This is a genomic window from Rhodohalobacter sulfatireducens (assembly GCF_022012475.1).
Taxonomy (GTDB): Bacteria; Bacteroidota; Rhodothermia; order Balneolales; family Balneolaceae; genus Rhodohalobacter; species Rhodohalobacter sulfatireducens.
The window spans coordinates 1-57,671 of sequence record NZ_JAKLWS010000026.1; the positions used below are offsets into that span (position 1 = coordinate 1).

The 57,671-nt window shown below is 41.5% G+C and carries 47 protein-coding genes and 2 tRNA genes (1 of these 49 running past the window's edge); 16 read left to right on the plus strand and 33 right to left on the minus strand.

The genetic code is table 11. The annotated features are described in order from the left end of the window. Positions 1 to 274: 274 nt before the first annotated feature. Entirely contained in the window at positions 275 to 1,048 is a 774-nt protein-coding gene (locus tag L6773_RS16020) for a queuosine precursor transporter (protein WP_237855457.1), read from the minus strand. An 80-nt stretch (positions 1,049 to 1,128) separates the two neighbouring features. Between L6773_RS16020 and L6773_RS16025 the strand changes: the two genes are divergently transcribed. From L6773_RS16025 to L6773_RS16035, 3 genes are all read left to right on the plus strand, one after another. Continuing rightward, positions 1,129 to 1,800 carry a hypothetical protein gene (locus L6773_RS16025; protein ID WP_237855458.1) on the plus strand — a complete coding sequence of 224 codons (672 nt, stop codon included), beginning with the start codon at positions 1,129 to 1,131 and terminating at the stop codon, positions 1,798 to 1,800. After that, positions 1,801 to 3,129, plus strand: coding sequence for an ABC1 kinase family protein (locus L6773_RS16030; RefSeq protein ID WP_237855459.1), 1,329 nt, complete (start codon positions 1,801 to 1,803; stop codon positions 3,127 to 3,129). 570 nt (positions 3,130 to 3,699) lie between these two features. Beyond that, positions 3,700 to 4,188, plus strand: coding sequence for a hypothetical protein (locus L6773_RS16035; RefSeq protein ID WP_237855460.1), 489 nt, complete (start codon positions 3,700 to 3,702; stop codon positions 4,186 to 4,188). A 266-nt stretch (positions 4,189 to 4,454) separates the two neighbouring features. Here L6773_RS16035 and L6773_RS16040 read toward each other — a convergent pair whose 3' ends face one another. From L6773_RS16040 to L6773_RS16075, 8 genes are all read right to left on the minus strand, one after another. Then, positions 4,455 to 6,233, minus strand: a complete 1,779-nt coding sequence (locus L6773_RS16040) for a RagB/SusD family nutrient uptake outer membrane protein (RefSeq protein ID WP_237855461.1) — start codon at positions 6,231 to 6,233, stop codon at positions 4,455 to 4,457. A 31-nt stretch (positions 6,234 to 6,264) separates the two neighbouring features. Beyond that, the gene (locus L6773_RS16045; protein WP_237855462.1) at positions 6,265 to 9,375 is read right to left on the minus strand and encodes a SusC/RagA family TonB-linked outer membrane protein; all 3,111 of its coding nucleotides are present in this window, start codon (positions 9,373 to 9,375) and stop codon (positions 6,265 to 6,267) included. Positions 9,376 to 9,865: 490 nt separating this feature from the next. Beyond that, the gene (locus L6773_RS16050; RefSeq protein WP_237855463.1) at positions 9,866 to 10,687 is read right to left on the minus strand and encodes a hypothetical protein; all 822 of its coding nucleotides are present in this window, start codon (positions 10,685 to 10,687) and stop codon (positions 9,866 to 9,868) included. Positions 10,688 to 10,706: 19 nt separating this feature from the next. Next, the gene (locus L6773_RS16055) at positions 10,707 to 12,974 is read right to left on the minus strand and encodes a TonB-dependent receptor (RefSeq protein WP_237855464.1); all 2,268 of its coding nucleotides are present in this window, start codon (positions 12,972 to 12,974) and stop codon (positions 10,707 to 10,709) included. 189 nt (positions 12,975 to 13,163) lie between these two features. Beyond that, complete coding sequence (locus L6773_RS16060; RefSeq protein WP_237855465.1) at positions 13,164 to 14,000, minus strand: hypothetical protein; 837 nt, start codon at positions 13,998 to 14,000, stop codon at positions 13,164 to 13,166. A gap of 25 nt (positions 14,001 to 14,025) precedes the next feature. Next, a complete protein-coding gene (locus L6773_RS16065) occupies positions 14,026 to 15,516 on the minus strand; it encodes a SusD/RagB family nutrient-binding outer membrane lipoprotein (protein WP_237855466.1) in 1,491 nt (496 codons plus the stop codon). Between the two features lie 20 nt (positions 15,517 to 15,536). After that, on the minus strand, positions 15,537 to 18,617 hold the full coding sequence (locus tag L6773_RS16070) for a SusC/RagA family TonB-linked outer membrane protein (protein ID WP_237855467.1): 3,081 nt from the start codon (positions 18,615 to 18,617) through the stop codon (positions 15,537 to 15,539). Between the two features lie 503 nt (positions 18,618 to 19,120). Next, complete coding sequence (locus L6773_RS16075) at positions 19,121 to 19,900, minus strand: hypothetical protein (protein WP_237855468.1); 780 nt, start codon at positions 19,898 to 19,900, stop codon at positions 19,121 to 19,123. Positions 19,901 to 20,099: 199 nt separating this feature from the next. On the opposite strand from L6773_RS16075, the gene L6773_RS16080 reads away from it, so the two are divergent. Beyond that, positions 20,100 to 20,786: an SDR family NAD(P)-dependent oxidoreductase gene (locus L6773_RS16080; RefSeq protein WP_237855469.1), complete on the plus strand. Its 687-nt coding sequence runs from the start codon at positions 20,100 to 20,102 to the stop codon at positions 20,784 to 20,786. A gap of 1 nt (position 20,787) precedes the next feature. After that, a complete protein-coding gene (locus L6773_RS16085; RefSeq protein ID WP_237855470.1) occupies positions 20,788 to 21,423 on the plus strand; it encodes a flavin reductase family protein in 636 nt (211 codons plus the stop codon). Between the two features lie 12 nt (positions 21,424 to 21,435). Here the strand turns inward: L6773_RS16085 and alr are convergent, their stop codons facing one another. The 6 genes from alr to L6773_RS16115 form a co-directional block, all read right to left on the minus strand. Beyond that, positions 21,436 to 22,614 carry an alanine racemase gene (gene alr / locus L6773_RS16090; RefSeq protein WP_237855471.1) on the minus strand — a complete coding sequence of 393 codons (1,179 nt, stop codon included), beginning with the start codon at positions 22,612 to 22,614 and terminating at the stop codon, positions 21,436 to 21,438. 94 nt (positions 22,615 to 22,708) lie between these two features. After that, entirely contained in the window at positions 22,709 to 23,848 is a 1,140-nt protein-coding gene (locus L6773_RS16095) for an amidohydrolase (protein ID WP_237855472.1), read from the minus strand. A gap of 45 nt (positions 23,849 to 23,893) precedes the next feature. Next, a complete protein-coding gene (locus L6773_RS16100; protein WP_237855473.1) occupies positions 23,894 to 24,538 on the minus strand; it encodes a peptidoglycan DD-metalloendopeptidase family protein in 645 nt (214 codons plus the stop codon). A gap of 6 nt (positions 24,539 to 24,544) precedes the next feature. Next, positions 24,545 to 25,618 carry an alanine racemase gene (locus L6773_RS16105; RefSeq protein ID WP_237855474.1) on the minus strand — a complete coding sequence of 358 codons (1,074 nt, stop codon included), beginning with the start codon at positions 25,616 to 25,618 and terminating at the stop codon, positions 24,545 to 24,547. A gap of 78 nt (positions 25,619 to 25,696) precedes the next feature. Next, positions 25,697 to 26,146 (minus strand): GNAT family N-acetyltransferase, encoded by a 450-nt coding sequence (locus tag L6773_RS16110; protein WP_237855475.1) that lies wholly within the window; start codon positions 26,144 to 26,146, stop codon positions 25,697 to 25,699. A 20-nt stretch (positions 26,147 to 26,166) separates the two neighbouring features. Next, complete coding sequence (locus L6773_RS16115; protein WP_237855476.1) at positions 26,167 to 27,690, minus strand: sodium:solute symporter family protein; 1,524 nt, start codon at positions 27,688 to 27,690, stop codon at positions 26,167 to 26,169. Between the two features lie 419 nt (positions 27,691 to 28,109). On the opposite strand from L6773_RS16115, the gene L6773_RS16120 reads away from it, so the two are divergent. The 3 genes from L6773_RS16120 (at position 28,110) to L6773_RS16130 (ending at position 30,600) form a co-directional block, all read left to right on the plus strand. Continuing rightward, positions 28,110 to 29,714, plus strand: coding sequence for a histidine kinase dimerization/phosphoacceptor domain -containing protein (locus L6773_RS16120; protein WP_237855477.1), 1,605 nt, complete (start codon positions 28,110 to 28,112; stop codon positions 29,712 to 29,714). 452 nt (positions 29,715 to 30,166) lie between these two features. Then, complete coding sequence (locus tag L6773_RS16125) at positions 30,167 to 30,355, plus strand: hypothetical protein (RefSeq protein ID WP_237855478.1); 189 nt, start codon at positions 30,167 to 30,169, stop codon at positions 30,353 to 30,355. Then, the gene (locus tag L6773_RS16130; RefSeq protein ID WP_237855479.1) at positions 30,352 to 30,600 is read left to right on the plus strand and encodes a type II toxin-antitoxin system RelE/ParE family toxin; all 249 of its coding nucleotides are present in this window, start codon (positions 30,352 to 30,354) and stop codon (positions 30,598 to 30,600) included. The genes L6773_RS16125 and L6773_RS16130 overlap by 4 nt, the downstream gene beginning before the upstream one ends. A 67-nt stretch (positions 30,601 to 30,667) precedes the next feature. Here L6773_RS16130 and priA read toward each other — a convergent pair whose 3' ends face one another. After that, on the minus strand, positions 30,668 to 33,094 hold the full coding sequence (gene priA, locus L6773_RS16135) for a replication restart helicase PriA (RefSeq protein WP_237855480.1): 2,427 nt from the start codon (positions 33,092 to 33,094) through the stop codon (positions 30,668 to 30,670). Positions 33,095 to 33,221: 127 nt separating this feature from the next. Further along, entirely contained in the window at positions 33,222 to 33,443 is a 222-nt protein-coding gene (locus tag L6773_RS16140; RefSeq protein ID WP_237855481.1) for a hypothetical protein, read from the minus strand. A 73-nt stretch (positions 33,444 to 33,516) separates the two neighbouring features. On the opposite strand from L6773_RS16140, the gene L6773_RS16145 reads away from it, so the two are divergent. Beyond that, the gene (locus tag L6773_RS16145) at positions 33,517 to 34,992 is read left to right on the plus strand and encodes a sodium:solute symporter family protein (RefSeq protein WP_237855482.1); all 1,476 of its coding nucleotides are present in this window, start codon (positions 33,517 to 33,519) and stop codon (positions 34,990 to 34,992) included. 288 nt (positions 34,993 to 35,280) lie between these two features. Here L6773_RS16145 and L6773_RS16150 read toward each other — a convergent pair whose 3' ends face one another. The 7 genes from L6773_RS16150 to L6773_RS16180 form a co-directional block, all read right to left on the minus strand. Beyond that, positions 35,281 to 36,399: a trans-sulfuration enzyme family protein gene (locus L6773_RS16150; RefSeq protein WP_237855483.1), complete on the minus strand. Its 1,119-nt coding sequence runs from the start codon at positions 36,397 to 36,399 to the stop codon at positions 35,281 to 35,283. Positions 36,400 to 36,493: 94 nt separating this feature from the next. Beyond that, positions 36,494 to 36,952: an OsmC family protein gene (locus tag L6773_RS16155; protein WP_237855484.1), complete on the minus strand. Its 459-nt coding sequence runs from the start codon at positions 36,950 to 36,952 to the stop codon at positions 36,494 to 36,496. After that, positions 36,939 to 37,274, minus strand: coding sequence for a thioredoxin (gene trxA / locus L6773_RS16160; RefSeq protein ID WP_237855485.1), 336 nt, complete (start codon positions 37,272 to 37,274; stop codon positions 36,939 to 36,941). The genes L6773_RS16155 and trxA overlap by 14 nt, the downstream gene beginning before the upstream one ends. A 4-nt stretch (positions 37,275 to 37,278) precedes the next feature. After that, the gene (locus tag L6773_RS16165) at positions 37,279 to 37,533 is read right to left on the minus strand and encodes a hypothetical protein (RefSeq protein ID WP_237855486.1); all 255 of its coding nucleotides are present in this window, start codon (positions 37,531 to 37,533) and stop codon (positions 37,279 to 37,281) included. A 503-nt stretch (positions 37,534 to 38,036) separates the two neighbouring features. Beyond that, positions 38,037 to 38,672 (minus strand): Crp/Fnr family transcriptional regulator, encoded by a 636-nt coding sequence (locus tag L6773_RS16170; protein WP_237855487.1) that lies wholly within the window; start codon positions 38,670 to 38,672, stop codon positions 38,037 to 38,039. After that, on the minus strand, positions 38,673 to 39,671 hold the full coding sequence (locus tag L6773_RS16175) for a potassium channel beta subunit family protein (RefSeq protein ID WP_237855488.1): 999 nt from the start codon (positions 39,669 to 39,671) through the stop codon (positions 38,673 to 38,675). It abuts the gene before it with no gap. A gap of 353 nt (positions 39,672 to 40,024) precedes the next feature. Further along, positions 40,025 to 40,576: a hypothetical protein gene (locus L6773_RS16180; protein ID WP_237855489.1), complete on the minus strand. Its 552-nt coding sequence runs from the start codon at positions 40,574 to 40,576 to the stop codon at positions 40,025 to 40,027. 133 nt (positions 40,577 to 40,709) lie between these two features. Between L6773_RS16180 and L6773_RS16185 the strand changes: the two genes are divergently transcribed. Continuing rightward, the gene (locus L6773_RS16185; RefSeq protein WP_237855490.1) at positions 40,710 to 41,645 is read left to right on the plus strand and encodes an NAD-dependent epimerase/dehydratase family protein; all 936 of its coding nucleotides are present in this window, start codon (positions 40,710 to 40,712) and stop codon (positions 41,643 to 41,645) included. Between the two features lie 412 nt (positions 41,646 to 42,057). Here the strand turns inward: L6773_RS16185 and L6773_RS16190 are convergent, their stop codons facing one another. Then, complete coding sequence (locus L6773_RS16190) at positions 42,058 to 42,420, minus strand: transmembrane 220 family protein (protein WP_237855491.1); 363 nt, start codon at positions 42,418 to 42,420, stop codon at positions 42,058 to 42,060. Between the two features lie 209 nt (positions 42,421 to 42,629). Between L6773_RS16190 and L6773_RS16195 the strand changes: the two genes are divergently transcribed. The 3 genes from L6773_RS16195 (at position 42,630) to L6773_RS16205 (ending at position 46,212) form a co-directional block, all read left to right on the plus strand. After that, positions 42,630 to 43,775, plus strand: coding sequence for a formylglycine-generating enzyme family protein (locus L6773_RS16195; RefSeq protein ID WP_237855492.1), 1,146 nt, complete (start codon positions 42,630 to 42,632; stop codon positions 43,773 to 43,775). Positions 43,776 to 43,816: 41 nt separating this feature from the next. Further along, a complete protein-coding gene (locus L6773_RS16200; protein WP_255727770.1) occupies positions 43,817 to 45,181 on the plus strand; it encodes a Gfo/Idh/MocA family protein in 1,365 nt (454 codons plus the stop codon). Positions 45,182 to 45,270: 89 nt separating this feature from the next. Further along, the gene (locus L6773_RS16205) at positions 45,271 to 46,212 is read left to right on the plus strand and encodes a hydroxypyruvate isomerase family protein (RefSeq protein WP_237855494.1); all 942 of its coding nucleotides are present in this window, start codon (positions 45,271 to 45,273) and stop codon (positions 46,210 to 46,212) included. A 48-nt stretch (positions 46,213 to 46,260) separates the two neighbouring features. Here the strand turns inward: L6773_RS16205 and L6773_RS16210 are convergent, their stop codons facing one another. From L6773_RS16210 to L6773_RS16220, 4 genes are all read right to left on the minus strand, one after another. Then, on the minus strand, positions 46,261 to 47,628 hold the full coding sequence (locus L6773_RS16210; protein ID WP_237855495.1) for an alkaline phosphatase D family protein: 1,368 nt from the start codon (positions 47,626 to 47,628) through the stop codon (positions 46,261 to 46,263). A gap of 405 nt (positions 47,629 to 48,033) precedes the next feature. After that, positions 48,034 to 49,056, minus strand: a complete 1,023-nt coding sequence (locus tag L6773_RS16215; protein ID WP_237855496.1) for an FAD:protein FMN transferase — start codon at positions 49,054 to 49,056, stop codon at positions 48,034 to 48,036. Between the two features lie 53 nt (positions 49,057 to 49,109). After that, positions 49,110 to 49,241 (minus strand): DUF2256 domain-containing protein, encoded by a 132-nt coding sequence (locus tag L6773_RS21790; RefSeq protein WP_369431588.1) that lies wholly within the window; start codon positions 49,239 to 49,241, stop codon positions 49,110 to 49,112. 237 nt (positions 49,242 to 49,478) lie between these two features. Then, positions 49,479 to 50,948, minus strand: a complete 1,470-nt coding sequence (locus L6773_RS16220; RefSeq protein WP_237855497.1) for an FAD-binding domain-containing protein — start codon at positions 50,946 to 50,948, stop codon at positions 49,479 to 49,481. 685 nt (positions 50,949 to 51,633) lie between these two features. Here L6773_RS16220 and L6773_RS16225 point away from each other — a divergent pair. The 3 genes from L6773_RS16225 to L6773_RS16235 all read left to right on the plus strand — a co-directional run bounded on the left by L6773_RS16225 (position 51,634) and on the right by L6773_RS16235 (position 53,523). Next, positions 51,634 to 51,706: transfer RNA gene (locus L6773_RS16225), tRNA-Thr, on the plus strand. 746 nt (positions 51,707 to 52,452) lie between these two features. Continuing rightward, a complete protein-coding gene (locus tag L6773_RS16230; protein WP_237855498.1) occupies positions 52,453 to 53,379 on the plus strand; it encodes a BspA family leucine-rich repeat surface protein in 927 nt (308 codons plus the stop codon). 71 nt (positions 53,380 to 53,450) lie between these two features. Continuing rightward, positions 53,451 to 53,523, plus strand: a tRNA-Arg gene (locus L6773_RS16235). 59 nt (positions 53,524 to 53,582) lie between these two features. Here L6773_RS16235 and L6773_RS16240 read toward each other — a convergent pair. From L6773_RS16240 to L6773_RS16255, 4 genes are all read right to left on the minus strand, one after another. Next, on the minus strand, positions 53,583 to 54,758 hold the full coding sequence (locus tag L6773_RS16240; RefSeq protein ID WP_237855499.1) for a Fic family protein: 1,176 nt from the start codon (positions 54,756 to 54,758) through the stop codon (positions 53,583 to 53,585). 320 nt (positions 54,759 to 55,078) lie between these two features. After that, the gene (locus tag L6773_RS16245) at positions 55,079 to 55,795 is read right to left on the minus strand and encodes a 6-phosphogluconolactonase (RefSeq protein ID WP_237855500.1); all 717 of its coding nucleotides are present in this window, start codon (positions 55,793 to 55,795) and stop codon (positions 55,079 to 55,081) included. 235 nt (positions 55,796 to 56,030) lie between these two features. Further along, positions 56,031 to 57,041 (minus strand): metallophosphoesterase family protein, encoded by a 1,011-nt coding sequence (locus L6773_RS16250; RefSeq protein WP_237855501.1) that lies wholly within the window; start codon positions 57,039 to 57,041, stop codon positions 56,031 to 56,033. 219 nt (positions 57,042 to 57,260) lie between these two features. Further along, positions 57,261 to 57,671 carry the final stretch of an alkaline phosphatase family protein gene (locus L6773_RS16255; protein ID WP_237855502.1) on the minus strand. Its footprint extends 681 nt past the window's final position, so 411 of the gene's 1,092 nt are visible here — the last part of the coding sequence; its start codon lies beyond the right edge, outside the window; its stop codon occupies positions 57,261 to 57,263.

The following is a 57,671-nucleotide window of genomic DNA, read 5'->3' on the forward strand; positions in this document are numbered from 1 at the left end:
TATATCTATATTATAATAGTACACTCTGGAAAATCTTATCCCCCGACTCACTCAAACAATCTGTTTATGTCTGTCTTTCAATATGTTTAAAGAACAAAAACGGACATGTTTTAAACCAACAATTGTTGGCGTTTCACATCCGCGAAAGGATTACAAATATAGGGGTAGTCAGTGCCAAATGTCAACCAATTTCCCAGTATTTTTTCTAAAAAAATTTCTTATTTAACAGCATAATGGAGTAAGTGTAGAATAGCCAGTAAGATAACCCCCGACCTTATGATTTGAATAATTTATAACCTTCCGGATCTTCATCATAATCTTTAAAAAACCACACTGCAGCGTATACAATTGGAGTGTCAAATAGAGCAAACAGAAATTTAAAGAGGTAAGAGTTAATAATTAGAATTCCCAACAGGTAAAGATTCGTAATATTATCACCAAGGTTCCCTGAAAAGTAGAGAATACTTAATATTGCCGTACTATCAACCAACTGGCTGAACATTGTGGAACCATTGTTGCGAATCCAGAGATAATTCCCCTTTGTAACTCGTTTCCAAAAATGAAATAAACGCACATCTACTGACTGAGCAATCAGATAAGCAATCATACTGGAGATTGTATTTGCAATCACAAAATCATAAACACCCTCAAATAAATTCAGCCCACCGCTAACACCATATGTGTTTGGGAACCAATGTCCCACGCTCATCAGAAATAGCATATACATGTTCATAAAGAAGCCAATCCAAACCACCATCTGAGCTTTCTTTCGTCCAAATAGTTCCGAAATCAGGTCTGTTACCAGGAATGTAAACGGATAAGCCACTAACCCCACGGGTATACTCATCGTATATGTTTTTCCATCTCTGACAAGTGATGGAGTAATTGACCGCAACCATGCAGGCATTTCAAACGAAAAAATAGTTATGAACTTTGTTGTTCCCACAATATTCCCAAATACCAGGGCCGTTATGAAAATACCCGTTAAACAAAGAAAAAGGATATCTCGCTTTTGTGGATTTGATTTTCGTATTGAATTCAACGTCATGTGAACCTTTCAATAGTAGAAATTGGTTATAAGCTACAGAACTATGGATGCTTCAATGCCGTTCAAAAATATTTAGAACTATGGATAAACAGACAAAAAAGAAAATTAAAATCAGTGAAACTGCAGCGAGAAAATATATAGAAAATAATCGCTTTACCATTCAGTCACTTGCAAAGGAACTGGATATGGAGTCTTCTGAAATCTTCGAACTTTTTCCCAACAGAAAATCAATACTGCTCTATTTTTATGAATCCAGAATACTGATCTACAAAGATCAGACAAAATCGATTGATGGCTATTCTGATTTCACATTGAGTGAAAAGTTAAGCAACCTCTTTCTCTCACTACTTGATGAATTTTTAGAGTTCAGAGAGTTTGTTTTAGATACGTATCAAAAATTTATAGTTCAAAGTCCATTTGATACATTGTTTAAAAAGGGGTTTAAAAAAGAGCTCAACATGATTTTTGCTTCCGATAATCATATCTCTGCTTCAGCATCCTTTTTCGTGAACGGCTTCTTATATAAAACGATCTATTGCCATTATCATGCTTTGATTCTTTTTTGGGCGAACGACAGTAGCGAAAAATTTGAGCAGAGTTTTGCCCTTGTTGACAAATGGTGTTCACTTATTGAAGAAATATTCTACAACAAAATTCTGGACAAAGGTTTCGATTTTGGAAAATTCCTGTTCTACAATTCTCCATTTAATCAAGCCTTTTCAAACATCAAAAGTGATGGAGGAAAATCGTAAATGACAGATTTTCCATCATCGAAATATGAACGGGGTAAGATTTTTGCCAAAACGGGACTTAAGGTTGGCAAGAATTATGCTTCTCATTACTTAAAGACACTTACGGGCCGTAAATCTGAAAAAGCTGATGTTAACAAAAAAACTGCAGAGGATGTGTTTGGTGAGTTCACAAACTTGCGTGGAACTGCTTTAAAGATTGCCCAAACTTTTAGTATTGACCAGGGATTTCTGCCCGAAGAGTTTACTGAGGTTATGACCCAGGCACAGTATAGTGTGCCGCCCATAAACCGATCGCTCGTGAGGTCAATCATCAGGAGAGAGCTAGGAAAGTACCCGGAGCAGATATTTGATGAATTCAACTCGGAAGCTTTAGCAGCTGCGTCGATCGGACAGGTTCATAAAGCCCGCCTTTCTAATGGTCAACCCGTAGCTATCAAAATTCAATATCCGGGAGTTCGGGACACAATTTCATCTGATATCTCTCTCGCGGGATCCATTTTTAAACGGCTTGCCAAAAATGGAGATCAGTTTGATGATTACATCGCCGAGATTGAATCAACCCTGATGAAAGAGACTGATTATATTGAGGAAGGTAAATCGATAAATCGATTTCATGAGCGCTTTGCCTCCAATGGCATCGTTACCCCAGAATGGATTCCTGAATTATCTACTGAGAGAGTCCTGACTATGAGTTTTATAGAAGGACACCACTTAAAAGAGTTTTTGGAAACTGATCCCCCACAGGAAGAAAGAAACCACTTTGGACAGTTGCTTTGGGACTTTTTCCATCAACAGATAAGAGACAGAAGTGAAATTCACGCGGATACACACCCCGGAAATTTTATTTTCACCCCGGATAAAAAATTAGGTGTTGTTGACTACGGTTGTGTGAAATCATTCCCGGAAGAGTTTTTCATCAATTACCTGAAATTGTTGCCTGTTCACCTTCAAAGAGATGAAGAGGAGATCATAAGGTTATATAAAGAGTTGGATGTTTTGAAGGCGGATCCTGAGAACAACAAATCGGAAAAAGCTATTTATGAATTTTGCAAGAATTACGGTTACACATTTGCACTGCCCTACATAGAGGATGAATTCAACTTCGGAGATTCAGAATATAAACGAATAATGGCAGGTTATACGAAGAATGCGCCCATTACAAATGGCCCTCGTGGTAGTAAACATTTTATTTTTACCACAAGAGTTCACCTCGGTCTTTACCATTTCTTAATGAAACTAAAGGCCGTTGTTAATACAAAACAGTCCAGAGAAATTGTTGATGAAGTGATCAGCGAATTTCATAATGAACAAAAAGAAGCATATTCATAATAAAAGTTCCGGATTCCTTTTTGATTTCTGAAAGAGCAGTTCCAATGAACTACCCCGTCTGCTTGCAGCGGGGTATCAATTTATAATCCAAATCGTTTCTACAAATTTGAACTTATTATAAAGTGTCCCCCTTTCCCCGAAGGGATCCCTTTTGGAGAAGGGGGCAATGGGGGATGATCAATGATGTCTCAAACCCAAAATTTGGATAAGCTTCAAAACGTAGTGGGTCGTCTCCAAACTCACTCTGCCTGTCTTCCGAAGCCTTGGGCGCAGGCGGGCCTGTCTTCCGAAGCTTCAGCGCAGGCAGGTTCGCTTCCCCCTTCGACCTGTGCACCGAAGCCTTAGGCGTAGGATGTAAGGGGGATTTTTTTCTTTACCGACCCAGAGAGTCTGGGAATTAAACCACTTATGATTAAATAAATCTTTTGAGCTGAATATTCGTGATAAATTTTGGTCGAATTCGACTCATCTTCATTAACTGCTCTCAATTATATTACATATTTTAGATTTACTAAGTGCCCCTAAACAATTGTATTTTCTACTCTAATTGAGAACCAATCCATGTTTCCAATGAGTTACAGGCCTACATTATTACTAATTTGTCTATTTGTATTTACGAGTTGCTCTTCAAATCCCGGTACAAATGTTTACCAGGGGAAAAAAATTGAGATAGATTATCGTTTCGCCGAGAATATACAAGACCAGAGCTGGGTAAAAGTTGATACGATAGAATTTCGACATGAAAGAGATCGCAGAGTAGCTGAAAATTCTGAGTTCATTTTACCAACCAGCGAAATTGTTCTTGACTCTTTAGAAACAGGACGAACTTTACGAACTAGGTCCAGCAGTAATTCAATACCAATGTATTTATCTCGTGCTTTTGCATTGATAAATATATCTTCAAATGATGATGCAAAAAATACTGTAACCTATGTAGTTCCGGATCCAAGTATTGCTTCTGTTACAGGTAAATTTGTGGTTCAGAAGAGTGATTCATCTTTAGTAAGGATTGAAGTGCCAAAAGGGTATCCAGCTGATGTGAATGTTTTGATTGATTGAACGAGTTTACCTTTTAAATACCTTCGAAACGTCTGTAGGTTTTTGAAATGTTCTGAATTAGTGACCCTATGACCCTTGATTGAATTGTGACCGATGCAATCGGGACCATAGCCACTTCCAGGTCATTTCTACTGCTTAGCGGCATCAGCACTGATGAAATTACTACTTACTATTTCAAGATAGATTACTGAATGACAAAAGATCCCCCAATAAAAAAAGCCTCCACTATCTAAAGTGGAGGCTTATTTATTTTAGAATTTTACGTTCTAAAAATTTCGCTTTGGCTTAGGACCAACATTTGTTGGATTGATTTCACCACCTTCACCTTTTCTAAAGATTTTTGGTCCGTACATTTCACTGTCGGCCTGAGTCATATTACTGAATCCAGCAGTTTTCGCCGGTGAACTTAAGAGCTGTTTCCAGCTATTCGCTCCATCAGCGGTACCCTCTTCTGAAGTATTTTCAGCTCCACCAAATGTGTAGTACGAAGCTCCTGTAATCTCAAGTTCCTGACCAGGAATTGGATAATGAAGTGCAGTACCTGCCTGTAACATGTCGTGTCGCCGCATGAAGAACCATTCAGTACCAATACCTGCGATCATATAAAGTTCTACAGAGTATTCTGTAAGCAATGCTGTTTGGAATTCAGCAACGGATGCGTCGGGGGCAATTGTATTACCACCAGACATTGATTGCTCTTCAGCAAGAATATATCCATTCTGTACAGCTGGAAGATCAATAGAAAAAGTAGTCGTTCCAGTTCCAAACGGGCTATTGTTGAGGATTGTTGCCGCTTCAGCAGCATTACCTGACATCAGGTTAGCCTCTGCTCGTAAATATTCGATCTCGGAGGATGTCATATAAACAACTGGTTGACCCGTTTGACCCCAGTTATTACCACCAAACATTCGAATACTCCAGTAGTTTGTAAAAATGGATCGATTACGTGTTGGATTCAAGAATCCGAAATTCGTGGTGTACACATAGTATCCAATTCTTGGATCTTCACTTTCAGCGGGTGCTAATACATCAGGTGCGGCAGGATAATTTGCTGGATAACTGTTATCCAACAATTTAATCACTTTAAGATCTGTCGGCAGATAACCGGCACCGGTATCGATTCCACCGGCAATCAAGAAGCCGCTCCAGTCTGCTAAGTTATTATAGAATACAAAGGGTCCTACACCGGAAGCCGTAAAGTCTAACATTGCTCCGCCATCAGCAGCATTAGGACCACCAAGTCCGGCATTCGCATATGTTAAGACTCGATTCCAGTCCATGCTCGCAGCTTCAGAAGCTGTTCGTGCCTCACTTGCTGCAATTCTCGCAGCCATTGAATTCGCAATCACTTTAAACTGCTGAATATTCCAGCTGTCACCGGTTGGGAGATAGTCCCAAGTAAAATCAGAAACTCCGTCAGCTAGTGTCATAGCCTGCTCGATATCAGCTAACCCGGCATTGATCAACTCGGTGTATGAAACGGTTTCTAATTGTGTCAGATCCGTATCGGGATTTACGATATATCCTTGATCATAAACGGCTCCAAGGTAACCGCGAGAAATACCTCGTAAAAAGTAAGCACTCGCAAGCATTTTTTGGGAAACATCAACACCGTCAACAACTAAAGTTTGACCATCTATCTCAATTTGCTGAATAATGGTATTTGCAGTAGATACCCCCGAATTGAATGTACTCCAGGGAGCATAGAAAACATCAGCATCAGCATAGGTTGTTCTGTTATTCAGCCTCAACCTGGGCTCTTCTGCAAAATCCCAGAATGAGAAGAAAGCATTGGTTGATGTCATTTGATCGGAAAGTCCATTCATATGAACTCCGTAGACATTTGTAATTTCGAAGAATACGTCCGCCGTACTCCCAGCTAAGAGATTTTGTACGTCTGCATCTTCGGCCAACGCTCGTTCACGATCCGGATCGTTTTGATTCTCTACATCTAAATCAGCAAGACTTAGATCCTCACAACTGCTAATGGCCAGTGCCACAATCAGAAGCGATACAATAAACTTCAATTTATTTAAGTATGTCATAGCTATATATAAAGTTTAGCTTAGAATTTTTTTAGAATCGGACCTGTACAGTTCCACTAAATGTCCGGTAGTTTGGATAGGCATATTCATCAAGCCTAAAGTTCGTTGCGTTCGTTCTCAATGCAACTTCTGGATCCCAACCGGTATAATCTGTAAATGTCAACAGATTACGACCTGTAACCGATACTTTAATTTCATCAATCGCACCGGCGAGTGAACCCAGTATTTCCGGTCCAAACGTATAAGAAACTGCCACTTCACGAAGCTTCACATAACTTGCGTCTTCAACAAAGTAAGATGATGCGTTACTTAAGTTATAGATAGCAGATGATGCATCATTGTATGTTGGATCGAAGCCTTGTTCGGCGAACTTCTCAAAATCAGCGTGACGAGCATTAAAGTAGAGCAACTGTTTGGTGTAATTGTAAACATCTCCACCACTTACCATATCTAACAGTGCATATACTCCGAAACCTTTATACCTGAAATTAGCGGATACACCCGTTTTAAAGTCAGGAACAGTATCACCTATCTTCGTTGAAGACGGCTCGCCACTGTCGTCGGCCTGGTAAATTACCTGCTCATCAGGAGTTCCGTGAGTTCCGGCAGGAATTACATATCCGTGCTGGTTCACTTCAAAGTCGTTCGCTGTGATCGATCCATCACCGTTCACATCCATACCACCCGGATTGATGACTTCTCCATCAACAACTGTTAAATCATTTACAGAAGTAAGAACCTTGTTACCATACATGGCGCCATAAGATTCTCCCTCCTCAACTCTAAACAGTGGTAAGGCAGCTGCAGCAAGGTCTCTGGTGAATGGCGGTACATCTCCAAGGTCTGTAATTTCCTGAGAATATGTATCCCAACTGAGGTTCAATGCCAAAGACATGTCTCGCTTATTAATAATTTGGCCGCTCAATGCAAATTCAAGAGAGCTGGACTCAATTTCACCTATGTTTTGCCACTGTGTAGTAAAACCAGCCACACTTGATAACGGTACAGGAAGATAGTCGTCCGTTACATTTGTAAGAGCATAATTTGCCTCGAAGTTAAATCGATTTAAAAATGCAATATTGGTACCAAATTCAATCTCGCCAACAGTAGATGGCTTAATCTCATTATTACCAAGAACGTCCGGTGAAATACCTGTTGAAGTCGCGCTGTATGTTTCATACTGCGCCTCAAAAGGAGGACGGTTTCCTGAGGTTCCGTAAGATGCTCGAACTTTCCATTCATTTATATTCGGGAGTTCGAAATCTTCAGTGATTCGATAAGCCAATGAACCACGGAAGTATGTTTGCCATCTTTCTTCAGAACCGAAGAGTGAAGATCCGTCACGACGAATCAAACCACTGGCAATAATTTTGTCTTGATAATCTACATCAAGATTTAAGAAAAAGTTCTCTGCTCGAATATCTTCCTGATATGAATCAATTCCATAAGTATCGTTGGCCAAGGAACCAATATCACGAATACCCTGGGTTACGTATTCACTACCTTCTGCTTCAAACCACTCATAACTGCGATTTTCATACAGATATTTCGCAATCGCTCGTACATTAATGTCCTCATAGCTTTGATTTGCTTCAAACCAAAACTCTGTCACAGAAGTTGAGTTTTGTGTAGCTCTGCGCCACTCATAACCATCGTTTAAAGTTGCGTTTGGCGTTGGAGTTTCATAGCCGACAGGGAAAAATTGTTCTCTTTGAAGATAAGATTTATCTAAAGATTGACGAGCGTTCACAGAAATCCACTCAGCTAAATCGTATTTAAGATTCAATCCAGCAATAATTCGATCTCTGTCGAATGAATATTTTCGATTCTGTGCTACATAAAGAGGATTTTGCCAGTTGGAGCTTTGAACAGCATAACCGGTTGGGTTATTGGAAAAGTTTCCATCCTCAGATCTTTCGGTCATATCCAGAAATGGTTCTGATGTCAATACAGAATAGAAAAAGTTATCGCCTTGTCCCTGTTCCTCACCGGAAAAATCAGGAGTTTCTACATTAATATACGACCCACTAAAACTCGCAGTGAAATTATCACTTGGAATAAAGTCGGCGTTCACTCTGAAGGTGTTTCTCTTGTAGTCGTCAACGGGTTCCAGAACACCACCCTGTGTCATGTTTTCAAAAGACACCAGGTAGTTAACATTCTCAGAAGAGTTGGCCAAAGAGAAATAATTTGAGTTATAGGGCTGTCCTGTGAATAACGCGTCAACGTTATCGTATAAAACAGGATATTCATTATCCCATCTGCGATCTTCATCGTAATTGTTATAGCTTGGCCATTCTACTATGTACTGTCCGGTTTCATCCAAGACATAATCATTTGCATAGGGATGGGTTGTCGCTAATGGATAGTCATCTGCAATTTCAGACTGTCCATATTCAGAGCGAATCGTAATTTCCGGTTCATCAACTTTACCAGCGTTTCGCTTTGTAATAATCTGAATTACACCATTACCGGCAAGTGATCCGTAAATAGAGGAAGCAGCTGCACCCTTCACAACCTCGATTGACTCAACATCTTCCATATTAATGTCACGAAGACTTCCTGAAGTAATGACTCCATCTACAATAATGAGTGGAGACTGGTCCCCACTAATGGAGGTAGAACCACGGAGTCGAATATCAGGAGAGCTGGCTGGGTCACCGGAAGCCTGAACAACCGTTATACCCGGAATTTTTGCTCTCAAAGCATTACCGGGGTCTGTTGCGGGGACCTCGGCAAGTTCTGCTTCACCTACTTTGGAGACAGAAAAACCTAGTTTAGTTGTTTGAGTTCCTGAACCTACACCGGTAACAACGATCTCCTCAAGACCAAAAATGTCTTGCTGTAGTTCGATGTTTTGATTGACTGTTGAGTTACCTACCTCTATCTCGTTGGTGTATCTTTGATAACCAACATAGGTAACTGTCAACGTATATGTACCCTCAGGCACATTCAGTATTTCATATTCCCCATCTATATTTGTAGATGAGCCCGTTTGCAGTTCTTGTATGACGACATTTACCCCAGGTAAAAGTTCGCCAGTATTTGCATCTGTTACTGTACCCTGTACTGTTACCTGAGCAATGGCATCAAGCGAAAACAGAAAGGCACATACTAACATAGTCAGTAGCTTATAATTCATATAAGACCTCATTTGTTATTGTTTTGGTTAAGTAGTAAAAGAAGAAGTACCCAAGAAGATTAGCATACCAATTCCTTGGGGAGAGTAGTTGCGGTTTTTTGAATCGCCTAAAATGTTTTGGTTAATGTCCTACGGCAATTATTACTTACTTCAAGCCTTTATTCATACCTACGTGGGCAATTTAGTATATGGGAAAACCCATTTCAACCCAATTGTAAAATTTTTAAAAAACGCCCTGTTTCGACCTTAACAGCGTTCCAAAAATGTTATAGAAAATAAGAATTTGTAGTTTATTTAAAAAAAATAACTTTTTAAAGAATTATGCCTAAAAATATTACCTCATTTTGGACCATTGGTATAATTAAAATACTCCAAAATATTAAAAAAATATGCGTAGGTGAATTATCTCATTCTTGTTTAGATATGAGCCCTTTTACACTTTTTTAAGAATCTGTCGAAGGAGGCTTTAATCGTTCAAATCCTTTAAAAATTAATCGCTGCAGCTCCCACTTGGATAAGATATTCGTTTACTTGTAACACCAATAACATACCCGGTCCCTTGTTCAACATTGGAAATTCCTTCGGGCAAAGCTATTAAATTACGGTCAATAGAAGGGAAGTCTACCCAATCTTCTCCGGCACGAGCCACATATAGTTCACAATCAAAAATATCTACAGTTTCAAGGTCTTCAGTGGCCTGTGCAATTCGATTTGGTGCTATTGGGATATAGTAACCGGCCGCAGTTGAGATGGTATCAGCAATAATTGGGATCGATTGGTTTAATGTAAACCCGGCTACATTGTATCTTATTTTAAACCGGATGGATGCATCCGCCAGGTTATCAATCCCCTCAATAACTAATCGACCTTTATCACCAGGTACAGCAGGTGGATAATAAACCGGGTCTTTAAATGTATCCGGAATTTCCACAGTCACACTGCTCATTGCACCATCAGAACGTTCAGCGGTTATCCGGTAAGTACTTCTTGGTTCAATATTCTGTTCGGTCCAGAAATTATATGCATATAAATTTTCTGAATACTGAAATAGAGAATCATTAAGTACACTGGTTTCTCCATTCTCAAGATTTTCGAGTGTAATCGTTCCGTCAATGCCTTTGCCGGTTGTATCAGTCTCCTCCTGAAGATGGATAACCCGAATCCATTGCCTATCCGCAGATGAATCCAGATAACCGGCAATGGAGTATATGAATCGGTCATTCTCTTTTACTGGGTTTAAAGATTCATCACAGCCTGCAAAACTGAGTAAAACTAACATTGCCAATGGAATTAATAAGTATGATTTTCTCAAGTGATTAATCGATTTCATCTTAAAACTCCATTTTTAATGACGCATAGGGGGCAAATGGTAATTGATTAATTCTTCGTTGCGTAAACACATCATAGTAGAAAAGATTTGTACGGTTGTAGGTGTTTATAGCTCCCGCTTGAGCGAAAAGAGTACCAAAACCAACTTCAAATTCTCTTTCAAGGGAAACATCCAACCTGTGATAAATTGGTGTTCTTCCTTTGAATGGTTTGTCTAATATTACTCTGGGGGTTCCATAATCAGTTCTTACATTAGGCAAACCATCTTCATACAAAAAAATACCATCAGAACCCATCTGTCTTGTAAACGGCAAACCGGTTCCCATCTGCCACCGAAGTCCAACGGTATACTTACCTAAATAGGCCGATACCATTGAATTTATCTGATGGCGCCTGTCGTGTCCTGGATGGTACGATTGAATTGGGCTGCCAAACCATACATTAAAATTTTCCTGTGCCGAGCGATACTTGGTCCAGGAGTAGCCATATCCCAAAAATGCATAAAATAATCTGTGATTATACTCAAGGCGCACATCCGCTCCCCAAATATCCCCATTGGCAAAAGCGATATCCGTAGTGAATTCTGCAATTGTGCTCCATACAGAGACCGGGATATTTTGCAGTTTTTTATAGTAACCTTCAGCCGAAAACTGTAATCCACTGCCCAACTGCTGCTGCCAGCCAACCAAAGAATGTATTGCCTCCATTCGCTCATCATTTGGGGTAGGCAGCCAGGCAATAAAAGCAGATCCGGCGTCTCTTAAATCTGAGATTCCGGCAATCGTCTGCCGATAGATTCCAATAGATGCATTTAATTCCTGGTTATCGTTTCCAAAAGGCTGCCAGCTAAATCGCAATCTTGGCTCGATACTTGGATTATAGGTATTGGCATAAAATGATAAAGAGGCGCCCGGACGTACAGTAATTTTTTCTCCAAGGGGAATTTCTGCTTCGGTAAATGAGCCGAGTCCCAACAAAATATCAGTTTCACTCTGCGGGATTTGAAAGAGTTCTTCAATGTTGTAGTTGATCCACTTCATATGAGAATTCACACCATAGTTTAATTTCACATTCCCTACGGTCTGATTTATGTCCAGATCTAAGCTGAATTTTGTTAAAGCAGAGGATAAATTCGTCTCAAGACTTCCTCCAATTTTATTGGATAAATGTGAGAGGCCGAAATTAAAATCAACAAATGTATTTGATTCCTGCGGCAGGTGAGTACACTTTCCCCCGAGTACAAAATTGGACCAACTGAAGCTATTACCCATATCAAAATCGAGTTTCCCCCTGTCGTAGGTTCTCATGGCCATTGCCGAACAGCGGGTTCCATCCTCATTAAACCGGGTAAATTTCAGAAACTGACTATCGAATCGAAGCGGCTGAGTTTTCCCAAGAAACAGATCGCTGGTTTGTTCTATTTGTGAACTTCTTACGGATGCTATCCATGAGGAATTGTTTCCATCACCCAACGGCCCCTCCATCTGTATTTCAGTAAGAAAGGGACTGATGGAAACAGAACTATTTGTATTGTTAACATCACCGTCTCTCATCTGTACATCCAGTACGGAAGATATCCGGCCATTATATTTCGGGCTAAACCCGCCGGCATAAAAATCAGCATTTGCCAGCAGGTTTTCAGGAAATGCTGAAAAAAATCCAATAATATGAAAGGGCTGATAGATGGTTAATCCGTCAATAAGTACCAAATTTTCTGAAGGGGTCCCGCCTCTCACAAAAAGTTGTCCTCCCCGGTCTCCCGCTGATACTACACCCGGAAGAGCCTGCAGATAGTTAGCAATATCACCACTGCCTGCCGGTGTTACTACACGATTTAAATCAATTGCTGAAACTCTTTGATGTCCGCCTTTTAATTGTGCCGCCTCACTTTCTACTGAAACTACAAGTTCATCCAGTTCTGCGCTATTGACACGCAGGGATGTACTGTATGTAGTAATTTCTTCATTTTCGGCAATATTCAAGGTGTCAGTCTTAGTAATAAACCCGATATAACTGATTCGTATCCGGTACTCATCGGCACTAATGTTTTGCAACCTGTAAAATCCGTTTCTATCGCTTACGGTACCTTTTACTTGATTATCGCCCTGATCGAAAAGCACAATATTTGCACCCTGAATCGTCTGTCCCGTAGATGCATCGGTTATAATTCCCCGAATTGTTTTTGATTGAGAAATAGCATCCGTTGAATTCAAGAAAATTATCACAAGGAATAGAAATCCACCAATTTTCTGTATTTGATTTCTAATCACTCTAAAATATTTTTTTTGATGCACAAATAACATTACTGAATAGTCTATACTTCTGTGTTAAATTGATTTACACTGTGTCTAATAATAAAAAAGCATAGTCCTATTATTAATAAAAGAAAAAGCCACTCCTGTAAAACAGAAGTGGCTTTTCTTACATAAACAATCTCTTATTAAACAGAAATTTGTTTTTTAAGGCTGAGGAGTCGCAACGATCTGGTAACCGAAACCTGCAACACCACAACATTGGAAGGTAACATCTAATGTCAATTCACCAGCCGTATCATTGTAATTACCGGATACGTCAAGTATGATTGTTTCGAATCCTTCTTCGTGAGCATTTGGTGCACCTAATACATCTCCACCCGCTGTTACATTAAAAGCATAAGCAACATCTACTCCAAAGAGAGCACCGGCGATATTACTGGTTCTAAACAAGTAAGGTGCACCTCCTACAACGATTGGTGAATCAGGTTGTGTAATTTCAAATGTCCCTGAAAAAGGACCGAAATCACCGGTTGCTTCATAGGTATACGTTCCTGTCGGAACAGCTCCCAACCCGTTGATCACGAACGTTCTTTCAAGTCCAATATCACCCCGCCCTAGAGAGAGTGTTTCACCACTCTCGGTTGTAGCACTTTCAAGTGTAAAGGTTAAGTTTCTGGAAGTTCCAAGAGCTGCTTGAATCGGAAAATCCAAAGTAACGGACCCATTATCCAGACTTGTTGATTCAGGATCATGTTCTATGGTTACCGTTCCAGGTGTTCCAGAGCTGAAAACGTAATCATCACCTTCAACCGCATCACCGCTTATGGTATATTCTACGGTTACATTTTCATATTGCGTTTGGCCCAACTCAAAAACAACTTCAAGTGATCCTCCGGCAACAACGTCTTGTCCTTCAGTACCTATCGTAACAAACGCAGGCACAGCCCCATCCTCGTAGGAGATGGGTTCATTCACGCTTTCGCATCCCAGTAACAGTAGTGTGAGAACTGAGACCGAAAATATAATTTTTATAATTTTCATAATTTTATATCTCTAAATTTTTCAATTAGTTCTCAAACCACATTGGCGTATCCAGGATCGGATCCTGTGGTGTATTTGGGTTTGATGACACTTCATCCGGCGGATATGGGAATCGTCGGATTACATCACCTAAATCTGCATTCTGTGCAACCGTCAGTTCCGGGAACTTCGTTCGTTTCCACTGGCTCCAGTTCTCGGGAGCGCGGTCCCATACCTCAATATACTGTTGAGTGTGTATGGCTTCTAATGCCTGATCTTCACTGGAAAAACCTGCCGGTAAATTCGCAATGTAGGCATCCATTTCAGCGGTTGAGATTCCATCAGATTGTCCGGCCCGTGAATTTAAAACCGTGTAAGGTGCTAAGAATTCAAGAGATGCTCGTACACCTTGGATATAGGCATCGTGAGCACCCGCTAAATCGCCGGTTGTAGCCAAAAACTCGGCTTCATAAAATAGAACTTCTGATGCGGTGAGCATACGATTTGGCCAGTCTCTTCGAATGATGTTCTGGCTAATCATCGCTGTGCCATCACCGTAATTGGAAACGCCGGCTTCCTGCCCTTCATACTCGGTACTTTCAAAAGTTTCACCACCGTCAAAGGTTGGGAAAGCGAAATATGTCTCTCTTCTGGGGTCTTGCAGTTCATTCATCATATCTACAAGTGTTTCACCTGCAAAAATGAAGTTATTACCGTTTCCGGCATCTGTAAAACCACCAAAGAGGTTATTTAAAGTCCACACGTTATTCGCATTGTCATCACTGTCAAAAAACGGAACTGCAGCTTCGTCAGCATTTGTACGAATCAGTTCTGCATTGTTCAGTAATGCACTAATTTCGCTATCAACAGATGGATCCTGGTTACGGAGAAACATATATGTCCGTAATTTCAGTGAGTTGGCAAACTTTGTCCATTGTATCATATCTCCGCCGTAGATCAAGTCACCATCACCCACGGAAGCCTCACCAGGCTGGATCTGTCCCAAAGCTTCATCAAGCAAAGTAATGACACCCCGCAAGACTGTTTCCTGATCGTCAAATTCAGGTTCAGGAAACTCATCAGGATCGAAAGCCTGATTGAATGGTATATCTTCCCACATCATGGTTAATGAAAAGAAAAGATAGGCTTGTACGATCTTTGCTTGTGCAGCCACGTTTGGCCTGTTAGGTTCTTGATTTTCAGCCGCCTGGATCATCAATTGCAGATTCCTGCTGCTGGTACCATACCAGTTTCCCCAGGTATTTCCAGTTGAAAATGGACTAATGGTATATCTGTCGGGTCTTATAAAAACTCCTGTAGAACCATTAGGCGCCCACGCATTGATAAAGAATGCGTTTGATGGCATAATCTCCATTGCCCTGTTAGAAGCAATGTTTGCCAATACTGTTGGGAACAACAGGTCTGGCGATACAGATGTTGCGGCGTTCGGATCGGTATTGATATCCAAATAATCATCGCAACTTGTCAGCGCAAATATTAGCGCCGTCAGTAAAATTAACTTTTTCGATATTTTCATAATTATCAAAATTTCTTGGATTAAAATCTCAATTGAATGTTAGCGCCATAAGATCTGGTAGAAGGCAATACATTCCACTCAATTCCCTGCCCGTTTGAAGCAGATCCAAAAAGACCTGTCTCGGGGTCGATATGTGGTACCTCACTATAGAGTAAAAACAGGTTTCTGCCTTCAACGCCTACAGTCAGACTGCTCAAAGGAGTGTTTTCAATCCATCTTCTTGGCAATTCATATTCAACTTTCACCTCTCTAAGTTTCACATAAGTAGAGCTGAATGTATTTCCTTCATGGACGTTTGCGCTTGCATAATTATTCCAGAAAGATTCAACATCCTGAACGGGAGTCGTGTTTTGACTGTAGCTTCCGTCAGCATTTTCAACCAAGCCGTCGATTATAAATGTGCCGCCCCGGTTTTCTAATGTTTCTTCGGCTACACCAGCTCTTCTGAGTGATCCAACAGTTTGTGAGAAAAGAACTCCTCCCTGCCGGTAATCCAAAAGGAAACTAAAATTCAATCCTTTGTAGTTGAACTGATTATTTAAGCTGAGCCTGTAATCAGGATCAATTTTACCCAGTCGTGTTTCGCCACCGGTTCGAATCAGCCCTGTATCAGGGTTGATGATCAATTCTCCGGTATCTTCATCACGTAAAAAGCCTGGTCCATACAGACCTAAAGGCTTACCGGGCTCTGCACGTACCTGTAATCCGTTAAAAGCACTTTGAATCACAATTTCATCTACACCGGGTGCTAAAGATTCAACGACATTTTGGTTTGTCGTGAAGTTCACAGTAGCAACATGGTTAAATGTTGAAGTTCGGATTGGATTGAGATTTACAGACAACTCAATACCTTTATTTGAAACTTCACCAATATTTGTTCTCAGTGCGCCAAAACCAGTTGTTTCTGGAGTAGGAATAGATATGATTTGATCTTCAGTTCTCACATCGTAGTAAGTGAAGTCGAAACCAAATCTTCCGTCAAAGAATTGTAACTCGGCTCCTACCTCGAAAGATTTTTGAAGCTGTGGCTTCAAGTCTTGAGGTGGCAGTGTTCCGGTTGCATTAAACCCGGTTCTTCCGCCAAATGGGAAATTCTGACCCGTTCCATACTGCCCGAAAATACTCGATACCGGGAAGTACCTGAAGTCTAACTGATAAGGAGCTTCATCACTACCTACCTGAGCATAATTAGCTCGTAGCTTACCATAAGAGAGTATATTACCTGCAACATCAAATGCTTCGGTAAACACAAAACTCGTATTTATAGATGGGTAGAAAAACGAATTATTATCTTCCGGAAGTGTTGAAGACCAGTCGTTTCTGCCTGTAGCGTTTAAGAACAAGTAGTTCTTGTAACCAAACGTTACGTCTGCAAATACACCCAGTAACCTTCGTTGACTGTAATAGTTTGAAGGGTTATTAGAAGATGCATTCGCAAAGTTCAGGAGACCCGGAACATCAAGTGTAGATGCAGTATTTCTCAAAACACTTTGCTCACGTGTGTTCAGGTTATATCCGACAACACCTTGAAATGAAATGTCTTCATTGATGTCTCGAACAATTTCCGCTAAAAGGTCAACATTAATCTGCTCTTCCTGGATAATATCGAGTGAAAAGTCACCGTCATCACGTCCCAGGGTTCCGACAGAATTTTGTCGTTGTCTATCCTCTGTATAATAGTCTAATCCAGCCCTGGCCGTAAGAGTAAGCCAGTCTAATGGAGAGTATCGAGCCTGAGCATTTCCAAAAACACGCTGAATTGTATTTTCGAATGGGTTTTCATTTACAATCCAGTACGGGTTATTCGTCTGAGAAGAAAGTGCTCGCTGAGTTCCGTCTTCGTTTTTGTAATTCTTTAAATCTGTAAGATTTGTTGTTCGCGGTAAAGTATTGATCAACGATGTAAGTACATTCGGATCATTACCACCGGCAACAGCTCTACCCGTTGTGGAAAGGTCGGTATATGTACCTGATAATCTTACCTGGAAATTTTCCGTCATATTTCTGCCGGTATTCACAGTAATGGCTGTTCTGTCTAATGTATTATTAGGAACAATTCCACTTTGATCTGTTCGCGTAACAGCTACTCGCAAATCAGAGATTTCATCGGCATTTGAAAAAGATATACTGTTTATGGCAGTCAAATTACTGTTATAAAAATCTTTAACATTATCCGGATATGCCTGAAGTGTAACTTCTTCGCCACGAATATTTTCAACTTGCTGTCCTGCAATTGGAGGACCCCAACCATTCAAGCTATTGCTATCGTATTTACCATTATCTCCCTGCGCGTATTCATTTTGGAAATCTGGTAATCTTAAAGGTGAGGAAGTTCGTACACTTGAATTAACAGTTACAGACTGGCCAGTTTGAGCTGAACCTCTTTTCGTAGTAATAAGAATTACACCGTCTTTTGCACGCTGTCCATAAAGAGCAGCTGAGGCAGCGCCTTTCAAAACTGTTACACTTTCAATATCGTCAGCATTCAAGTCTCCACCCCTGTTACCAACATCAACAGCGCCTGTCAATCGGTCCTGGCTAGTATTTCCAACAATATTAGAGTTTGAAATGGGTACACCATCAACAACAAAAAGTGGTTGATTACTGCCTGAAAGAGAAGAAATTCCACGAATGGTGATACGAGTAGAAGCACCAATATTACCAGACTGACTTTGAACTTCTACGCCCGGTACTTTTCCGGCTAAAGCATCAACAAAGTTGGTTTCTCGAGCTTTCGTAACCTCTTCGCCGGTCACGGTAGAAATTGAGTAAGCAAGAGCTCTTTCCTGCCTTTCAATCTGCTGACCCGTAACAACGATTTCGTCAAGACCAACAAGATCTTGTCTGAGTTCGATATCCACCGTGTTATTTCCGGCAGTAATATTAAGAGTTAGTTCTTGACGTACATACCCAATGAACGACGCAGTCACATTATACTCGCCTGTGGGTATCGATTGAATGCTATACACACCATCAAGATTGGTTACTGCACCACGATCTATATCTGGTATATAAATGTTAACTCCCGGTAATTCTTCACCGGTTCTTGAATCTGTTACTGTACCAGTTAATGTACCTGTCTGAGCATACGCTGAAGACATGAGGAACAAACTGAGTAACAATGAAAATAGTAGCCTATAATTCATATGAGACCTCATTTATTGTTTTGGTTAAGTAAAAGAAGATGAGCCCAAAATGATGAGCATACTCATGCTAAACTATTTGATGAGTAGTAACGTTTCTAAAGATGTTTTTTTATTTTGAAGATTAATTTTCAACGTGTTTCGCTGACTCCGAGCCTACATTTCTGAGCATTTATTAAATTATTAGTTGAAAGAATCCATATCAAATTGTCAGTAAACTTTTCAAACAATTTAGATTCTTTAAAATAGTTACCTAACTCTCCGTTTTTTCCAGTTAAAATTTAAATTATCTTTACAGATAAGGTTAAGAAAATAAATACTTTGGAGTTCTCAATTGTAATCTCTTTCATTCATACCCCTATAAGATAAGTAAAAATTTTAATTGGCATGGCTAAAATTTTTTACATTCTAATCACCAATATCTGAGCACATTTAGTGTATCCTGTTAAATTTTAAAAACCCTATTGGTTCAACAGATAATCGACAAATTTCAGGCTTTGAAAGGCCGTGGACCGGTTTTGGGGAGACCTCAGCAGCTGGCCACTGCGATATGGATAGAGCCTGTAGATGACAAATACGTTTTCATTCCCAAAATCAGGGGGTGAAACCTCAATTTCTTCCTTCTCCCGCATCTGATAATTTGCTTTATGATATCCATACATACCACTCGACAATAAGAACAGATATGTTTGATTTAAATCGGGACGGTTATCGCTCCCGGCTACACGGGATGAATTTCTTTGCCTGATGATGATTGTATCTGTTGCAATTTCTCCTTTCAACACTTCGGATACTTCAACAGATACAGTCACACCAAAACCGTCCTCCTCAAATTCCTCAGCAATTACGTCTGTCACGGTTCCAACGAGCGCCACATCTGAAAGCAGAGATTGTTCATCGAACGGCCGTACATTCGCGGTTATCGCATTTATTACATCCACCCCATTCTGTTGAAGTTTATAATAGTCTGCCGGCTTTACAGCGCTTAGTAACAAAACCATCGAAAAGAAATTGGCATTGTCTCTGTAATATGCTTCCGGTTCACCCTCCACTTGGTGGATCAGCTCATTTTGAAGAATATTTCTCATGACGATAAAATCGTCTTCCCACCCTATCGCCTTCATATAATCTTCGTGAGCAATTCCAAGACGTTGCGTACTGCCCGATTCTGGAAAAGTGAAAATCAAAAGAAAACAGATCGCGGCTATTGAAGTGAGATAAAATCGGTCTTTTGTAACCATAGTTCTGGAATTCATTATTCAATTGTAAGTATATCTAAGGAAATAAATAAAATCTGAAAATCATTTCACTTGAATAAATAGATGTATCAACCATTTTGTAATCTCTAATTCCTGAAGATGAGAGAACGATGCTATTTCTTTAGCTGTTCGATGATAAGATTGTAAATCTCCGATAAAGAAAAAATTACGTTTAATAAATATGAGTAAGAATATTGTATTAGTCGGTGGTAGCAGTGGTATTGGTTTAAAACTTGCAGAATTACTTAAGGAGCAGCACTCGCTAACGATTATCTCGCGAACAGATCCTGAGTTAACGGGGGTCACGCATCACACAGCAGACATTACATCAGATGAGCTACCTGAACTGGATGATCCGATTGACGGCCTTGTTTACCTGCCGGGCTCAATCAACCTAAAGCCTTTTAAAATGTTAAGAGAAGATAATTTTCGTGATGACTTTGAGATCAACCTTCTCGGTGCTGTAAAAGCTATCAAAAAATTTGAGCAGAATTTAAAAGATTCCGGTAATGCCTCCGTCGTTATGTTCTCTACGGTTGCAGTTCAGCAAGGACTCTCCTTTCATGCATCCATTTCTGCAGCAAAAGGTGCTGTGGAAGGCTTTATTCGCTCGATGGCAGCCGAATATGCACCCGATATACGGTTTAATGCAATAGCACCATCCATTGTAGATACGCCCCTGGCTAAAAACCTATTACGAAATGAAAAACAAAAAAAGCGGTCTGAAGAAAGACATCCAATGAGACGTATTGGTGAACCCAAAGATATTGCGGCTGCTGCTAAATTTTTACTTTCGGATGAATCAAGCTGGATGACGGGACAAATTATACATATCGACGGCGGACTATCGTCCATTAAACAGATGTAATATGGAATCTATTTACAGCAAAGATATCGAGAAAATGGACCCCGTTTACAGGTTACACCTAATCAATAGTGTAACGGGGTTCAAGTCTGCGAATCTTATTGGGTCAAAATCCAATGATGGTATACCAAACCTTGCAGTATTCAGTAGTGTAACTCATCTGGGTTCAAACCCACCTATGGTTGGTTTTTTTGTTCGTCCCGGAGATAGTCCACCTGACACTTACAGAAATATTCTCGAAACAAAGAGCTACACCATTAATCATATCCCCGCTAATCTGACCTCAAAAGCACACCAAACCTCTGCTGCATATTCCTTTCATCACTCTGAATTTGAAAAGATTGGCCTTAATGAAGAGTATACAGATTCTGTTTATGCTCCTTATGTTAAAGAGTGTACAATTAAGCTCGGTATGGCATACCGCGACCACTACCCAGTTTCAATAAATGGAACCGTTTTAATTGTTGGAGAAATTGTTGAATTAAAGATCCCAAAAAATTTAATCGAGACTGACGGACATATTGATTTGAATGAAGCGGAGACAGTAACGATAAGCGGTTTAGATGCTTATCACAGACCAAAAATCATTCATCGGCTTGAATATGCAACCCTAAAAGAAGCATCCGCTAATAAAAGTTAGATTTGGCAGACGCTAATCTCCGTTTTGTACAATTCTCGGAATAGTTGTTGGAAGGCGAACCAATACTTCGTAATTCAAATTATTTGTCATCTCTCCGAACGAAGCAACCGTAATTTCATCGTCTCCCTGTTGCCCAATCAATACGACTTCATCTCCTTTTTTGGCTCCGTCAATATGTGTGACATTAATCGTGATCATATTCATATTTACCAATCCAACAACTCCGGCACGTGTTCCGTGAATCAGTACATACCCGGCATTGGTAAGGTTCCGCCCAAATCCATGAGTATAGCCAATAGGAACCGTCGCAATTTTCATTCTCCGTCCGGCCAGGTAAACATTTCCGTAACCGATAAAATCACCACTGTTTACCCATTTTATATTCATAATTTCACTCTTCCATCTTAGCACACGTTTCAGAGGGTCTTCTCCCTGATCCAGGTCCAGTGATTTCATGATCTGCATGTATGTTTCCCGGCTGGGCCAAAAACCGTATTGCGCAATTCCGATCCGTGCCATATCGTAATGCATTTTCGGCCGCGAAAGATATGCGGCAGAGCTCGCAGCATGAACCGGCGGCAGTTCATCTAAAATATCTTTGGCAAGGTTTAAAGCCTTTTGCAGTTGATTATTCTGATTTTCAATACGGTAATAATTCGCCACACTCTCAGCACCTGCATAATGTGTGCAAATTCCCTCAACTTTAATCTCTTTCTTATTTTTTTGAACGGTTTCAAACACCTGTTTCCAGGTGGGCTCTTCAAATCCGGTCCTGTTCATTCCTGTTTCTATCTGGAGATGTACCCGTGCCCTTTTTTGCATCTTTTTTGCACTCTCTATGGCAGCTTCCAGGCGATCCAGTTCAAAAATATAGAACTCCACGTCATTTTCTATCGCCCATTCAAGCTCATCATCCCGAATCATCCCCATAATCATGATATCTGTCTCGGGATGAGTTTGCGTTTTTTTAGCGATCAGTGCTTCATTCGCGCTAAAAACGGAAAAATGATTCATCCCTGATGACTCTGCAATAGGCAAAAAATTTGTGATACCATGCCCATATGCATTTCCCTTTATCACGGAAGAGAGTTTTACGGAGTTTTTAGCACGGTGCTTTAAAAACTGAATATTATTTTTGAGGGCGCCCTCGTCCAGTTCAATTACCGAAGGCTGGAGAAAAGATGATTTCATACAAAAAAACTACAGAACTTAAATATGTTGCAAGAAAATGGCCCCGGGGAGCAAACTTGAAGTTCAATCACAACTTGGGACTGAACCCAAAAAACTACATTGATTGGTAATAGTCAACTATTCCTCTGAACATTGCAATTCCGGCAGGAATCAGGTTATCATTAAAATCAAATTTTTCCGAATGAAGCGGAGGTTTATCCTGACCGGCTCCCAAACCAAAAATTGCGATTGGAAACTGTTGCCCAAACTCTCCAAAATCCTCACTCCAGGGAAACGGTGCATTCAATTCCTTGTAATCTAATCCCTGTTTTTCAGAAACATTCATGATCACTTCTGCACCCTCTTCACTATTAATAGTTGCTCGAAATGGTTCTACCTTCTTCAGTGAAACTTGCCCGGTAAAATCTTGCTTTACTTTATCGATGATTTCATAAACCAGCTTTACACCGGTATCCAGTTTTTCATCCGATGCAGAACGAATTGTAAATCCTATCCGTGCCTTCCCCGGACTAATGCCAAACGCCCGTTCTCCCATTTTGATGTAGGTGCAGACAATTTTGTTGCTTTCATTTTCGTCCCGGAACGCTTTCATCCTTGCATCAATTTCTGTGATGAGCTGTGCAACCGTTACTGATGGATTCAGACCTCTTTCAGGGTAAGCCGCATGGCTAAACGCTCCTTTTACTGAGATTTCAAGCCCGACTGAACCGGCCGCAAACGGTCCCGATTTACAGATGATTCTGTTTTCAGCAAAACCGGACAGATTGTGCAATGCAAATCCATGGTCAATGTTCAATTCTTTAAATCGATCATCTTCTAGCACCCTGGCCGCTCCTTCGCCCGTTTCCTCCGATGGTTGAAAGAGCAAATACACGTCGATCTCTTTCGGTCGATTCTTGTGTAATTCTTTTGCCAAACCAATGAGAATTGTCATATGCCCGTCATGTCCGCACCCGTGCATAGCACCTTTCAGGCTAGATTGATAGGGCAGGTTTGTTTCTTCCTCCACAGAGATGGCGTCCAACTCAGCACGGAAAAGCAATCTTTTTTCCGGATTTTTCGATGAGCATCGAAATGTTGCTAATACACCGTGTCCGCCCAGACCAGTAAGAATTTCATCAGCACCGCACTTTTCAAGTTCACCTTTGATCCGTTTAGCAGTCTCCTTCTCTTCACCGGAAGTTTCCGGATGTTTATGAAGGTCTTTCCTTAGTTGAATGAGGTCTGATAACATCAGGTAGTTACTTAATTTTGCAGGTATAAGCACTTAATTTTAAACCTAATAAATATCCCCAAGTAAAATTCTTGGATCGGGATATCTTTCACGCGCCGGAATAAGGTTTTCTTTCGCTACAACACCAGGCATATCCGGTTCTCCGGGATCTTCAATGCAAAGTTGGTAATGTAGATGCGTGGGCCAGTTTCCATTTTCTGATTCTTCCCCCAGCCATCCAACCACCTCACCTTTCTTTTTCTTCTCCCCATTAATGTGCAGTTCCAGGCTTTCTTTTGATAGATGACCATAAAGAGCATAAATCTCCTGGCCTTCAACCATATGTTTCAGTATCAGTGTACCTCCGTAATTGCCCTCATCATTTTGAAATGTTGAATAGGCAACCACTCCGTCAAGAACTGCATAGACGGGCTCACCGGCTTTTGCCCAAATATCAATTCCCATGTGAATATTTCTTCCATCGGCATATCGCGGTGCACTATACATAACTCCTCTTTTTTCCAGGTAACCGCCAACAGCCCAACCTCCGGATTTTACAAATGCGGTTATGGAATCGCGATCGAATTCAGAGGTGAGATTGAACTCTTCATAGTCAACCGGAAGATCCATAACCGGATGTGTATCCTTTTTTTTGACCGCCGATTTTATAATGCTTTCAAAATCGAATGAGGGGAGTTCCGAAAGTTCCATATCCTTTCAATCTGCTACTTTTTTCTCGATATAATCAGAACTCATTAAACCGAGAGCTCCCATATATTTTAATTTGAACCGAATCATATCGCCAACTTTATAACCTTTTGGGTTGGAGCCAACATCCAGAACAAGCATATCAGAACTGGCATCTGTTATGGTAATGTTATCGTCCACCGGGATTAAATAATTCGGTTGGATATCCAAAACTCCAATATCGATAATCGCCCTGTAGGATGTTTTTCCATAATCTTCCTCTGAAATTTCAGTGGTTTCTCCCTGTGGATTCACACCCAGCTCGCCCATCGGTACTTTAGGTTTTTCAGAAAGCTCGATGATTTGTGTAAAAAGTTCCAAAACACGATCGCTCATTCCTTCAATCACACCATCCGAAAACAGGTTTTTGCCGAAAAACAGGGCTTCACCCACACGGAAATGGTTAATGCCTGTAGGCAATTGATTTTTTAAAAGCAGTGGAATAGTCACCGTTGTTCCACCGGATACTAATGGAATTTCTTTCTTAAATCGCAGCTCAATGATCTGTTTATAAAGTGCAAGCTGTATCAATTTATCACCATCGGGCATTACCCCGTGCAAGCAGTTGAGATTTGTACCAAGCCCAACGACCTCAATTCCCGGTAGCCGAAAAACTTTTTCGTAAAAATTGATCAGGTCATCCCGCATCACACCTTCACGCAGGTCGCCCATCTCAATCATGATAATAACCTTATGGACCTTATTTTGGCGTTCTGCCTCCTCCGAAAGATCATGAAGGGTTGCCAGTTCCGTATTGAGGCTGATATCTGCGTATTTCACCACATCGCGAACAATATCTTTTGGTGGGGGTTTGATGTAGATTGTAACCGTGTCCGGATCAATCTCTTTTATCACTTTCAGGTTACTTACCCTGGAATCGTGAACCTCACCGACACCGAGATCAATAACCTCATTCAGAAATGCTTTGTTACCACAAAAAAGTTTTGTGGTGATTCCCCATTTAATACCATTTTTTTTGAACAGTTCATCCAGGAATTGAAAGTTATGCCGCAACTCCTCTCTGTATAATTTTAAATAAGCCATATCGGGTATTCAGGTTTCAGTATGCGTCGTTGGGGTATTCGTTGTTTATTACTTATTTAATGTGCCGATTATTGTTGCTTATTTCTTTGCAGACCGTCTCATTTCCAAATACTTGTTTGTAAAACCCACCTTTTCATACAAATATTTCGCAGGATTGTTGGGTTCAACGTGCAGCGCGATATCACCGGTTGTAGCTTCAATGATTCGATTCATAAGTTCCTTTCCTACTCCCTGTCCTCGGGTTTTTTCGTGAACCGCAATGTACACAAGAATATTCTCGGGAATATATTCACTCATATTGGTTTTATTAATGATTACTGCCCCCACTATTTCGTCCTCTTCGTGTGCAATGAGGATGAAACCATCCTGCCCGGGATTGTCACCGTAAGCATACCCGATACATTTTAAAATAGCAGACTTTGTATCGCCATATTCATCTAAATGTTTATACAGAAAATCGGCTATTTGATCTCTCGAAAACCCGGTCGGGTTAGTCTCATCGGAATGGCTGATCTCATATTTAATCATTTCATTTCAAATTTTAAGTATTATTCCTTCTTCAAATTCTCAGATTTCACTTTATCAGGAAACAGGAGTGATACAGTTACAAATATTACAGCAGATGCTGAAATTCCAAACACATTCGGGTCCAATCCATAAGGTAAGGCAATTTCTATAAAATCGATGGCAATATCATTCCAGAACGACAGACTGAATCCCTCCCAGCTAAGAACTGGATGACCCAATGTTAGATATACAGTAGTTGTACCGCCAATCAGCATCGCAGAAATTGCGCCGGCACTACTGCTTCTCTCCCAATACAACGCTCCTATAATCGGTACAAATAGTCCTGAAACCATAAATGCATATGAATAGAGCATAAGGTTTAGAACACTCTGCATGGAACTTGCCAATAGGAGTGCTCCTGCTCCAATTATGAAGGTTGTTATTTGTGAAAACCGTAAAAACCTCGGACTTTCGTGATCAATCTTTTTGAAATAGCCGATGATATCAGAAACTACATTTCCGGATGATGCCATAAGGCAACTGTCTGCGGTGGATAGAATAGCTGAAAAATAGGCTGACATCATAATTCCCATCAGCCCAACAGGGAGTACAGTACGCAGCAGCATCGGCAAACCTGTTTCCGGATCAGTATCTGATATGTCGGCCGCACCAAGGTAATCAAACATACCCTGGGAAGCGGCAACCTTAGCAAAAAGCCCTAATAAAACACCCATAAAAGCCATTACCGGCCACTCAAAAAGCCCGGCAAGATACCAGGCCCGTTTTGCAGTTCTTTCATCCCGGCAGGCATAAATGCGTTGATAGAGTGTCATACCCACGAACCATATCGGGATGATTGTTGCCCCCCAGTAAACAACCCTCTGCCAGGTTATATTTCCAAGGGTGAGTAATTGAGGATCAACAGCCGCTTGTATTTCACTCCAGCCGCCCACTGCATCATAGGAAACCGGAATCCCGATGAATATCAACCCGAGCATTAAAATAGTCCACTGTATCGTATCTGTATAAATAACAGCTTTCAGGCCACCCAGTACGGTGTAGAGAACTGCCACGGTTCCCATGATAATAAGAGCGGTTTGAAGATCGAGGTTAGCAAAAGTACCATTTGCGAGTTTCGCGCCGGCCAGGATTTGTGAACTTGTGAAACCGGCATACCCAATGGCTGAAATAATTCCGGCTATCAGGGCTACCTTTGCATTAAAAAAATGCTTAAAGACTTCGGGAAAGGTATAGGCTTTATCAAATGCCCGGTTCCCTTTTACTTTTGGAATCAGTAGAACAGCCGCCATCCAGGCACCAATTAATCCTGTAAACAGCATCCAAGAACCGGCAAGTCCCATGGTAAAACCAAGTCCGCCAAGTCCGATGGAAAAACCACCACCAACATCAGTTGCTACAACGGAAAGCCCAATATGCAGACTGTTCATGTCTCTTCCGCCTACATAGTAGTCTTCTCCTCCCTTGTTTTGCCTGAAAAAGTAATATCCAAATCCAAGCAGTCCTACGATATATACTACAAACAGTGCGAGATCTATATAGTGCATAAATCAGCGTGGGGATCGATGAGATATAGCCTGAATATTGCTCGTAGGTTTTTGTTTCGTTTCCACTTCCGTGTCAATTCATTAGGTATGAAAGGTACAAGCTTCATCAGCAAGCATCAAACAAAAACAAGGCTATTCTTCCAACCTGAAAAATTCAAATATGCCATTTAGGATAGATTCTGATCGGTTTTAAGGCCAATTGTTAATTTTTTTTAAAATATTTTGTTAAAAAATTGATAAGTTCTCTATTTCAAACATCTTTAAAATGCAGGCGTACCAGATATAGAGCATAAATCTTGTTGGCCTCTAATTTGCTGGTTTTGAATAGATCAATACATCTTATTTTGATTAAAAAGGGGAAAATCAGGCAATTGTTGTAATCGACTATGGCAACACAATACGTATTTATTTAATCGGGTATGAAAAATAAGGACTACAATTTTATTTGGAGGCCCGTCTCAATAGACTTTCTTACCTCAAATTTTAAAATTTCAGATACCAGGCTGTATGGCCCAATAATTGTCTGGGTATTCATTATTGTTGCTTCCTTGTTAATTACAGCTAATCTAATGCAACAAGAATGGCTTACTCTAACTTCAGACAGGGTTGAGATCATCAATTTCTTCCTGTTGAATCCCGCTTTGATCATCGGGATGATTTTGCTGTTTTGGTTTGGTTTTGAGTGGGGGTTTATTCCCGTTTATCTCTGCACATTTACCGTGGCATATATGTCAAACATCACTGTGCTGTGGGCTTCCCTGATCGGTATGTCGTTTATTTTTGGGATGGGATTTTTTGCATTGGCGTACCACAGTATTCGAATTCCGTATACTCTGAGAAGTATTAAAAGTGTAGCTGCTTTTGTGGTAATCTCGTTCATTGCAGCACTTGCCAGCTCTATGGGATCTTTTATTTGGAGTTTCTTCCTTCAACTCTCGGCTCAAGATACACTGATTGTTTGGAAAAGCTGGTGGACCGGGATCTTTTTTCAATCTATTCTGATATTAGGCCCACTTCTATTCATACTGTCGCCTTGGGTTGAGAAGAAGAAAAGTCAACTTTTTGAGCTTCCGGAACAGAAAGACGTTTCCCCAAAATGGATTTATGGGTCTGTAGTCAGTGTGGCACTTACCCTGGCACTTTTTATATTCTCCGGGTATCTGCTTGGGCGGTCTACTGTTCGCGAAACCGTTGGCAGCAGCGACATGGTACTGGTCACAGACATCATGGGGTCTCTCGAAGCGTTCGAGATCATTACCTGGACATCCATCGGGCTGATTCTTATTACCGGATTTGCCGCTATCTACCTTCTGCACAGTTGGAACGAAAATTTACGGGAGCAAGTCTCAGAACGAACCGCTGACCTTCTTGAAAGCCGTGAAGAGCTAAAAGTTTCACTCAAAGAGAAAGATATCTTGTTTAAAGAGATTCAGCACCGTGTAAAAAATAATCTTGCACAGGTACACGGCATGCTTGAGCTGCAGGAGACAATGAGCGAAAACGAAAGTGTAGCGGATCTACTGAAGATCTCGAAATCCAGAATTCGTACAATGTCTCTCGCACATGAGGCCCTCTACAATAATGAAAACTTTTCGAAAATCAGCCTTAAAAATTATATCGAAAACATCGCTGAAGTCACCCATCGTTCATTCCATGATGGTAATAAAGTTGTGAATCTGAACTATGAAGTGGACGACCTCCACCTCGATATGGCAAAGGCTATTCCACTCGGTTTGATGATTAGCGAAATCCTGATCAATGCACATAAGCATGCGTTTAACGAAACAAAAAATGGCAGCATCAAGATTTTATCGAGCATAAAGGATCATTCAATGCAGCTAAACATTAGCGACAACGGCTCCGGCATCCCTGAAGATCTCGATCTGAAGAAAAGCAACTCGTTGGGTATGACACTCGTCAACAGTTTTACAGATCAGTTAAAAGCCAACATGACGATCAACAGCAATAGTCATGGCACGCGTTTTGAATTTTCGATTCCGCTGGAGTCGATCATCAGTGAGTAAATAGAGAGTAGGAGGACCAGAATGCCTCCCATGAAAAAATACTAAAGATCCGCTCGCCTCCTTCGAAGAGTTTAAAAAGAACTCAAAACCACCTGATAAAAAAGAGTCTCTCTTTCAAATATTTCGAAATTGCTGCATAGCTGTTCTCTTCGGAATCGTTTTCTTCCATATTCTTTTCTATGACTCGAAATTTTTTGCCAGAATAGCCATTGGAGAATCTTTTTACTGGTTTAAAAATCCCTATTTCTTAAACTATCTTGGATTATGTGCAGTACTTGGCTGGTGGAAAGCTCAAAAATTTACACGATGGCTCCATGAGGAGATTGGCTATTTGAGGTTTTGGTAATAAGTAATTCTTTCTTTTTAGAATCTGATTTGGTTTAAATCTTTCTGTCTTTCCATCGTTATTAATACATTGAGTCAAAATTTATTTACATAAAGTGGCGATTTTAATGGGAAAAACACGATTAAAAGAAAAAGTAGAATCCCTTTTAAATGATCTGCCCGAAGATGCAGATTGGAATGATTTGATGTACAAAATCTATGTAAGGCAATCTATTGAACATGGTTTAAAGGACCTAGAGGAGGGTAATGTATTATCACACAAGGAGATCAAAAAAAAGTTCAACATTGAGAGATGAAAATAATCTGGACTTCTAAAGCAGAAAAACATCTCTCACAGATTTTTGACTACATTGCGGAAGACTCTCCTTACTACGCTTCTCGAACAATTGAAAGAATTATTAGTATCGCCGAAAAAATTTCTAAAAATCCACATAAGGGAAGGACTGTTCCTGAATATCAGGATAGAAATATTAGGGAGGTTTTTATGCATCCTTACAGAATTATTTACTTCATTAAAGAAATCAGAAATTTATATTCTTAGTGTAATTCACGAGGCGAGAAGTTTGCCAGATAACATGTAAAAATAAATAATCGGATAATTCTAAACCCTACTCAACCGCATCCACATCCACATTAATCCTCACGGAGGATGCACCTTTCGGTTTCATCGATTTATACTTGTCAAAAATTCTATTCAGCAGCTCTTCAATTACATGGGCATTATACGTTCTCTTCAGTTTGATATTGGCCTCCCATTGGAATTGCCCATTCATCCATTCAATAACAGATGGGGAAGGCCCCATCACAACATTTTCGCCCACTACTTTTCGCATGGCGTCACAAAAACGGTTCGAAACCGTTTGTATCTTGCTTATTGATTTGGATTTAAATTGAAACACCACCATTCGCGAGTAAGGTGGAAAGTTTAGCATCTCCCGGTTTGCAAGTTCTTGTTTTGCAAAAGATTTAAAATCGTGCGTACGTGCCGAGACAATAGCCGGATGATCCGGTTTCCAGGTTTGGACGTAAACAATCCCCGGCTTTTCGGCACGGCCGGCACGGCCCGCTACCTGGCTCAGCAATTGAAACATTCTCTCGCCGGCTCTGAAAGATGGAAATGCAAGTTCCGTGTCTGCGTTCACAACCCCAACTACGGTTACATTCGGAAAGTCGAGCCCCTTTGCCACAAGTTGAGTTCCGATCAAAATATCAGCCTCACCATTCAGAAATTTCTCATAAATTTTCTGATGACCAAATTTCCCGGATGTCGTATCGCGGTCCATCCTCAACAGTCGAGCATCCGGGAACAGATCCTGCATCTCCTCCTCCACTTTTTGAGTCCCGCTCCCCTTAGACACCATATTGTCAGATCCGCATTTTTCACAGTGAGTATCCGCCCGGCGAGAATAGCCACTGTAATGGCACAGCAGAATATTTTTCTTTTTGTGATAAGTGAGACTCGTTGAACTGTGTGGACTTTGGGGAATATGTCCACAGTCTTCGCATTGCAAATAGGAAGAGTAACCCCTGCGATTGTAGAGTAAAATCACCTGCTCATCTCGCTCCAGTGCTTCTTCTATTTCTAAATGAAGTTCCGCAGTCAAAGAACCTTTCATTGCATGCTTGTATTCCAACAGGTTCAGAATTTTTACCTCAGGCATGGTTCCGGTTGGGCGCAACGGCAGCTGCAGCATTTCATGTTTCTTTTCCATCACCGCTTTCACGGAAACCATTCCCGGTGTGGCCGATCCCAACACCACAACTGCATTTTCCATGTGAGCCCGCATCACAGCAACATCCCTGGCATGATAGCGTGGAGACGGATCAAACTGTTTATACGAGGTATCATGTTCCTCATCCACCACAATCAATCCAACATCCTGAACCGGTGCAAACACAGCTGAGCGCGGCCCAATGGCAATTCGCTTATCACCGGATTTCAAACTTTGCCACGCTTCGAACCGTTCACGATCACTGAGTCTGCTGTGTAGAACAGCTATCTGATCTCCAAAAATCTGGTAAAACCGCTGAACTGTTTGAGGTGTAAGCGCAATTTCCGGTACAAGTACCAGTCCGCCTCTGTCCTGTTCTAAACAGTGTTTGAGAGCGTGAATATAGACTTCCGTCTTTCCTGAGCCGGTTACGCCGTACAGCAGAAAACTTTTGAACACTCGTTCATCAAGCGGTTCTCTAATGGCATCAAATGAATTCTTCTGTTTTTCAGTAAGCGTTTTAATTAGTTCAGGATCATGTACGCCGATATTCTGCGAATTCGTTTCTACGGGCAAATCGACCGATTCAATCCAACCCTCTTCTTCGATTCTTTTGAGTGTGTAGGGTGTAAAAAGTTCATCTCCAAGTAGATCCCGGTGAGTTTTTGGCAGATCCAGTTTTGTTAATTCCTCAAACGCCTGTTCCCATTTTTTGGATTGACCCTTCTCCGATAAATCTTCAAGGATCTCTTTCGGCTCAATGGATGCAGGGATCTTCCAATGCTTTGCCGTTTTGTAGTCCACACGCTGCCTGGGCTGTTCCCAAACCTCAATCCAGCCGGATTTTATTGCTTTGTTTAGAAGCTTTTTTTCCACTCCATCCCGCCATCGTTTTCGGGCGTTCTGGAGTGTATAATCTCCAGCCTCTAGATCCTCAAGAAGTTCTTTCTCTTTTTTTGTGAGTTGATCTCGATTTGATTTTTTAACCCGCAGTTTTTTCACTGAACTAAAATTCAGCCCAACCGGCAACGCTGCCTGAATCGCTTCTCCCCAGCTACAGTAGTAAAATCTGTGAATCCATTCGGTAAGCTGAAGCATGGTTTCATTCATGATCGGCTCATCATCCAAAACTTGCTCAACCGGTTTTGTCTTAAAATCCGGCCTGTGTTCGTGAACCTGAACCGCCATTCCGATGGCATATTCATTACGCAGCGGCACCCAAACCCGCATTCCGGGCATTATGGTTTGATCCTCAGAGATTTGATAAGTAAATAATCTGCGAACGGCAGTTGGAAATGCTATATCAACATAAGTTTTTGGCATGAACCAAAGCTATGGAATCTTACGGAGATAGTCATCGGATGAGTACTTTTTGCTAAATAATCATAATAAGTTTATTCATACATCCGAGCACTTTTTGGAAACCTTGCAGATCTTTCAGTTTAGGCTTTTAAAAACTATATTCACGCTTCATCCAATCACGAATAACCAAAAATACCGTGGCAAATACTTCCAGCAGTACAAGCAGCCGATCATCCTTCCGAACATCCAGGGTGATTTTTTGTATCATGATAACACTTATTGCCCTGATGATCATCTGGCCCGGATATACTTTTTTCTCATCAGCCACTCCATTGATTTTAGGTTTCCCTCTCTCCTTTGCTTGGATCATTTTTTGCACAATCGCAGGGTTTATCTCTTTGCTTCTCCTTTACAGATCTGATCATAAATCAAAAACAGGATAGATGGAAACCGGCACAATTATTCTCATTATTGTTGGCCTGTACCTTCTTATCTCCCTTCTCACAGGCGTACTGCCATCACTCAAAATTTCGAAAAGTGTCAGCGGATATGTAGCAGGCGACCGCAGCATGAATGTGTTTATCCTCTATTTTGTGCTGGGTGCATCGATCTTTTCATCTTTCGCATTTCTTGGTGGGCCCGGCTGGGCGTACTCCCGTGGCGCTGCTGCTTTTTACATCATCGCTTATGGCGTGATTGGCATTGTGCCGTTCTACTTTTTTGGCCCGCGAACCTGGCGTTTGGGAGAGAAATACGGATATGTAACTCAAGCGGAACTTTTGGCCGACCGGTTCGACAGCAAATTTATATCTGTAATGCTGGCGCTGCTCAGTGTCGTCGTTTTTATTCCCTACCTCACACTTCAAATGGTGGGCGCCGGGTATGTACTGAATGTAATCAGTGAAGGGATAATCCCCTATTGGCTTGGAGCAGGAGTTACTTATTTGGTTGTTCTGATATACGTTTATTTTAGTGGTGTGATGGGGGTTGGGTGGTCCAACGCCTTCCAGGGAATGTTCATGATGGTAATGGCTTGGGTACTGGGAATTTACCTGCCAAATACACTCTATGGTGGAATTGGTGAGATGTTTACAGCTATTATGGAGAGTGGAAAAACAGCTATGTTGGAAGCCCCGGGATTGGCAGCCGACGGCACTCCCTGGGATTGGTGGGGATACAGCTCAGCCGTTCTTGTCTCGGCTTTTGGTTTTTCCATGTGGCCTCATCTTTTCATGAGAAGCTACGCTGCAAAAAGTGTAAAATCATTGCGATTGAGTGTCGTTCTTTATCCCACATTTTTGATTTTTCTTGTCCCTATTCTGATGATCGGTTTTTCTGCCATCGTTGCTTTTCCGGGAGTTGAAGAAGCAGACAGTATATTACCTTACATCCTTATGCAGCTTGATCTTCCGGCCATTGTGGTGGGGCTGTTTTGCGCCGGTGCATTGGCTGCATCGATGTCTTCCGGTGATGCGATTCTTCATTCAGCGGCATCCATTGGAATCCGGGATGGCATAAGTCAGTTAGTACGTCATCCATTGAGCGATAAAAAAGAGCGGCTACTCATTCAGCTATCTGTTGTTTTCATTGGTTTGATCGCATACCTGTTTGCTGTTGTGATTGATGTATCAATCGTGGCCTTACTACTTGGATCTTATGGCGGTGTTGCTCAAATTTTCCCCATCGTCTTCGCCATGTTCTACTGGAGACGAGCTACGAAAGCCGGTGCTCTTGCCGGGCTGTTTGGAGGAATTTTGATAAATACTCTCTGCCTGATCTTTCCTGAAATCAAACCGTTCCCGATGCACGAAGGAATTTATGGGTTGATTGTAAATGTGGTCCTCCTCGTAAGCGTGAGCCTGATGACCAGACCGGATGATCCCGAACGGGTTGAGAAGTTTGTGAATTCGGGTGGGTGAGAGTGATTTGCTTTCTTCAGAGTTCGGCATTTCTATTCTGAATCAGTCTGCGAGGTTTCCTTCAAAATTGGAGTTTCTGAGAGGATGTTCCAAAGGCGGTCAACTACGCTAAAGCTCCGATGACCAGGAACTTTTGGTATAAGTAAACCTCTTGCGTTGTATCTCAAAGGAGGACCTTGGGTGCGAACTAAGTCGAGATGACATCATTGCCATCTACTACCTCCACTAACCCCTCCTTGCACAGGAGGGGAAATTTCCTGAGACCTAAATCTACCGACTTGTATATAATTATCCTAGTGCCCGCTCCAAGTCCTCAATAATATCATCGGGATGTTCGAGGCCAACACTGATACGGATCATATTTTCCGGCGATACCGAACCGTCCCCTTCACTGCTTCTTCGGTGCTCCCAGGTTGTTTCTACACCTCCAAGACTGGTTGCACGCTTGATCAACTTTGCCCGTCCAACAACTTTAATTGTATCATCATAATCGCCATCCACTAAGAAGGAGATCATGCCGCCAAAACCTTTCATCTGCTTTTTGGCGATTTCATGTCCTGTGTGAGATTCCAATCCCGGGTAAAACACATCCTCAACTTTTGGATGATCTGCCAGGAAAGCAGCTACTTTTCCAGCATGCTCATTATGACCTCTCATTCTATACGAAAGCGTTCGGGTACTGCGACTCAGCAGCCAGCAGTCGTGGGGTGAGGGGACAGAGCCTCCCATTTTCTGAACGGTCAAAACACGCTCAAAAAAGTCATCCTCTTTCTTTGAAACTACAGCTCCGCCAAGAATATCACTGTGTCCGCCAAAATATTTAGAGGTAGAGTGCAGAACAAGGTCAACTCCCAATGCAAGCGGTAACTGGTTTACCGGTGTCGGCCAGGTATTATCAGCCACGGTTCGGATATTATTCGAATTTGCCAATTCGGCGACCGCTGCAATATCCGTTATACGCATCAACGGGTTTGAAGGGGTTTCAATCCAGATAATTTTCGTATTTGGTTTGATATGAGAATCGATATTATCCACGTCTGTCATATCGATAAAATCTGACTCCAACCCCCAGCGAGTCATAATTTTTTTGATCATCATTCGGTTTCCGGCATACACATCTTCGGGAATGATTACATGATCACCTGGATCGAGAGCTTGCAAAATGGCCGTTCCCGCGGCAATTCCGGAAGAGAAGGCTGCCGCAGTTTCACCACCTTCCAAAGCAGCAATCAAATGTTCAAACTGCTGCCGGTTCGGATTTTGCAGTCGGGTGTAATGCAGATCATCCGGGTTTCTGCCCTCCTCATCAATTTCAAAAATGGTACTTGGGGAGATGGGTGGAATAATAGCTTTTGAAGGATTCCCAATATCGAGTCCTGCGTGGATAGCCAGCGTTTCAAATTTCATAATATTCTCTGGAGATTTTTTTCAACCAATTGTTATTCATAGACTTCGTTTGCCAAATTCTATAAACATACAAGAAAAACAAACGGCATTAAATCTATTCTACTTTTTGGGAAATGTAAACGCTGGGATCAAAAATTATTTTTGAGTGAATGGACCGGGTTACCAGGCAGATCTCCTCTGCTTTCTCCATGATCCGGTACGCTTTCTTTTCTTTGGATTCATCATTTATTGTCAGAACGGGTCTTAATATCACCTTGTTCATAACATATTTACCGTCCTCATTACGGTTCATCTCACCTGAACTTTCAACTTCCAGATCTACAAAATCCAGTTTTGAATAATCGGCAATAGCCGCAAATGAGGTGAAAAAGCAACTCACAATTGAAGCTGTATAGAGGTGCTCGGGTGACCATACACCGTCTACACCTCCTGGAAATTGTGGAGGTGTAGCCACTTCTATTGTTTCGGAAATGCCCGCTGCTGAAAGCTCACCTTTTCGTCCCTCTTTAAAGGATAGTTTTACATCGTAGCTGTGACTCTCAGGCAGCTTCATGTTCCTCCAGTTTCTGCCGGATAATCGTTTCGAGTTGTGGAGCCTGTATTACTCCCGCCTGCTGCCATAAAACATCACCCTTGTGGAAAAGAATCATGTTCGGAATTCCCCTCACATTGTAATGAATAGCTACATCGGGATTTTTTTCAGTATCAATTTTAATGATTTGCAGATCATCGCCAAACCGGTTTTTTACCTCTTGTAAAATCGGTGGCATCATTCGGCACGGACCACACCAATCTGCATAAAAATCAACCAGTACAGGCGTTTCTCCTTTAATCAAATCGTTAAATGTGATCTCTTTTGCTTCTGTGTTATTCATAGTTTTAATGGGTTTTTATTTCTTCAAAGGTTACATCGTCCAGGTCTGAATCGGTTTTGGCTTGATAATCTACAGACGGCGAGCAGCGACCAAGCAAGCACCCCGTATTGGTTACTGCCTGGAATAAAATAATGAGCGACAGCAGGCCGGAGATAGCCGCACCGTTGGCCAGGTAATTATATCCAAGTACAATTCCCACAATAAGCATAAACCAACGCATGGGATACCAGTTCGACAAAAGCTGCTCTTTTATATTCATATCTATTATTTGATTTCTACCGTTATTGATTCAAATCGTAAGACTATTGAGGATTGAGTAATTAAACCTGAATACTCAATCAACGAAGAGAAATATACCAAGCCATTTTTTCCAACTCAGTAACATTTGTTACAGTAGGGTAAATTTGAGATAAGAACTTATTAAAGTTCAAAGGGGCAATGGATATTTTCGATCATCAAAACTTGGATATTCAACTCAAACAGTTATTTACCCGTTCATCCTATGCTCACTGCGTTCGCTTCCACCCTTCAAATTAGTACAAGCTCTATTTTTACTCAACCTCTCAATGCATTACAATAACGCGTTTATCGGTTAAAAGACGCTCAAGCGTCCGTCCCGAGTTGTCGGGAAAGCGTCCTTTTTGGTGATTGCTTTAAGAACACGTGACTCTTGAAGGACTTCCGCTCTGTCTGTCTGCCGAAGCCTCGGCACAGACAGGCTTCAGACGCTTCAAGGACACTGCTTTGGCTAACCTAAACGGGTTACAATAGAGTGATCTTATTTCTTCCAAGCTTCAGAACTTCCTTTTTCTCCAGTTCCTTAAGCAGTCTCGATATCACCACCCGTGCGGTTCCCAGTTCGTTGGCAAGTTCTTCATGGGTGATTTTGAGGGTTGATTTTCCTGTAATCTCCCTCTTCTTTTCAATGAAATCCAACAACCGCTCATCCATTTTTTTGAAGGCTACAGCATTCACAACGTCCAACAGTTCATGAAACCGCTGGTGGTAAACATCAAAAATATACTCCACCCACTCAGGATGATGTTTAATGATTTTCCCGATTTTTTGCACCGGTATGAGAAGCACATGGCTATCTTCTGTTGCCACGGCTTTTATCTTGCTCGACTCGTTGTACAAGCCCCCCATGAACGACATAATGCACATATCACCCTTCTCAAGGTAGTAGAGAAGCATCTCGCGGTAATCATCATCCAGTTGGTAAACACTGATTGCACCTTCAAGAATAATGGGGATGTCCGATATGGGTCTGCCGGGCTTTACAAGAACATCCCCTTTTTTGAACTCCCGCTCATATCCCTCCTCTTTCAGTTCTGCGATAATATCAGAAATCGGTTTCTGTTGGGAAGCATGGCGGAGTGATTTAAATGATGGATTCATCTATGGGCGGAAATCAGTTTCATCTTCAGGTTTGTTGTCGAGAACAGCTTCGATTCTTTCCATAACGTCATCATTTAGTTGTTCTACTTTGTCAATCGCTTTCATATTCTGCCGGACCTGTTCCGGTTTGGAAGCCCCTGTGATAACAGTACTCACATTCGGGTTTTTCAGGCACCAGGCCAAAGCCATCTCAGGCATTGTAACCTCTGCATCCTCGGCAACTTCTGCCAGCTTTTTAACTTTCCGGAGCTTTTGTTTTCCGCTTTCCGTTTCAAGAAGTTTCTCACGAAGCCAATCGTAATTATCCATTGCCAGGCGGCTGTTTTCGGGAATACCATCGTTATATTTTCCCGTAAGAAGGCCGCTCGCAAGCGGACTCCAAATAGTTGTACCTAAACCAATTTCATCATACAGTCGCGCATATTCCCCTTCTACTTTATCCCGCTTAAACATATTGTATTGCGGCTGCTCCATGAGAGGAGGGCGTAACTGTTCACGCCTGGCAACCTGATAGGCTTCCCGAATCTGTTCGGATGACCACTCGCTGGTGCCCCAATAAAATGCTTTTCCTTCGCGGATTACCTGGTCCATAGCGCGAACGGTTTCTTCAATGGGTGTAAATTTGTCCGGACGGTGACAAAAGATAAGATCCACATAATCGGTCTGCATTCTTTTAAGTGATGCATTTGTCCCCTCAATAATATGCTTATATGAGAGCCCGGTATCATTCGGCCCTTCTCCTCCCCAGAAAATTTTAGTAGACAATACAAGGTCTGAACGTTTCCAACCCTGCTTTTTGATGATATTTCCCATCATCGTTTCGGACTTGCCGCCAGCATATGCCTCTGCATTATCGAAAAAATTAACACCGGCATCGTAAGCTTCAAGCATACATTCAGTTGCGAGCTGTTCATCAATCTGCTCTCCAAATGTAACCCATGATCCGAATGAAAGCGCAGATACTTTCAGACCGGATCGTCCTAAAAATCTATACTCCATTTTTTACCTCTTTTTGTAGTTCTACTTCTATTGTAAACTACAAAAACAGCACAACTTATGGGTTCGTTCTATCGGATATGCAGATCGGCTCGCTGAGCTGATTACTTGGCTAATGTATCGGAAAAAAGAAAAAGAAAGTCCCCAAATTTAAACGAATTTTAATCAACAATCAGCTTCCGTGAAGTCATCGGATGAGTCAATTCTGAAACAGCACAATAATTCAAAAGTATCTGCTTTTTCGAAAGAAATCATCCGATGACTGTTATCCAGCTTCTAAATGTTTAAAGTAGACATTACACTGATTTATCCGAGTTATTATGCATTCACGGTTCGGTGATCCGTGCTACATCCATCTAAATCATCCGGCGTTCAGCTTGAGAAACAAATCGCCGGGCATCACGGCGGGTGAAATCTTCCATGATGTACACATCATCAATTTCGAGCTCCCCGAAAATCTCCTCTCCGTCGTAATCGATAATATGAAGTTTCCCGTCCTTGTAATATACCTCACGGATCTCCCGAATCGGTATTTCAAGTGCATGATTTAGTAGCGTATTGACTCCGCTGCTGATCATCGATGTGAGTACTTCTGCCAGAACTGATGCTTCATCTACATCTGCTTCGCTGCGAATTTCATCGTCCAAATCGGAAAGAAAACGGTCGGAAAACTGAATCACAACGGTGTTATCGGTCAGCATCAGGTCTACCGACCCTTCGCGGGTGGTCATAGCATATTCGGCATCATCATGAAGCATACGGTCAGTGATATCGGCATCTAAGTCATCATGGCCTGTAAAGATATCATTGTGTTGGGCTGCTATTTGAGATGGAATTACAAGTAAAGTAAATGCAACAAGCGATAGAAAGGGTACAATTGTTTTCTTGAATTTATTATGCATTTTCATAAGCAAAAAGAGTGTATTAAGGATTTAAATAAGTTACGATTCGATGAAAAGATTTGTTTCGCAATTTGGGTTCTTTTTCCATGATCATACTTATATCTTATATAAAAGAATGACTTAAAATACTTACGTAATCATGCAAACAATTCTTGGAGCAGGCAGTGCAATCGGCACAGAACTTGCAAAATCACTTCCTCAATACACCCATTCCATCAGGCTTGTCAGCCGAAACCCGGTGAAAGTGAATGAATCTGACGAAATCTATTCTGCAGATTTGATGGATTCAGAAGCTGTAAAAAAAGCTGTTTCGGGATCTGATATCTGCTATCTGACTGTTGGCTTAAAGTACGATAAAAAGGTATGGAAAAGATCATGGCCCGTTATCATGAAAAACGTAATTGAGGCCTGTGAAGAACACAACTCGAAGCTGGTTTTCTTTGATAATGTTTACCTTTATGATCCCGATCACCTGAATCCCATGACGGAGGAAACACCGGTTAATCCATCAAGTGAAAAGGGCAAAGTACGAGCCGAAATTGTAAAAATGCTTTGGGATGCTGCAGAAAAGGGTCGAATTGAGGCTTTGGTTGCCAGATCTGCCGACTTTTATGGGCCCGGTTTTGAGAAACCGCTCTCGATCTTGATTGAAACCGTTTTTAAACCACTCAGCCAGGGATCAACAGCAAACTGGTTGGGCGGTGATTCTTTCAAACACTCCTTCACCTATACTCCGGATGCAGGCAAAGCCACAGCCCTCTTAGGTAATACACCCCGGGCTTTTGGGGAATCATGGCACTTACCAACGGCTTCGAATCCAGATACAGGAAAGGAATGGGTTGAAGAAGTAGCCGAAGCCATGAATCAGAAACCGAAATACAGAACCGTTTCAACATTCATTGTTCGGCTCATGGGACTCTTTATGCCGATTATGAGAGAAAATATAGAGATGATGTACCAGTACGATCGCGATTACATTTTCAACAGCGAGAAGTTTGAACAAAAGTTCAATTTAAAGCCCACGCCATACAGGGAAGGCATCAGGAAAGTGGTTGAAACTGATTTTCAGTCCTGAGATTTTTTCTGATCTGCATTCATTCAGCAACTCTGTATTTTAATTTATTCGGGATGGTGCGCAGTCCGGCAGCCCCGACGGTTCGGAATTCGGTACGACCAGGTCGCAGGTTTTCGCATGGCGATCCCTTCGGGAAAATCCAGTCATCCCGACCATATCAAAAAACTTATTCATCATTCTCTATCCTAATTGAGATTTTTTCTATAAAGAAGTTGAACTGAACATCTTGCCTCTTTTGCCCCGAAGACATGCTTCGGGGTTTCCCAAATCCTCGAGATCACCCCGACCATCCTACTTGCCTTCAATTCTGTTATCTCCCGTTTTCCATGTTCTATGAGCACTTTGGCAGTTCTAAATTGAGGGTCCTTTGGGGTTCCGAAGCAGTGCTTCGGGGTTTCCCGAATCCTCAGGATTATACCGACTTTTTATCTTTACGAATGGAGTAGGTCAGGACTGACATCCAAGCTGCAATTAATATCAAGCCTGAGAATTCACGGGCTGCTTCGACTCCTGTTTGAATCATTCGAACCTCATCAAACATGTGCCGAAATCCGCTTAAAGTAAGTTCCGGGGTTATAAATAGTGCCCAGATCAAACAAATAATAGCAAGAGCCGTAGCTGTGGTCCAGTGCAATCTTTTCATAGCAAATAGAATAGATAATACAGTTGCAGCACCGTAGATCAACATCCATCGGACTGCCTCTACATCATTATATTGTACAATAGCAGCTATGGCAAATACAATGATAACAACGTAATTTATATATTTTAACATAGATTAATTCAAATAGTTATCGCTATTTCTTTAGGATAAGTTATTATTATAATGAGAAATGAAGCTACTTATAAGTCTTTAAAAATTCAGGAAAAACCTGATACATTTCTCTTTCCACTCTGCTATTTTATAAGTATAGTTAACAAATTAGAGGTATCTACATCTTTTTTACCGAAGATACCTCCTTTTAACATTAATTTTAAGGTATCATGAAGTCTTTTAAGTTTGTAAGAAAATTGCCCAACCTGTCGATTCTTTTATTGTACATGGTATTGCCTTTCTTTCTATTCTCCTGTAAAGGAACAGAAGTTCAAACTGTTTCAACACCAGATCAGCCAACCGAACAAGAACAATCAGTAAGCGAACCTGAATCCAGCACGGAAATTTCTGAATACTCTGCTGATATTCCCGGATCTGATGAAGAGATTGAAATGGTCTTGGTTCCGGGTGGAACATACAGTATGGGTCCATTTCAAGACTCCGGAACCTATGAAGTGAAAGTGGATTCGTTCTGGATTGGGAAATACGAAATCACCTGGGATGAATACAACCTGTTCCGGAATGAGATGCTTGAAGAGATACGCTCCCAGGTCTATAAAAATTTGTATGGAGTTGATATTGATTCAGACGCAGTCTCTTCACCAACCCTTACTGAAGAAGCACTCGATTTACTTAGAGACAACGACATTCCCGCTGATATCATCTCTCTGCCTTCGCCTCCATACTCCGATATCACTGCCGGCATGGGAACCAATGGTTTCCCGGCTGTGAGTATGACTCATTATTCCGCATTTATGTTTACAAAATGGCTGACCGTAAAAACCGGTGATTTTTATCGCCTGCCAACGGAAGCCGAGTGGGAATATGCATGTCGTGCCGCAAATTCAAATTCTTATGAGCCGATCAAAAATCAAGCTGAACTGAATGAATATGCCTGGTATCGAGGGAATAGCAACCGGAAATATCATCAGCCCGGAGCTAAAGAGCCAAACGCCCTGGGTATTTATGATATGCTCGGAAACGTAGCCGAATGGACATTCGATCAGTATCACGAAGATTATGCTTCCACATTGGAACATAATCCTGCAGATAATCCCTACTTTAAACCAACTGAATTATACCCTCGCGCTGTACGAGGCGGATCTTGGATGGATTCTGCCGAGGCCGTAAGCTGCCTTCAGCGACGAGGATCAGATCCGTCGTGGAAAATGAGAGATCCTCAGCTTCCAAAAAGTCTGTGGTGGCACACAAATGCTCCATTTGTGGGACTTCGTGTTGTACGCCCGGTCAATGAGCCCGGTTCGGTAGATGAGATGGAAGAATACTGGATTGAAGCTATTCAAGATTATAATTAGTATATCAAAACTAAACCATAACACATGTAAACCCGATAATCATGGAAAATAAAGATCAGTTAAAATCAACAATAACAAGAAGAGATTTTATGAAAAAAACGTCACTTGCGGCAGGAGGTGGTATTCTTCTGAGTTCACTACCGGTCAGTTCAAGTGCGTATGTAGCTGCTAACGATGTAATTAATGTAGCTGTTGTAGGATGTGGTGGACGAGGTACAGGCGCTGCAAACCAGGCACTTAATGCAGATGAAGGAGTTAAAATTGTTGCATTGGCTGATCTATTCCGTGACCGACTTGATGACTGCTATAATACTCTCACTCAGGCTCATCCCGATGGAGATAGAATTGATGTGCCCGAAGAACACAAGTTTGTGGGTTTTGACGGATATAAAAATGCTATTGAACTGGCCGATGTTGTGATCCTGGCTACAACTCCAGGATATCGTCCCGCTCATTTTGAAGAAGCGGTTCGCCAGGGCAAACACGTTTTCATGGAAAAACCTTTGGGTACCTCAGCAGATGGTGTACGCAGAATATTGCAGGCCGGACGCGAAGCGGAACAGAAAAACCTAAACGTGGTAGTGGGCCTCCAAAGGCATTATCAAACCAATTACCATGAAGCCTTGAAACACGTTCAGGACAATAGAATCGGAAAGATTACGGCAGGACAAGTGTATTGGAACAGCGCCGGTGTTTGGGTGCGTGAACGACAACCTGATCAGACCGAACTGGAATATCAAAACAGAAACTGGTACTACTTTAATTGGCTTTGTGGCGACCATATCCTCGAACAGCACATTCATAACATTGACGTCGCAAACTGGTTTATCGGTGAATACCCGATTTCCGCACAAGGAATGGGCGGACGTGAAGTTCGTACTGGAAAAGATCACGGACAGATTTACGACCACCATTTTGTAGAATATACCTACCCAAGTGGAGCTGTTATTGCCAGCCAGTGCCGGCATCAACCCGATACATTCTCGAGAGTTGCCGAGCATTTCCAGGGAACTTATGGCACCCTTGAAGTAGATTCAAGCAATAAGGCTCTTATCAAAGACCACGACGGAGTGGTTCTTTACGATCATGATGGCATGAATGATCCAAACCCTTACCAGGTAGAACACGACAAGCTGTTTGCTGCTATCCGGAATGGTGATGTGATAAGCGACACCGAAAATGGAGCTAAAAGCACACTTGCCGCCATTATGGGACGCATGGCAACATATTCAGGGCAAGTGATTACATGGGATCAAGCCATTAACGCGCAAGACAAAATGGTGCCCGACAATATGACCTGGGATACACCACCTCCTGTAATGCCTGATGAAAATGGCAATTACCCGGTTCCAAAACCCGGCATTACCAGTGTACTGGGAGAGGAATCAACTGTGAGTAGAGGATAGTTCTATTCTTAAATGAAAGGTATAGATCCGCGAGATTTACTGAATCTTCGCGGATCTTTTTTTTCTAAACCCCTAAAATTTCTATATCCATGAATCGAAAAAAATTCCTGAAGAATTCACTGTTGGCCGGTACGGCTGTTGCAACAGGCTCTGTGTTTTCCCCATCACAAGCTAAATCACTCAATAAGTCCGACCTACTCCAAACGCATGACTTCAAACTGAAATATTCTCCACACTTCGGGATGTTTGAAAATCATGCAGGTAGTGACCTAATCGATCAACTTCAATTTATGAGTGATGTTGGGTTCAGGGGATTGGAAGATAATGGAATGAAGGGAAGAAACCGGCGAACCCAAGAGCAGATCGGCCAAAAACTGGATGATCTCGGGATGGATATGGGCGTATTTGTGGCTCATCAAATCTACTGGAATGAACCAAGCCTGAGTACGGGTGATCCTGAATATGTGGACCAATTTTTGGATGAGATTCGTGAATCCGTAGAAGTAGCTCAACGTGTAGGTGCAACTTGGATGACGGTCGTTCCCGGTCATGTGGACATGCGGCTTGATATGAATTACCAGGAGCTGAACCTTATCGATGCTTTAAAACGTGCTTCTGAAATCCTGGAACCACATGGATTGGTGATGGTCCTCGAACCATTAAACACCCTTCGAAATCACCCCGGGATGATTCTTACCAAAATCTCTCAAGCGAATCGAATATGTAAACATGTAGACAGCCCGTCCTGCAAAATTCTGTTTGATATCTACCATCAGCAAATCACCGAGGGCAACCTGATACCTAATATTGATGCCGCCTGGGATGAAATCCCATACTATCAGTTGGGAGATAACCCCGGCAGAAATGAACCATATACAGGTGAAATCAACTACCGAAACATCTTCAAACATCTTTATAATAAAAAGTTCGATGGCATCGTGGGTATGGAACACGGGAAATCTATGAATGGAGAAGAGGGGGAGCTTGCCTTGATTGATGCCTATGTAAGGGCTGACGATTTTGAGATTTGATAAGGTTGATCCGCGAAGTTGTTAAAAACTTCGCGGGTCTACAACAGTTTACATCTTTCGAAGGTCTTCTTGGGAGAGAAGATGAGCAACACGCACTTCACCCCGGTGATCAATCAACTTTAACACAACTGAGCGATCATTTTCATCCCCTGAAAATTCCAAAAGTCCGAAGTTGTATACATCCAGGTCATTGACTATAGGACCATCAAAATTTCTATTGTGTCCGGTCACCGCCCTGTTTCTGCTATATTGATGGGCATCAGCCTCTACGGTATGGACACCCGCATTCGAGCTGATTAACTCGTAAAGCGGGTACCCCTCATCAGAAAAATCGACCCGGCTCAGAGAACCGACATGCCAATCTCCAGAGAGGAAAAAGACCCCTTCAATATTTTCAGAAAACATCCAGTTCAAAAAATCTTCACGCTCAGTTCCAAAATTTGCCCAGTACTCCCCGGATCCCTTCCTGTCAATTGACATCGTATGGCCGTTCACTATTACTTTAAACGTTGCGGTACTTGCTTGTAGTTGATCTTTAAGCCAGGCAAGTTGTTGTTCGCCAAGCATAGTTTTACGGTCGGGTGCATTATTGGGATCGCGGTGATAGCGGTCATCCATCATAAAAAACTCAACATCTGCTATTTTAAAAGAATAAAAGATACCCGGTGTATCTGATGTACCCGCCGCCGGATTTGGCCAGTATTTTTTAAACAGATCCAGGCTTAATTCTCTCCACTCAAACGTCCGGTCGGAGTTATTCGGGCCATAATCATGGTCATCCCAAATGCCGTACGTGGGGGTCGTTGCCAGGACCGTTCTGAGTCCCGGCACATCTCGCAAAAATCGGTGATAACGGCCCATCGCATACTTAACCGTACTTTCAGAGGTTTCATATTCCTCGGCACTGTTTGGCATATAGTTATTGTCACCAATCAAGAAAAAAGCATCCGGATCGAAAACAGCAACTTGAGTCCAAATTGGTTGAAGAGGTATTCTTGATGGATTCATACAGGAAGCAAAAGCCACTTTAAAATCAACAAAGGAATCTTCTTCAGGTAACAGGGTAAACGATTGGATGGTTTGAGGCCTGATGGGGCGGCCATCGATCTCCAATTCATAATGAACAGTTCCCCCGGACGGTACATTTGTCAATTCCACAACTCCGGTGTGTGGTTCATCTTCATTTGTTCTGCCATTAGCAACACCTCTTTCAATCGGGCGCGACCCGGATTCAACCCAATAATGGATCTTTACCTCAGCTGGTTTGTCGGTTTCTATCCAGATATTGGCTTCCGATGACGTGGTATGACCGACCATTGGGCCGCTTAATAACTGTACAGGGTGCTGATTGATATCCTGTGCAAATGAGTTCAGTGAAAAAATAATGACGGATAAAACAGAGAGAAGAAATTTCATATTGGAAAAGGTAAGTGGATTGAAATATTTGATCTCAAATAATCTACAAATATTTTCAAAAGGTACAATATGTAGCTACATCTGTAACAGTTATTTTGCTAAAAAACCTGAATTCGAGAATAAAATGTTGAAAAAGATATCCCCTCTTATGATTAGGAGGGGCTAGGGGAGGTAGAAAAGAACTTTGATTCTGAAATTTGAACAGAATTCTGTTTTCTATCGGGATGCCTAATGGCAACCACACCTAAATCTCGTTCCCGACGGTTTGGGACAGGCTCTTGCAAAAGGAGGGGATTTTTTACACCAATTTTTTACCCTGATCTTGAATTCAAGCTAAGTATTGATACCCAGGAAATGTACCAATTGATTGTAGGTGAACAGAATTTAGTAGAGTGGTTTTAAAAATTAATCCAGAAAATGCCTTGCACCTTCTGAATAAAATTCACGAATGGCCTCTCCCTCATTCACAAAAAGGATCGCTTCAGTTTGATTCATTCCGTTTATTAATGTGATTCCCTCTTCCGGACTCATCAAGGTTAATATGGATGACAATGCATCCGCCTCCATTCCCTGCACTGCAATGACAGTAGCTTGTATTTGATTTGTTGCTCCCAACCCCGTCATTGGATTGAGAATATGGGAATACCGCTCGCCGTCGATTTCTACAAACTGGAACAGGTCCCCCGATGTGGTAACTGTTCGGTTGGCTGTGTTTAGTGTGACAAAATTCGTTTCTCCTTCCTCCCAATTTTTAGGTACGGCTACATTCCAGGAATCCCGTCCGGGAGGTGAATCTCCAAGCGTAACATCACCGCCGGCATCGATCAATGCCCGTTCTATTCCAAAACTGTTCAATACTTTCAACGCCTCTTCAGCAGCATATCCTTTTGCGATGCCGCCTAAATCGAGCTGCATATTCGGCTTTAGAAGTTCCACGGTTTGATCCTCCTCATTCAACCTGATATGCTCATATCCAACTTGCTCCTCAAACTCTGATAACTCCTGATCCGTAGGAAGTTGCGGATCGGGCGACATTCTTACGACACGCCAAAAACGACTCATCGGGCCGATGGTGATATCAAACAGACCATCACTCAAATCCGCCATCCGAATCGATTCTTTGAGCACTGCAAACAAGTCATCACTTACTTGTACTGCCTCACCGGATCCTGAAGTCCGGGATAGCCGATTGAGTTCACTGTCTTCCTCATAATCACTCATGATTTGGTTCAACTGTTCGATCCGAGCAAATGCATCATCAGCGGCTTTTTTTGTTGTGGAGTCTTTACCCGCTTCATCATAGAGTACAATATTGAACTGCGTACCCATGTGGTAGGATTGAAAAACGTATCGCTCCAGCTCTTGCGACGCGGACGACCGGGCAAGGAACAACGACATCAAAACAGTTAAAATCAGTTGAATTCTCATATCAGAAAAATAGTAGATTTATTGAACGAATGAGAATATATGAACCTATTATTTCACTTTTTATTTCTGCGGCAACGCTCGCTGCAATATTTAACGTTCTTCCAATCGCGTTCCCATTTCTTTCTCCATCTGAACGGACGATTGCAGACAGGACATATTTTAGTTGGAAGATTTTTTTTAGACATGTTCTATGTTTTTTTATACACGGTGAGAATCAGTAATAAGAAATCGAAGTAAAATCTCCCCTCTTTTTTAAGGAGGGGCTGGGGGTGGTTGTCATTTGTTGCTCAATATTTAAAATTATTAAACAGTAACTGAACGTCTTTTCAACCACCCCTGAATCCCCACTTACTCTGGAGGGGATTTTCTGATATAATTTTAAAAAAAATCTATAGTTAAAATCACACTTCAAAAAAACTTCTCTATCTCCTATTCTTCACATGCTTCTTCAATATCCATTGATTCTCCTTTTTCACCTCTTTACTCCCTTTTTTTCTCCATAGAATCTTACTGGCACGATGATATGATGCCTTTACATCCGAAACAATCGGCTCCGGGTAGTCTGACCCGATCTTAAAGTTGTACATCTCCTGTTCCATCTTGCTCATCTTCCATGGTTCGTGAATCAGTTCGGTGGGAACATCTTTCAGTTCAGGGATCCATTCACGAATAAAATCCCCTTCGGGGTCATGATCATATCCCTGCTTAATCGGGTTGTAAATTCGGATGGTATTTACACCCATCGTTCCGGCCTGCATCTGGAACTGGGAGTAGTGAATGCCAGGCTCAAAATCCAGGAACTGCTTGGCCAAATGCAGCGATCCTTTCGGCCAGTCGAGCCAGAGATGATGGGTCAAAAATGAAACCAGCATTGCACGCATTCGGAAATTCAGGTACCCGGTTGCAATTACGCTTCGCATGCAGGCATCCACCATTGGAAAACCGGTTCTGCCCTCTTTCCAGGCCTGGAATTTTTCTTCATCCCACTCAGTTCGGATATCATCATACCCGCGATTCATATTCTCAAACTCAATTCGTGGCTCCGACTCAAACTTCTGGATAAAATGGCAGTGCCATTTTAGTCGCGATTTAAAACTCATCACCCCACGTTTGCTGGGAGCATCATCATAATGCTGATCAAGATAGTGAATGATCTGCCGGATACTCAGATTTCCCCACGTTACGTATGGCGACAACCGGCTGCATCCCGTTCTCGCAGGACCCGGTGCCGAGATCGAATCATTGTAAACTGCACACCTTTCATAAATGAAACTCTCCAAATGCTTCCACGCTTTTGATTCTCCACCTGTTTGGAATTGGTCATCAGGCTCTTTAAATCGATCAGGAATGATTTGATTGAAATCACCGAGCAGATGTTCCTCTATCGTCACGGATTTCAATATAGACAAATCAGGATCTTCCAGTTCCGCATACATTTTTTCATTCCACTTCTTTCGCCAACCATCGCGATGCATCAAGCCTCGCTCTACAGCATTCGTGGGTGATTCATCCCAGTCGATATTCAGTTCATCAAACAGACTCGAGACCCATTTATCCCGTTCAAAGGTCAATTCGATTCCCGTCTCTTCGTGGCTATAGACCGTTTCAATAATGAAGTACTCGTTCAGTTTCTGAAATGCTTGACCTGCTTCTTTCAAAAGGACATAAAGGTTATGGCCTCTCTTTTGAAGAGATTCTTTCATCTCCATCAACGACTGCCAAACGAACCGCCAATGCCTCCCATCGTAATGAGGATCTTCAATCAAAGAGGGTTCATACAGGTAGAGCAGCAGCACTGGGCGATCGCTTTCACACGCTTTTCTGAGGGGGAGGTGATCGGCCAATCTCAAATCACGCTTGAACCAAAGAATATCGATTGTTGGTTTTGACATGCCATCCCAACAACGTCAACTATGGAAGGGTTCATAGAAAATCTGACTTCAGAACCATAGCTGTCCAAAACGTTTCTAAAGTTGGAAAGAATCTTTGTTTTTCGAGTGTATGGTCAGATTTGGCGTAATTTTCTAAATTCAACCCCTACTTGAACAAACCGGGAACTGTCTCAGGCTTTTCCCAGGGATACCTTTGGTGCAGCCTGCCTGCAGGAATTGGTTCTTCCACCCAGGGCGAGGCCCCGGGCTGTGATGTTTCAGGCTGAAAGCCTGTTACAACGTAGCTTGGGGCAACGCCTCAAGTCTATTTGTGGAATCCTGCAAACAGGCTGAAAGCCTGAGACAGACTCTACGTCTTCTGATTTCAAAAAAAAATGTTTTGGACTGATGTGCTTCAGAACAGGAAAAAATTCAGATTGAAATAGTTTAATCTCACCTGAAAAGTGCCTAACTTTATGACTCTTTAGAAGCCGGAGCCCACCTGCATAAAATTTCGGTGGACAATTCCTATGGTTGGAAGTTATTTTATTTTTTGATGCACTAAGCCGAGGTAGCTCAACCCTCCTTCGTTAAAACTACGGAGGACAGGGGGTAGAGTACCGGGCGAAAAGAGCCTTAAGCCAATGTAGCTCAGCCCTCCTGCGCTGAAGCTTCGGAGACAAGTGGTAGTGAAATACATATACAAGCCAATGTAGCTCAGTTGGTAGAGCAACGCTCTCGTAAAGCGTAGGTCGTCGGTTCGAATCCGATCATTGGCTCTTTTCAAGTCAGGATAAAGATTAGGTCGTCGGTTCCCTCGACCCTGAACGCTTTCGGGATTGGGAAAATCCGATCTCCGGCTCATTAATGAATTATTTCATAGTTCTGTAACTCTGTAGTTTAACCGGTTCTGCGTGGATATATGATAAGTAATTGATAATTTTTGATTTTAATGTTTTAATTATTGATTACTATTTGATTAGAAAATCCACTTATCTTATTAATATAAAGGTTGTTGATAACTGAATGATTACAAAAATCATCTTCATTTAAGAGTATTTATGAGGACTTACTGTAGATTTATAGGGTCTTTTATCCCAAAATCCTACCCACTTAAATGTATGTTCATTCTCCCTTCATTTTGGACATTTGAATTTTATACGTTTGTTTTTGAGTATTTTCCTTACTTTGTAAAAAAAATTGATTGAAGTAACCTCTTATAAACAGTAACACTTCAAATCCTGACTTTTTCTATTTCTTTCCTTAGTTGGTAGTCCGTAAGAGTTTTAAAATGGAAAGGGATCTTTATTGGACTTTGGAGTCATCACTCCACGTCCGAGGTAAATCTCTTCGTATTTGTAGTCATAGGGATAACATTTCGGTTGGTAAATTAGAGCGATTAAGATTGTGATTTATGATTTAAATTTCGTTCAATCATTACATTCAAAAAAGTATATTGCCCTTTGCATTTATTTATCGGTTTCTAAATCTGAGTTTAATTAAAAAATCATTACTAACATTAGCTATGAGAATTATAAACACTTCACTACTCTTTTTATTTGTTGGTGTTATTACACTTTCTTGTGGGACTGATTCCTCGACCCCTAAAAATCAATTCTTTTTAGATTCTAACAATGTAACTATTAAGTGTCCCGGCACTTCTCCTGGTGATATGGGAATAGTTAATGCTACAGAGTTTGAGTCCGTGGATAATGAACTTTTTAGGAGTAAAGTACAATCAGGGGCAGATTTGACAAAAGTTTGTACCTCTATGGTTACAGATATGAGTGAGCTATTTAATGGAACTTTTGAAGAGCCAAACAATTTCAACCAACCTATTTCCAGTTGGGATGTGAGTAGTGTAACAGATATGAATTCAATGTTCTACCGATCAAAATTTGATCAACCTATTGGCGAATGGGACGTCAGTAACGTTACTGATATGAGTTCTATGTTCCACGATTCTCATTTTAATCAGGATATAAGTGGTTGGGATGTGGGCAATGTAGTTGATATGAGTGGTATGTTTACCCTTACACCCTTTAATTACCCAATAGGCAATTGGAATGTCAGTAATGTGACAAATATGAGGTCTATGTTTGCTGTTTCCGGATTTAATCAAGATATAAGCCAGTGGGATGTCAATAATGTCACAGATATGGGGGGTATGTTTAATGAGAGCAATTTCAACCAACAAATTGGAGATTGGATAGTTAGTAAAGTAGAAAACATGAGTTATATGTTCCAATCTACAGCCTTTAACCAACCGATAGAAAGTTGGGATGTGAGTTCTGTAATCGAAATGGAAAATATGTTTTTTGATGCGTACGAATTTAACCAAAATATTTCATCTTGGTGCGTTCAATTTATTCAAACAGAACCCGATGAGTTTTCAACAAATTCTGCCCTCACCGAAGAAAACAAACCTGTTTGGGGAACTTGCCCTGAGTAGAATTATCTGTTATATGTGTAGAATTTCAAAACTTAACTACCATAACTTATTGATAATTAATTTCTCATATTAACCCTGTAGTTCAACCGGATAGAACGAAAGCCTCCTAAGCTTTAAATCCCGGTTCAAGTCCGGGCGGGGTTACTTTGGTAAATGTTGAATTGGTACGTTAAGCATCTAATTTCAGTATGTATATTATTGTCTTAAATAGACCCTTCCGGATACAATTTCGGAAAATAATACCCAACTACCTTCCCGGGAATATTGAACCGCAGTGGGCTGCGATGACTTTCTGATGTGATTAGCTCTTCTCTTACAAGCTGACTCGTAAGATCCCTTGCCGTACGCTCTCCTAATCCGGAAATTCGTTTCACTTCTCCTCTTGCAACTTCTCCCCGCGTCATGATTTCAGCTAATACATACTTCGCCTCCTCTCTTAATGTCCCATCATCAGGAATCATATTTTGGGATCGTAGATTCACATACCCAATGATTCGCTCCCGTAAATTTTCAAGTTGAAGCAACTCAATCATAAATGAGATTTGATCTTCTGCTACCTCAAAGAAATATTTACAAAATCTGGTTAGACCCTTTTGGGATAAATTTCCTCGTCCGTCGTAATCTCCTTTCCGATTTGCATCAGCCACCGCTAAATAATTTATGTAATCATCCGAACGCCTGGCCAGCCCCCGGGAAATGGTCCATAAACCGAGAGAATCTAATTTCACTTTCTTCATATAAGCATAACTAAATAGCCGGTTTACTCTGCCATTGCCATCCAGGAATGGATGGATCCAGGCGAGTCGATGATGACTTGCAGCGGCAGTTATTAGCTTTTTATGACCCAGTAAATTATCGGGAGTATATACTTCCTCAAAACGACTTATAAATCGTTCAACAGAATCAGGGGTTGGCGGGACATGGTCACCAATCGTTACCAGTCGATTCCTCAATTCTCCGGGTACCATTTGAATCGTTGCCCCAGATTCCGGATCGTATATATTTAAAAAGCTCTCGGGTACCCGTGCATAGAATTCACGGTGTATACTGCATAAAAAATCTTTAGAGCAGACATTAATATCAGGCTCTTTCGCCAACCATTCATCAATCAACGCTTGTACTTCAATGTGAGCAACACTTAGTAGTTGCAATCGCTTTCTATCTTCATCTTTGCTGTACTCTTTTTTTACAGCCTTCTCGATATCTGCCGGTGTAGTATGCTCACCCTCAATTCGGTTGGAATAGTAGCTATTAATATGACGGAGTAAACGAGTGACTTCTTTCTGCGTAATTGGGTGAAGCAAACCATCCAGTGAGGCAGATTTTCTATATACCTCCATCACAAGATCTACCAGTGAACTGCTTTCTCTTGGAAACATGGGCTACATATGTCGGGGATGATCAAAAGTATCCAAAATATTTCTGTTTATATTGCCGGTTTATTTTCCGGTTCAATAGTATTTATAAATAGCTGAATAACAATAGAATATCGAACAAATAAATTAATATTTAAAGAGTTATTTTGCCGGTTTATTTTCCGCTTACTTGATGGGTTTATCCAACACATCCATTTCGCAAAAACATGAAGAGTATAGAACACGCATCCTTAGAACATACGCTTTTCCCAATTATGCTATAATGGATGCGACAAGTGAAACTTAATATCGTTGCCAATTCCCCACTTTTTCAACTCAAATACCTAACCCGCCAAACTCTCTTCATCTATTAAAAATTCTGTCTGATTCTTAAGCAGTAGAAATGTGGAAGGATTTTTGGATGTGATTTTTCCGTCAAGAAGCTCCCGAATCACGTCTTTCTTTCCTTTTCCTGTTACCAAAAGCAGGATCTTTTTTGAATTTAGAATTTCACTCATCCCCAATGTGATCCCATATTTTGGAATTTCATCCATCTCCTGTGCCATTGAATGCTGCATCGATTCTCTGCTTAATTCAGTAACATGACAAAACGGTGAAAGCGAGGTTGATGGTTCATTAAACCCAATATGCCCATTTTTGCCAATGCCCAACACTGTAAGATCCAGTGGCAAAAGATCATCTACAATGTTTTTCATCCGTTGGCATTCAGCCTCCGGGTTTTTGGGATCGGAATCAAATCTTAGAAACCTGCTATCTTCTACTTTCAGGGGATCCACCAAGAATTTTTTTAGGTATGATTCACAGCTGTTCGGATCTCCTTTGGATAGTCCGAGCCACTCGTCCAACGCAAGAATTTTTAACTTTTGAACATAGTCCTCGTCACCCCTGATCGATTCAACAAAATAGTGATAGAGTAAGCTCGGCGAATGTCCGGATGCAGCACAAAGAACCGGTTCACCCAAACCATGTAAAGAACTCTTGAGCAGATCTGCACCATACCTGCTTAATTCTTCATAATTTTTGAAGTACCTGACGTTCAAGATGATCCTTTCTTATGTTATTCTACAACAGTATTAAATCCAAAAGATTCTGCAATTGTCATGTCAACTGAAATGTGTAGTAACTGGATTACAGTCATCGGGTGAGTTATTTCGAAAAAAACAGGTACTTTTGAATTCTTGCACTGTTTTCAGAGTTTACTCATCCGATGACTCACCGACAGTTGATCCTTGACAAAACAATAGTCTAATTTCGTTTTTTTCCACTTTAACTCGATCAATTTGTTGAATCTGCAGGCTTGAAATCGATCTCCATATAGCCGCCGCTTGCATTGTCGTCTGATACAAATTGTGGAATGCCGTTGATACTTTCCATCGTGGAGCGATGAATGTGCCCGGCAAAAACACCCAAAAGATTGGGGGTATTAAAAACCTCCTCATGAAAATCCATTGTAGTCTGAGTATGCCCGCTCTCCGGCCACCTGGGTCGACGTTCAAGTTCGTAATTTCGGTCGGTTGCAGCGCCCCACTCCGGATGACCAACACCGTAACCGACGGATCGGCCCGGTACATACAGCGGGATATGCATCATAAGTACAGTGGGTGTACCATCTTCAGTTTGATCTCTGTAAAAAGCAAGTTGCTCATCTGAAATCTGGTAGGTAGAATCATCGATCGTAAGGAAGCGAATCCCTCCAATTTCATAGGATGCCATCATTGGGTTTTTCCCTTGATACAGCGGCAGCAGCCTTCTTTCAATCCACTCACTGCGCAGATCTTCCAAGCTGCCTTCCATCCCTTCATAGTGCCAGTCGTGATTTCCTGCCGTATAGATATAAGATACCCCAGACTTCTCCAGTTTGTCATAGGCCCATTCAATCGCAGCTTCCGAAGGCCAGCTTACCAGGTCTCCAGGCAGGGCTAACAGGTCCGCTTCTACATCTTGAGTGTATGTAATAATATTCTCAAAACACTCCTCGGGATTTGTCAGCTCCCCGGTTTCGAAGTGGGTCGTTTCGTTGTACGCTTTCGCCATTCTATCGCTATATTTTCGGTAAGGATCCCCCCTTTCATCATCTCTCCACAGATGGGTATCACTCGCAAAAATAACTTTTACAGGACGTTTAATATCATCAACATAAAATGTGACGTGATTTCCACTGACCGTAAACGATTCATGACCGGCGGCTATCCATTCGTCACTTTGAGTTTGTTTTCCCAATTGTGATATCCAGCCGATACCAAACAAACCAGATGCAGCTTTTTGAAGAAAGGAAAGTCGGTTCATTTTTATAGTCTTTACGTTATAGATTATGTTTTAACTTACATCCCCAACGTTCAGAAAAAAATCCCGAATATCAAAAAGATACCCGGGATGACCACTATCAATGGATCTTATGTTTATAAACAACCAGCTACGGATGTTTCAATTCCGGACTCAATAATGAGTCTTGAATTGTTATCTCATCAAGAAGACAATTGAGATGGAAGATACCCTGTAATTTATTTACTGCGTGATGGTTTCAATTACATCACCCACAGGCCTCTGATTCCGGTAATCCAGGCCTAATAAATGTGCAACTGTTTTAGCAATTTGAGTTTGGTAAATAGTTTCAGAATTTCTGACTTCTCCAAGCTCCGGCGTATCCGGACCGATAGCAGCTATCCAAATTTCATCCGCACCTTCAATATCTGTTCCATGATGCTGCCAGGTATCCAGTGGCTCAGTTCCCCGCCCATGATCTGTTGTGATAATAAACGTTGTCTTATCCCGGTAGGATTCATGGTTTTGTACAAATTCCCACAGATCAGAAATAAATTTGTCCGTTTGTAATGTCGATTTTATGTAAGCCTCGTAATTCCCGTTGTGCGCAAAGTCATCTGTCTCACCATAGGCTATATAAAGCAGTCTTGGAGC

Coding starts and splice junctions, on each gene's coding strand:
- L6773_RS16180 (WP_237855489.1), bottom strand. CDS start 40,576: ATGAAAATGCATAATAAATTCAAGAAAACAATTGTACCCTTTCTATCG.
- L6773_RS16170 (WP_237855487.1), bottom strand. CDS start 38,672: ATGAATCCATCATTTAAATCACTCCGCCATGCTTCCCAACAGAAACCG.
- L6773_RS16205 (WP_237855494.1), top strand. CDS start 45,271: ATGAATCGAAAAAAATTCCTGAAGAATTCACTGTTGGCCGGTACGGCT.
- L6773_RS16075 (WP_237855468.1), bottom strand. CDS start 19,900: ATGGTTACAAAAGACCGATTTTATCTCACTTCAATAGCCGCGATCTGT.
- L6773_RS16150 (WP_237855483.1), bottom strand. CDS start 36,399: ATGAAATTTGAAACGCTGGCTATCCACGCAGGACTCGATATTGGGAAT.
- L6773_RS16040 (WP_237855461.1), bottom strand. CDS start 6,233: ATGACATACTTAAATAAATTGAAGTTTATTGTATCGCTTCTGATTGTG.
- alr (WP_237855471.1), bottom strand. CDS start 22,614: ATGAAATCATCTTTTCTCCAGCCTTCGGTAATTGAACTGGACGAGGGC.
- L6773_RS16140 (WP_237855481.1), bottom strand. CDS start 33,443: ATGATCCAAGCAAAGGAGAGAGGGAAACCTAAAATCAATGGAGTGGCT.
- L6773_RS16190 (WP_237855491.1), bottom strand. CDS start 42,420: ATGTTAAAATATATAAATTACGTTGTTATCATTGTATTTGCCATAGCT.
- trxA (WP_237855485.1), bottom strand. CDS start 37,274: ATGAATAACACAGAAGCAAAAGAGATCACATTTAACGATTTGATTAAA.
- L6773_RS16065 (WP_237855466.1), bottom strand. CDS start 15,516: ATGAAAATATCGAAAAAGTTAATTTTACTGACGGCGCTAATATTTGCG.
- L6773_RS16125 (WP_237855478.1), top strand. CDS start 30,167: ATGGGAAAAACACGATTAAAAGAAAAAGTAGAATCCCTTTTAAATGAT.
- L6773_RS16020 (WP_237855457.1), bottom strand. CDS start 1,048: ATGACGTTGAATTCAATACGAAAATCAAATCCACAAAAGCGAGATATC.
- L6773_RS16240 (WP_237855499.1), bottom strand. CDS start 54,758: ATGTTTCCAAGAGAAAGCAGTTCACTGGTAGATCTTGTGATGGAGGTA.
- L6773_RS16025 (WP_237855458.1), top strand. CDS start 1,129: ATGGATAAACAGACAAAAAAGAAAATTAAAATCAGTGAAACTGCAGCG.
- L6773_RS16030 (WP_237855459.1), top strand. CDS start 1,801: ATGACAGATTTTCCATCATCGAAATATGAACGGGGTAAGATTTTTGCC.
- L6773_RS16080 (WP_237855469.1), top strand. CDS start 20,100: ATGAGTAAGAATATTGTATTAGTCGGTGGTAGCAGTGGTATTGGTTTA.
- L6773_RS16175 (WP_237855488.1), bottom strand. CDS start 39,671: ATGGAGTATAGATTTTTAGGACGATCCGGTCTGAAAGTATCTGCGCTT.
- L6773_RS16105 (WP_237855474.1), bottom strand. CDS start 25,618: ATGGCTTATTTAAAATTATACAGAGAGGAGTTGCGGCATAACTTTCAA.
- L6773_RS16195 (WP_237855492.1), top strand. CDS start 42,630: ATGAAGTCTTTTAAGTTTGTAAGAAAATTGCCCAACCTGTCGATTCTT.
- L6773_RS16220 (WP_237855497.1), bottom strand. CDS start 50,948: ATGTCAAAACCAACAATCGATATTCTTTGGTTCAAGCGTGATTTGAGA.
- L6773_RS16250 (WP_237855501.1), bottom strand. CDS start 57,041: ATGAACCGACTTTCCTTTCTTCAAAAAGCTGCATCTGGTTTGTTTGGT.
- L6773_RS16165 (WP_237855486.1), bottom strand. CDS start 37,533: ATGAATATAAAAGAGCAGCTTTTGTCGAACTGGTATCCCATGCGTTGG.
- L6773_RS16120 (WP_237855477.1), top strand. CDS start 28,110: ATGAAAAATAAGGACTACAATTTTATTTGGAGGCCCGTCTCAATAGAC.
- priA (WP_237855480.1), bottom strand. CDS start 33,094: ATGCCAAAAACTTATGTTGATATAGCATTTCCAACTGCCGTTCGCAGA.
- L6773_RS16060 (WP_237855465.1), bottom strand. CDS start 14,000: ATGAAAATTATAAAAATTATATTTTCGGTCTCAGTTCTCACACTACTG.
- L6773_RS16155 (WP_237855484.1), bottom strand. CDS start 36,952: ATGAAGCTGCCTGAGAGTCACAGCTACGATGTAAAACTATCCTTTAAA.
- L6773_RS16095 (WP_237855472.1), bottom strand. CDS start 23,848: ATGTTATCAGACCTCATTCAACTAAGGAAAGACCTTCATAAACATCCG.
- L6773_RS16070 (WP_237855467.1), bottom strand. CDS start 18,617: ATGTCTTCAGCGTATGCTCAGACAGGTACATTAACTGGTACAGTAACA.
- L6773_RS16130 (WP_237855479.1), top strand. CDS start 30,352: ATGAAAATAATCTGGACTTCTAAAGCAGAAAAACATCTCTCACAGATT.
- L6773_RS16035 (WP_237855460.1), top strand. CDS start 3,700: ATGAGTTACAGGCCTACATTATTACTAATTTGTCTATTTGTATTTACG.
- L6773_RS16185 (WP_237855490.1), top strand. CDS start 40,710: ATGCAAACAATTCTTGGAGCAGGCAGTGCAATCGGCACAGAACTTGCA.
- L6773_RS16230 (WP_237855498.1), top strand. CDS start 52,453: ATGAGAATTATAAACACTTCACTACTCTTTTTATTTGTTGGTGTTATT.
- L6773_RS21790 (WP_369431588.1), bottom strand. CDS start 49,241: ATGTCTAAAAAAAATCTTCCAACTAAAATATGTCCTGTCTGCAATCGT.
- L6773_RS16115 (WP_237855476.1), bottom strand. CDS start 27,690: ATGCACTATATAGATCTCGCACTGTTTGTAGTATATATCGTAGGACTG.
- L6773_RS16210 (WP_237855495.1), bottom strand. CDS start 47,628: ATGAAATTTCTTCTCTCTGTTTTATCCGTCATTATTTTTTCACTGAAC.
- L6773_RS16045 (WP_237855462.1), bottom strand. CDS start 9,375: ATGAATTATAAGCTACTGACTATGTTAGTATGTGCCTTTCTGTTTTCG.
- L6773_RS16200 (WP_255727770.1), top strand. CDS start 43,817: ATGGAAAATAAAGATCAGTTAAAATCAACAATAACAAGAAGAGATTTT.
- L6773_RS16215 (WP_237855496.1), bottom strand. CDS start 49,056: ATGAGAATTCAACTGATTTTAACTGTTTTGATGTCGTTGTTCCTTGCC.
- L6773_RS16085 (WP_237855470.1), top strand. CDS start 20,788: ATGGAATCTATTTACAGCAAAGATATCGAGAAAATGGACCCCGTTTAC.
- L6773_RS16100 (WP_237855473.1), bottom strand. CDS start 24,538: ATGGAACTTTCGGAACTCCCCTCATTCGATTTTGAAAGCATTATAAAA.
- L6773_RS16110 (WP_237855475.1), bottom strand. CDS start 26,146: ATGATTAAATATGAGATCAGCCATTCCGATGAGACTAACCCGACCGGG.
- L6773_RS16145 (WP_237855482.1), top strand. CDS start 33,517: ATGGAAACCGGCACAATTATTCTCATTATTGTTGGCCTGTACCTTCTT.